General features: G+C 40.6%; 49 protein-coding genes (1 of these 49 running past the window's edge). 24 read left to right on the plus strand and 25 right to left on the minus strand.

Annotated elements, in window-relative coordinates; translation table 11 throughout:
• Nucleotides 1–99 precede the first annotated feature (99 nt).
• The 11 genes from ACYQ28_RS13840 to ACYQ28_RS13890 form a co-directional block, all read right to left on the minus strand.
• Nucleotides 100–909, minus strand: coding sequence for a siderophore-interacting protein (locus tag ACYQ28_RS13840; protein ID WP_460051189.1), 810 nt, complete (start codon nucleotides 907–909; stop codon nucleotides 100–102).
• Nucleotides 910–1,151: 242 nt separating this feature from the next.
• Entirely contained in the window at nucleotides 1,152–1,562 is a 411-nt protein-coding gene (locus ACYQ28_RS13845) for a SufE family protein (protein WP_460051187.1), read from the minus strand.
• A gap of 322 nt (nucleotides 1,563–1,884) precedes the next feature.
• Nucleotides 1,885–2,406 (minus strand): putative Fe-S cluster assembly protein SufT, encoded by a 522-nt coding sequence (gene sufT / locus ACYQ28_RS13850; protein WP_460051193.1) that lies wholly within the window; start codon nucleotides 2,404–2,406, stop codon nucleotides 1,885–1,887.
• Nucleotides 2,407–2,760: 354 nt separating this feature from the next.
• Nucleotides 2,761–3,117, minus strand: coding sequence for a HesB/IscA family protein (locus tag ACYQ28_RS13855; RefSeq protein WP_460051185.1), 357 nt, complete (start codon nucleotides 3,115–3,117; stop codon nucleotides 2,761–2,763).
• 53 nt (nucleotides 3,118–3,170) lie between these two features.
• Complete coding sequence (locus tag ACYQ28_RS13860) at nucleotides 3,171–4,388, minus strand: aminotransferase class V-fold PLP-dependent enzyme (protein ID WP_460051183.1); 1,218 nt, start codon at nucleotides 4,386–4,388, stop codon at nucleotides 3,171–3,173.
• Nucleotides 4,389–4,393: 5 nt separating this feature from the next.
• Entirely contained in the window at nucleotides 4,394–5,656 is a 1,263-nt protein-coding gene (gene sufD, locus ACYQ28_RS13865) for a Fe-S cluster assembly protein SufD (protein WP_460051181.1), read from the minus strand.
• Nucleotides 5,653–6,453 carry a Fe-S cluster assembly ATPase SufC gene (gene sufC / locus ACYQ28_RS13870; RefSeq protein WP_460051179.1) on the minus strand — a complete coding sequence of 267 codons (801 nt, stop codon included), beginning with the start codon at nucleotides 6,451–6,453 and terminating at the stop codon, nucleotides 5,653–5,655. Before sufC ends, sufD begins: the two co-directional genes overlap by 4 nt.
• A gap of 17 nt (nucleotides 6,454–6,470) precedes the next feature.
• Entirely contained in the window at nucleotides 6,471–7,907 is a 1,437-nt protein-coding gene (sufB, locus tag ACYQ28_RS13875) for a Fe-S cluster assembly protein SufB (RefSeq protein ID WP_460051177.1), read from the minus strand.
• Between the two features lie 136 nt (nucleotides 7,908–8,043).
• Nucleotides 8,044–8,529, minus strand: coding sequence for a Fe-S cluster assembly transcriptional regulator IscR (iscR, locus tag ACYQ28_RS13880; RefSeq protein WP_460051175.1), 486 nt, complete (start codon nucleotides 8,527–8,529; stop codon nucleotides 8,044–8,046).
• Nucleotides 8,530–8,718: 189 nt separating this feature from the next.
• Complete coding sequence (locus ACYQ28_RS13885) at nucleotides 8,719–9,444, minus strand: hypothetical protein (protein ID WP_460051173.1); 726 nt, start codon at nucleotides 9,442–9,444, stop codon at nucleotides 8,719–8,721.
• Nucleotides 9,445–9,906: 462 nt separating this feature from the next.
• Nucleotides 9,907–11,412 (minus strand): malonate decarboxylase subunit alpha, encoded by a 1,506-nt coding sequence (locus ACYQ28_RS13890; protein WP_460051171.1) that lies wholly within the window; start codon nucleotides 11,410–11,412, stop codon nucleotides 9,907–9,909.
• Nucleotides 11,413–12,278: 866 nt separating this feature from the next.
• Between ACYQ28_RS13890 and ACYQ28_RS13895 the strand changes: the two genes are divergently transcribed.
• The 7 genes from ACYQ28_RS13895 to ACYQ28_RS13925 all read left to right on the plus strand — a co-directional run bounded on the left by ACYQ28_RS13895 (nucleotide 12,279) and on the right by ACYQ28_RS13925 (nucleotide 22,048).
• Entirely contained in the window at nucleotides 12,279–13,850 is a 1,572-nt protein-coding gene (locus ACYQ28_RS13895) for an FAD/NAD(P)-binding protein (RefSeq protein WP_460051169.1), read from the plus strand.
• Between the two features lie 454 nt (nucleotides 13,851–14,304).
• Entirely contained in the window at nucleotides 14,305–15,516 is a 1,212-nt protein-coding gene (locus ACYQ28_RS13900; protein ID WP_460051167.1) for an MFS transporter, read from the plus strand.
• Between the two features lie 548 nt (nucleotides 15,517–16,064).
• A complete protein-coding gene (locus tag ACYQ28_RS13905; RefSeq protein ID WP_460051165.1) occupies nucleotides 16,065–16,841 on the plus strand; it encodes a hypothetical protein in 777 nt (258 codons plus the stop codon).
• 337 nt (nucleotides 16,842–17,178) lie between these two features.
• A complete protein-coding gene (locus tag ACYQ28_RS13910) occupies nucleotides 17,179–17,970 on the plus strand; it encodes a DODA-type extradiol aromatic ring-opening family dioxygenase (protein WP_460051163.1) in 792 nt (263 codons plus the stop codon).
• 809 nt (nucleotides 17,971–18,779) lie between these two features.
• A complete protein-coding gene (locus tag ACYQ28_RS13915; RefSeq protein WP_460051161.1) occupies nucleotides 18,780–20,402 on the plus strand; it encodes a methyl-accepting chemotaxis protein in 1,623 nt (540 codons plus the stop codon).
• A gap of 161 nt (nucleotides 20,403–20,563) precedes the next feature.
• Nucleotides 20,564–20,782, plus strand: coding sequence for a hypothetical protein (locus tag ACYQ28_RS13920; protein WP_460051159.1), 219 nt, complete (start codon nucleotides 20,564–20,566; stop codon nucleotides 20,780–20,782).
• A 714-nt stretch (nucleotides 20,783–21,496) separates the two neighbouring features.
• Nucleotides 21,497–22,048 carry a YbhB/YbcL family Raf kinase inhibitor-like protein gene (locus ACYQ28_RS13925; RefSeq protein WP_460051158.1) on the plus strand — a complete coding sequence of 184 codons (552 nt, stop codon included), beginning with the start codon at nucleotides 21,497–21,499 and terminating at the stop codon, nucleotides 22,046–22,048.
• Nucleotides 22,049–22,132: 84 nt separating this feature from the next.
• On the opposite strand, the gene ACYQ28_RS13930 is transcribed toward ACYQ28_RS13925, so the two are convergent.
• Nucleotides 22,133–23,269: a DUF3667 domain-containing protein gene (locus ACYQ28_RS13930; RefSeq protein WP_460051157.1), complete on the minus strand. Its 1,137-nt coding sequence runs from the start codon at nucleotides 23,267–23,269 to the stop codon at nucleotides 22,133–22,135.
• A 367-nt stretch (nucleotides 23,270–23,636) separates the two neighbouring features.
• A complete protein-coding gene (locus ACYQ28_RS13935; RefSeq protein WP_460051156.1) occupies nucleotides 23,637–24,995 on the minus strand; it encodes a Fic family protein in 1,359 nt (452 codons plus the stop codon).
• Between the two features lie 620 nt (nucleotides 24,996–25,615).
• Here ACYQ28_RS13935 and ACYQ28_RS13940 point away from each other — a divergent pair.
• The 4 genes from ACYQ28_RS13940 to ACYQ28_RS13955 all read left to right on the plus strand — a co-directional run bounded on the left by ACYQ28_RS13940 (nucleotide 25,616) and on the right by ACYQ28_RS13955 (nucleotide 28,566).
• On the plus strand, nucleotides 25,616–25,924 hold the full coding sequence (locus ACYQ28_RS13940) for a BrnT family toxin (protein ID WP_460051154.1): 309 nt from the start codon (nucleotides 25,616–25,618) through the stop codon (nucleotides 25,922–25,924).
• Nucleotides 25,921–26,106, plus strand: coding sequence for a hypothetical protein (locus tag ACYQ28_RS13945; RefSeq protein ID WP_460051152.1), 186 nt, complete (start codon nucleotides 25,921–25,923; stop codon nucleotides 26,104–26,106). The genes ACYQ28_RS13940 and ACYQ28_RS13945 overlap by 4 nt, the downstream gene beginning before the upstream one ends.
• Before the next feature lie 470 nt (nucleotides 26,107–26,576).
• Nucleotides 26,577–27,803: a hypothetical protein gene (locus tag ACYQ28_RS13950; RefSeq protein ID WP_460051150.1), complete on the plus strand. Its 1,227-nt coding sequence runs from the start codon at nucleotides 26,577–26,579 to the stop codon at nucleotides 27,801–27,803.
• Nucleotides 27,804–28,248: 445 nt separating this feature from the next.
• A complete protein-coding gene (locus ACYQ28_RS13955; protein ID WP_460051148.1) occupies nucleotides 28,249–28,566 on the plus strand; it encodes a hypothetical protein in 318 nt (105 codons plus the stop codon).
• Between the two features lie 280 nt (nucleotides 28,567–28,846).
• Here the strand turns inward: ACYQ28_RS13955 and ACYQ28_RS13960 are convergent, their stop codons facing one another.
• The 7 genes from ACYQ28_RS13960 to nifH all read right to left on the minus strand — a co-directional run bounded on the left by ACYQ28_RS13960 (nucleotide 28,847) and on the right by nifH (nucleotide 35,255).
• Entirely contained in the window at nucleotides 28,847–29,593 is a 747-nt protein-coding gene (locus tag ACYQ28_RS13960; RefSeq protein ID WP_460051146.1) for a 4Fe4S-binding leucine-rich repeat protein, read from the minus strand.
• Complete coding sequence (locus ACYQ28_RS13965) at nucleotides 29,586–29,855, minus strand: DUF6129 family protein (RefSeq protein ID WP_460051144.1); 270 nt, start codon at nucleotides 29,853–29,855, stop codon at nucleotides 29,586–29,588. The genes ACYQ28_RS13960 and ACYQ28_RS13965 overlap by 8 nt, the downstream gene beginning before the upstream one ends.
• Nucleotides 29,852–30,550 carry a NifB/NifX family molybdenum-iron cluster-binding protein gene (locus ACYQ28_RS13970; protein WP_460051142.1) on the minus strand — a complete coding sequence of 233 codons (699 nt, stop codon included), beginning with the start codon at nucleotides 30,548–30,550 and terminating at the stop codon, nucleotides 29,852–29,854. The genes ACYQ28_RS13965 and ACYQ28_RS13970 overlap by 4 nt, the downstream gene beginning before the upstream one ends.
• 2 nt (nucleotides 30,551–30,552) lie before the next feature.
• Nucleotides 30,553–30,771: a putative nitrogen fixation protein NifT gene (nifT, locus tag ACYQ28_RS13975; protein WP_460051140.1), complete on the minus strand. Its 219-nt coding sequence runs from the start codon at nucleotides 30,769–30,771 to the stop codon at nucleotides 30,553–30,555.
• A gap of 162 nt (nucleotides 30,772–30,933) precedes the next feature.
• Nucleotides 30,934–32,505, minus strand: coding sequence for a nitrogenase molybdenum-iron protein subunit beta (gene nifK / locus ACYQ28_RS13980; RefSeq protein WP_460051139.1), 1,572 nt, complete (start codon nucleotides 32,503–32,505; stop codon nucleotides 30,934–30,936).
• 111 nt (nucleotides 32,506–32,616) lie between these two features.
• A complete protein-coding gene (gene nifD, locus ACYQ28_RS13985) occupies nucleotides 32,617–34,098 on the minus strand; it encodes a nitrogenase molybdenum-iron protein alpha chain (protein ID WP_460051137.1) in 1,482 nt (493 codons plus the stop codon).
• A 284-nt stretch (nucleotides 34,099–34,382) separates the two neighbouring features.
• A complete protein-coding gene (nifH, locus tag ACYQ28_RS13990) occupies nucleotides 34,383–35,255 on the minus strand; it encodes a nitrogenase iron protein (RefSeq protein ID WP_460051135.1) in 873 nt (290 codons plus the stop codon).
• 1,095 nt (nucleotides 35,256–36,350) lie between these two features.
• Here nifH and ACYQ28_RS13995 point away from each other — a divergent pair.
• The 4 genes from ACYQ28_RS13995 (at nucleotide 36,351) to ACYQ28_RS14010 (ending at nucleotide 39,442) form a co-directional block, all read left to right on the plus strand.
• Nucleotides 36,351–37,214, plus strand: a complete 864-nt coding sequence (locus tag ACYQ28_RS13995; RefSeq protein WP_460051133.1) for an SIR2 family protein — start codon at nucleotides 36,351–36,353, stop codon at nucleotides 37,212–37,214.
• Nucleotides 37,215–37,322: 108 nt separating this feature from the next.
• Nucleotides 37,323–37,514: a (2Fe-2S)-binding protein gene (locus ACYQ28_RS14000; RefSeq protein WP_460051131.1), complete on the plus strand. Its 192-nt coding sequence runs from the start codon at nucleotides 37,323–37,325 to the stop codon at nucleotides 37,512–37,514.
• A 76-nt stretch (nucleotides 37,515–37,590) separates the two neighbouring features.
• Entirely contained in the window at nucleotides 37,591–38,073 is a 483-nt protein-coding gene (bfr, locus tag ACYQ28_RS14005) for a bacterioferritin (RefSeq protein WP_460051129.1), read from the plus strand.
• Between the two features lie 415 nt (nucleotides 38,074–38,488).
• Nucleotides 38,489–39,442, plus strand: coding sequence for a bifunctional helix-turn-helix transcriptional regulator/GNAT family N-acetyltransferase (locus tag ACYQ28_RS14010; protein WP_460051127.1), 954 nt, complete (start codon nucleotides 38,489–38,491; stop codon nucleotides 39,440–39,442).
• A 267-nt stretch (nucleotides 39,443–39,709) separates the two neighbouring features.
• On the opposite strand, the gene cysK is transcribed toward ACYQ28_RS14010, so the two are convergent.
• Nucleotides 39,710–40,672, minus strand: a complete 963-nt coding sequence (cysK, locus tag ACYQ28_RS14015) for a cysteine synthase A (protein ID WP_460051125.1) — start codon at nucleotides 40,670–40,672, stop codon at nucleotides 39,710–39,712.
• A gap of 339 nt (nucleotides 40,673–41,011) precedes the next feature.
• On the opposite strand from cysK, the gene ACYQ28_RS14020 reads away from it, so the two are divergent.
• Together ACYQ28_RS14020 and ACYQ28_RS14025 are read left to right on the plus strand one after the other, a co-directional pair.
• Nucleotides 41,012–41,326 (plus strand): hypothetical protein, encoded by a 315-nt coding sequence (locus ACYQ28_RS14020; RefSeq protein ID WP_460051123.1) that lies wholly within the window; start codon nucleotides 41,012–41,014, stop codon nucleotides 41,324–41,326.
• Between the two features lie 298 nt (nucleotides 41,327–41,624).
• On the plus strand, nucleotides 41,625–43,211 hold the full coding sequence (locus tag ACYQ28_RS14025; RefSeq protein WP_460051121.1) for a protein adenylyltransferase SelO: 1,587 nt from the start codon (nucleotides 41,625–41,627) through the stop codon (nucleotides 43,209–43,211).
• A gap of 119 nt (nucleotides 43,212–43,330) precedes the next feature.
• Here ACYQ28_RS14025 and ACYQ28_RS14030 read toward each other — a convergent pair whose 3' ends face one another.
• Entirely contained in the window at nucleotides 43,331–45,286 is a 1,956-nt protein-coding gene (locus ACYQ28_RS14030; RefSeq protein ID WP_460051119.1) for a CocE/NonD family hydrolase, read from the minus strand.
• A gap of 276 nt (nucleotides 45,287–45,562) precedes the next feature.
• Between ACYQ28_RS14030 and ACYQ28_RS14035 the strand changes: the two genes are divergently transcribed.
• Both ACYQ28_RS14035 and ACYQ28_RS14040 read left to right on the plus strand, forming a co-directional pair.
• The gene (locus ACYQ28_RS14035; protein WP_460051117.1) at nucleotides 45,563–46,429 is read left to right on the plus strand and encodes an alpha/beta hydrolase family protein; all 867 of its coding nucleotides are present in this window, start codon (nucleotides 45,563–45,565) and stop codon (nucleotides 46,427–46,429) included.
• A gap of 352 nt (nucleotides 46,430–46,781) precedes the next feature.
• Nucleotides 46,782–47,192, plus strand: coding sequence for a DUF2750 domain-containing protein (locus tag ACYQ28_RS14040; protein ID WP_460051115.1), 411 nt, complete (start codon nucleotides 46,782–46,784; stop codon nucleotides 47,190–47,192).
• A 183-nt stretch (nucleotides 47,193–47,375) separates the two neighbouring features.
• Here ACYQ28_RS14040 and ACYQ28_RS14045 read toward each other — a convergent pair whose 3' ends face one another.
• Nucleotides 47,376–47,999 carry an FMN-dependent NADH-azoreductase gene (locus ACYQ28_RS14045; protein ID WP_460051113.1) on the minus strand — a complete coding sequence of 208 codons (624 nt, stop codon included), beginning with the start codon at nucleotides 47,997–47,999 and terminating at the stop codon, nucleotides 47,376–47,378.
• A gap of 205 nt (nucleotides 48,000–48,204) precedes the next feature.
• Between ACYQ28_RS14045 and ACYQ28_RS14050 the strand changes: the two genes are divergently transcribed.
• Both ACYQ28_RS14050 and ACYQ28_RS14055 read left to right on the plus strand, forming a co-directional pair.
• Nucleotides 48,205–48,828: a CGNR zinc finger domain-containing protein gene (locus ACYQ28_RS14050; protein WP_460051111.1), complete on the plus strand. Its 624-nt coding sequence runs from the start codon at nucleotides 48,205–48,207 to the stop codon at nucleotides 48,826–48,828.
• A gap of 541 nt (nucleotides 48,829–49,369) precedes the next feature.
• Nucleotides 49,370–51,550 (plus strand): TonB-dependent receptor, encoded by a 2,181-nt coding sequence (locus ACYQ28_RS14055; RefSeq protein WP_460051109.1) that lies wholly within the window; start codon nucleotides 49,370–49,372, stop codon nucleotides 51,548–51,550.
• A gap of 175 nt (nucleotides 51,551–51,725) precedes the next feature.
• On the opposite strand, the gene ACYQ28_RS14060 is transcribed toward ACYQ28_RS14055, so the two are convergent.
• Nucleotides 51,726–52,376: a hypothetical protein gene (locus tag ACYQ28_RS14060; protein WP_460051107.1), complete on the minus strand. Its 651-nt coding sequence runs from the start codon at nucleotides 52,374–52,376 to the stop codon at nucleotides 51,726–51,728.
• 134 nt (nucleotides 52,377–52,510) lie between these two features.
• Complete coding sequence (locus ACYQ28_RS14065; RefSeq protein ID WP_460051105.1) at nucleotides 52,511–52,840, minus strand: low molecular weight protein tyrosine phosphatase family protein; 330 nt, start codon at nucleotides 52,838–52,840, stop codon at nucleotides 52,511–52,513.
• Between the two features lie 324 nt (nucleotides 52,841–53,164).
• Here ACYQ28_RS14065 and ACYQ28_RS14070 point away from each other — a divergent pair, with 324 nt between their 5' ends.
• The 3 genes in view from ACYQ28_RS14070 to ACYQ28_RS14080 are tightly spaced (at most 52 nt apart) and all read left to right on the plus strand, a layout consistent with a single transcriptional unit that may run on beyond the window.
• Nucleotides 53,165–55,774 (plus strand): efflux RND transporter permease subunit, encoded by a 2,610-nt coding sequence (locus ACYQ28_RS14070; protein ID WP_460051103.1) that lies wholly within the window; start codon nucleotides 53,165–53,167, stop codon nucleotides 55,772–55,774.
• Nucleotides 55,775–55,826: 52 nt separating this feature from the next.
• A complete protein-coding gene (locus ACYQ28_RS14075; protein ID WP_460051101.1) occupies nucleotides 55,827–56,651 on the plus strand; it encodes an outer membrane lipoprotein-sorting protein in 825 nt (274 codons plus the stop codon).
• Nucleotides 56,652–56,663: 12 nt separating this feature from the next.
• Nucleotides 56,664–57,671 carry the 5' portion of a hypothetical protein gene (locus ACYQ28_RS14080; RefSeq protein WP_460051100.1) on the plus strand. Its footprint extends 306 nt past the window's final position, so 1,008 of the gene's 1,314 nt are visible here — the first part of the coding sequence; the start codon lies at nucleotides 56,664–56,666; its stop codon lies off the right edge, out of view.

Here is a 57,671-nt window from a genome sequence, read left to right on the forward strand (position 1 = left end):
AATGAATTATTTATGGGACAGCGAGTTGATTTACTCGCTGCGTTATGAAATTGCAGTTATTACTTGAAACCGCGATTCTTTATTTAGAAATTTGTCTATTTAGATTTGATCATCTGGATTTTCAGCTTCATCTTGACGTTTGGCTTTTTTATTACCTTCGTCGGATTCGTTAATTTTCCAGTAACTGCTGGCGTAAATTTTAGAACGGCCCACCGCTTTTTCTTGCTTAAAATAGCGGCGCAGATTACGCATCATTTCAAATTCACCCGCCAACCAAACACTGACTTCGCCATCTAAAAAATCCAGCGACCGCACCTTATCAGACAATAAGCTATTGGGTGTTTTTGGGTTTGCATTAACAACCCAGTGAATAGCAATTCCTTCGGGAGCATCCAGCGTACGAATATCGCCGTTGCTGATAACTTCAATAACCGCAATGCCACGAGCAGACTTTGGCAGTTGCTGTAAATTAACCTCAATGGCTGGCAATGCTGTCATATCGCCCGCAAAAAAATACCAATCAGCATCAAAATTAATTAATTTTTTGTCGCCAGGGCCTGCGGTAAATAATGCATCACCTACATTGGCATTTTCTATCCAGCGATTTGCAGGGCCTTGATTTGCGTCGCCAAAACTGTGGCAAACACCATCAATGTGTAATTGCTGAGCATTTGCATCATAAGCGCGAATGGTGAAAGTACGTTTGCGTGTTGCTTTAAAGTATTCACTGTCATCGAGCAATTCTGGTTTTAAAGCTTCACCATCATCCGGTGAAAACAAGAATTTTACATAACCGCTTTCTTGATTTTCAGGAAAATCGCTGAGCGCAGCACCAGAAAGCACTAAACGGTATAAATTTTCGGAGAGATTTTCTTTTTTGATTAACGTTAATTCACGTGTTTTTTTCATAAATGCTCGTTATAGAGAATGGAGAAAACTCTAGAAACCGCTGATTAAATCACCAAAAAATTAATCAGAGACTCTATAGGAAACTCTGATTAACCTAGAGTTTCTCGCGACACAAGGATGTGTCGCCAATTTCAAGAACGGTAAGTGATTGAAATTTTGAAGAAATTGGAAATCGCATTTTCAATTTCTGTCCTCTGATTAAATCATGGATGAGTTAATCAGAGGTTCCTATAAGTTATATCCTAAACAGCAGCGGCAGCCGTGGCCTTTATTTTTGCCACAATGGCTCGCAAACCGTTACCGCGTGTTGGGCTTAGGTGACGCTCTAAATCAAGTTGACCAAAATAATTGTCGATATCAAAATCAAGAATTGCTTGTGCCGATTTACGGTTAAACGCTGCAAGCACAAGAGCAAGCAAACCACGCACAATAACGGCATCGCTATCGACTAAAAAGTGAAAAATGCCGTCGTTAACTTGTGTTTCTAACCACACATTACTTTGACAACCTTTAACAAGCCGATCAGTAGTTTTTAGAGCATCGGGCATGGTTTCGAGTTCACGGCCCAAGTCAATAATGTATTTATAACGCTCTTCCCAATCGTCGAAAAAGCCTAAATCATCAATAATTTCATCGGTATTTAAATCAGACATAACTTAATTCAATCAGTTATTTGGTGAGATTTTATTTAGGGCTTACCACCCCAATTCGGTAAAAATTCTGATTAAATTAGCAATAAACTCATCAGAATTTTTTATAGAAAACTCCGCTTAAATCAGAAGCGAATTAACCGTAAGTTCCTATAACTATTAAATTCAGCTTTTAACTGCCGATAATGTTTGAGTCTTGTTTTAAGTACTTGTGTTGCGCGGAACTTATTAATCGTGATGACAAAAATATTTGATCGCATTCAACACAAGCAGTTTTGAGCGCTTGTTACATTGGCACTCAAAATTCACTAAAACTTCTCAGAGATTAAAAAAACAATCCCGCTTCAAGTTGCGCTTCTTCGCTCATCATTTCTCGCGACCATGGCGGATCAAAAACCAGCTCAACATTGACCTGTTCAACGTTCGGCACTTTCGCCACGCGATACTTCACGTCGCTGATCAACACCGGCCCCATACCGCAACCGGGCGCGGTTAATGTCATGGCAATGTTAACGGCTTTTGAGTCTTGTTCAATTACTACCTTGTAGATTAGACCAAGCTCAACAAGGTCGATGGGAATTTCTGGATCGAAGACGCTTTTCAAAGCCTGCCAAACTTGGTCTTCAATAATTTGATCGTCTTCAGGTTCAGGAAACGATAAGACTTCGGGTTCTTGACCAATAGCATCAGCATCGGTGCCATCAATGCGTAACATGTTGCCAGCCCAAGTCACCGTGTAGTTGCCACCCAGTGATTGGTTGATGGTGATAAATTGACCAGAAGGAATGGCTGTAGGTTCGCCCGAAGGCACTCTGCGGGCGGGGCATTCACGGCCGGTGACTACCATTTTTTGTTCCAAGATCCACTCCTTTAACTACGGTCTGGAAAGGTGACTGTTAAGGAATCTCTGATTAACTCATCCATGATTTAATCAGAGGACAGAAATTGAAAATGCGATTTCCAATTTCTTCACAATTTCTATTACGTAAAGTTCCTGAAATTGGCGACACATCCTTGTGTCGCGAGAAACTCTAGGTTAACCAGAGTTTCCTTAACAAGATGGTGACAGAAATGTCGCGGCGCGTATTCTAACCTTGAAAATACTTTATGAAAGCAAAAGACTGAAAATACGTACTGAGGAATTTGGTAAAACAATTTGATAGAGAGTTAAGGCAGCACTTGTTTTGCACTGCCTTAGAAATCAATTAACGCTGAAACTTTCGCCGCATCCGCATTCAGCAACCACGTTGGGATTGTTGAATTTAATGACTTGGTTTAAGCCTTCGGTGACTAAATCGATCTCGGTACCACGCACAACCTTTACCGCTTCTTTATCAACGGCAAGATTTAACGAGCCATCAAGCGGAATCACTTGATCAGAATCTTTAGCGTTTTGTACAAAATCTAATACGTAAGCGTAGCCAGAACAGCCACTGGTTTTCACTGACAAACGAATCAAGTTGCCACCGTCACGCTCGGCGTTGCGATGGAAGTAACGCAAAGCGCGGTCAGTAACTGATACTGGGCTCGCAGTGGGATCAAATGTAGAAACAGTCATACAAGCTCCGTTAAAGGGAAAATGCTTCCAACCATTATTGAGTTAACGATTGGCTATTCAAGCATCATTTGGACTTTTTTCAGGCCATCAAACAGGGCCTCAACTTCATCCAAGGTGTTATAAATGGCGAAAGACGCACGCGCGGTACCCGGCACACCTAAACGATTCATCAAAGGCTCGGCACAGTGGTGCCCGGTACGTATGGCGATACCTTGTCGATCAAGCAGAAAACCAATGTCCGCCGGATGACCCGCATCCATCACAAAACTCAGAACGCCGGCTTTGTGCTCGGCACTACCAATAATTCGCAAACCTTGAAAATCCATGGCGCGATCGGTGGCCGCTCGCAGCAATGCAGCTTCGTGGGCTTGCACCTCGGCAAAGTTAAACTCAGACAACCATTGAATGGCACGTGCGGTAGCAATGGCACCGCCTACGTTGGGTGTGCCGGCTTCAAATTTATAAGGCAGCTGATTCCAAGTAGCCGATTGGTAAGTCACGGTCGCGATCATTTCGCCACCGGTTTTCCAAACCGGCCAATCTTTGAGTAATTCTTCACGCCCCCAAAGTACACCCATGCCCATTGGGCCGTAGAGTTTGTGGGCAGAAAACGCGTAAAAATCACAACCCAACGCTTGCACATCCACCGACTCATGAGCAATGCCTTGAGCACCATCGATCATTACCCAGGCGCCTGCTTCTTTGGCAATTCTGGTAAGCAACGCGATTGGATTTACCGTTCCCAAGGCATTAGAAACATGTGGAAACGCTACCAAACGGGTTTTTTGCCCAAGTGCCGTGTCGAAGGCAACAAGATCTAACTCGCCTTCATCGTTAATGGGCACAACTACTAACTTAGCGCCGCTTTTGGCACAGGCTTGCTGCCAGGTGACCAGATCAGCGTGGTGTTCCATTTCGGTAACAACCACCTGCTCACCCGGTTGCAAATACTGAGCAAGACCGTGACTGACCAGGTTAATGGACTCGGTTGTGCCGGAGGTCCAGACAATTTCTTCGCGCTTATTGGCGTTAATGAATTCGGCAACCACATCACGGGCGGCTTCAAATTTTTTGGTGGCTTCATCGGCAAGGCGATGGGCACCGCGATGCACATTGGCGTTGTACTGCGTGTAATACTCCACCAACGCATCGATTACGCATTGCGGTTTTTGTGTAGTTGCAGCATTGTCGAGATAAACCAGCGGGTTATCGTCAATTTTGCGGGCAAGAATCGGAAATTGAGCGCGAACTTGGTTAACGTCAAAGCTCACTGTCTTCACCCCTCTACCGAAAGCTGAGTTCGCAAAGCACCAAATCGAGTGCGCAACTCACCTTGTAACCATTCACACAACGGCTGCGCTGGCATCTGCTCAATCAACTCATTGATAAAGCCAAAGTTCAGCATAATACGTGCGTCTTGCTCGCTTACACCGCGCGACCGCAAGTAATAGAGCGCCTTATTATCAAGCTCGGCAACCGTTGCACCATGGGCACACTTAACATCGTCGGCATAGATTTCAAGCTCAGGCTTGGTATTGATCTCGGCTTTTGGCGTGAGTAACAAGTTACGGTTATTCAGTTCGGCCAGTGTTTTTTGCGCATAACGGTGAATATGAATGCGACCGTTGAACACCGCTTTGGCACTATCGCCAATAATGCCGCGCACGTTTTCTTCGGTAGTACCGTGTGGCTGCATGTGTTCTACGTTGGAATGCAAGTCGAACAATTCTTTATCGGCCAACAGATAAATCGCATTTTGTGTGGCTAGAGCATGTTCACCGGCATGGTTGATATCGACATCTAAACGCGACAATACCGAACCAAACGACACCAAGGTTGAGTGCATTTGCGAACGATTCGCCAAGTTAAAATGACAACCAGCCAATGCTTTTGCGGCGCCGGTTTGAAGGCCAAATCGGTAATGATTTAAAACCGCGTCGTCACCAAGATCAAACTCGCTAAAACTTGTCGCCACAAAGCTCTGCTCACCGCGATACTCTTCAATGACGGAAATCTTAGCACCCTGCCCTAATTTGATGAGATGACGCACGTGACTTTGACCACCGTTTTGAAGGTGTACCAAACGAATAATAGGTTTGATGTCAGAACCATCAGCAACGGAAATCAACACACCTTGTTTGGCGAGCACGTCGTTAACCATACCAAACAAATGGCGAGAAGGTTTCGCGCTTTGACAAACGGTTTTGGCGACAGCTTGTTGCTCGTCATTAAGATTGTCTAATGAGGCAATGGTCAGCCCTTCAACGGCAACGTTAATGTCGGATTGCAGTTTACCGTTTACAAAAAACAACTCGATAAGCTCAACACCTTCCGGCGAGCTTGGGTAATCAATATTGTCATTGGGCTCATCGATAATCGAGTTATCTAAGCTCAACAGTGGCGTGTAGCGCCATGCTTCGGTTTTACGCGTTGGCCAAGGAGTGGCACGTAATGCTTCTAGAGATTTTGCACGATGTTCCGCTAGACAATCATTACTGAGTTCGGCTTGAGCCAGCGCTTGGTCTAGCCAGACACTCATTCGCTCACCTCACGGTGCATTTCTTCAGGATCAGCTTCGCGCATTTCGGCTAACCAAGAGTAACCTTGCGCTTCTAATTCAAGCGCTAAGCTCGCATCACCGCTCTTAACAATTTTGCCGTCTGACAATACGTGTACGTAGTCAGGCTTGATGTAATCGAGCAATCGTTGATAGTGAGTAACCACTATAAAGCTGCGCTCGCCATCGCGCATACTGTTCACACCTTCGGCAACAACCTGTAAGGCGTCGATATCAAGACCGGAATCGGATTCATCCAAGATGCAAAGTTTTGGTTTTAGCAGCAACATCTGCATGATTTCGTTGCGCTTTTTCTCACCACCCGAAAAGCCTTCGTTAACGCCACGCTTTAAAAACTCGGCCGGTAAATTAACCTTTTTACTGGCTTCACGGGCTTCTTTTAAGAAATCTTTTGAGCTTAATGGCTCAAGGCCCTGCGCTTCACGGTGAGCATCTACGGCAGCCTTTAAGAATTCCAAATTACTCACACCCGGAATCTCAACCGGATATTGGAACGCCAAGAACAAACCTGCACGAGCACGTTCTTCAATATCCATTTCGGTTATATCTTTACCGTCGAGAACAACTTCGCCACCGGTAATTTCGTATCCGTCGCGACCAGACAACACGTAACCAAAGGTACTTTTACCAGCGCCATTGGGACCCATAATGGCGTGCACTTCGCCGGGCTTAACGTCTAGGTCTAAACCTTTTAGAATGTCTTTCTCATCAACTTTAGCTTGCAAACCTTTTACGGTAAGTAACTGCTTACTAGTCATAATTTTAAAACCTTGGATTAACCTACCGAGCCTTCTAAACTGATCTCTAATAATTTGCCGGCTTCTACCGCAAATTCCATCGGTAACTCTTTAAAAACTTCTTTACAAAAACCGTTAACAATCATCGAGACGGCTTTTTCAGGATCAAGTCCGCGCTGCTGACACAAAAACAACTGATCATCACTCACCTTAGAAGTGGTTGCTTCGTGTTCTACAATCGCGCTTGGGTTACGGCTTTCTACATAAGGAAAGGTGTGAGCACCGCATTGATCACCGATCAATAAAGAGTCACATTGCGTAAAGTTACGCGCCTTATCAGCGCCGGGATTCATACGAACCAAACCACGATAGGCGTTGTTACTACGACCGGCGGAAATACCTTTTGAGATGATGGTAGAACGCGTGTTCTTACCCAAGTGAATCATCTTTGTGCCGGTATCGGCTTGTTGCTTACCACGCGTAAGGGCAACCGAGTAGAACTCGCCCACACTGTTATCGCCTTTCAGTACGCAACTTGGGTATTTCCAGGTAATGGCAGAACCGGTTTCCACCTGGGTCCAACTGATTTTGGCGTTGGTGTGACAAATACCGCGCTTGGTCACGAAGTTGTAAATGCCACCGCGACCTTCTTCGTCACCGGGGTACCAGTTTTGCACCGTAGAATATTTAATTTCGGCGTTATCCATTGCCACCAATTCAACCACCGCTGCATGCAGCTGGTTTTCATCGCGTTGTGGTGCGGTACAACCTTCAAGATAACTTACGTAGCTGCCTTCGTCGGCAACAATTAAAGTACGCTCAAACTGTCCGGTGTTTTGTTCGTTGATACGGAAATAGGTCGATAGCTCCATTGGACAACGCACACCCTTAGGAATGTACACAAATGAACCATCGGTAAACACGGCGCAGTTTAGAGCGGCAAAGTAGTTGTCTTTTTGCGGAACTACACTTCCGAGATACTTCTTAACCAGTTCTGGATACTTATGAACGGCCTCAGAAATTGGGCAGAAAATAACACCAGCCTCTTCGAGCTTGTCGCGAAAGGTAGTCACAACCGATACAGAATCGAACACCGCATCTACGGCAACACCGGCCAGCATCTGCTGCTCAATTAGCGGAATACCCAGTTTTTCGTAGGTGCGCAACAGCTCCGGATCAACCTCATCAAGACTTTTTGGCTTATCGGCCATGCTCTTAGGAGCCGAATAATAAGAGATGTCTTGGTAGTTGATCACAGGAAAATTCAAATGGGCCCAGTCGGGAGTTTCCATTTCTAGCCACGCAGCGAAAGCCTTTAGACGCCAATCCAGCATCCATTGAGGTTCATTCTTCATGGCGGAAATTTTCCGAATGACTTCTTCGTCAAGCCCCGGAGGGAATGTTTCAGACTCAATAGCTGAAACAAAGCCCGCCTCGTATTTTCGGGCCAGGGCCTTATCGATTTCTTCTGTCATGGACTAACTCACTAATCAGGTAAAGCAACGCTCTAAGGCGTTTTTGGAGGCGCTTTTTAACAGCTTTGCAGCTGCAATGGAATTATACATCCGTGCAAGCTGCGAGAATTACACCAAGGTGGGGTGAATTAGGGCATTAACCCAACATTTCAAGCACTTGATCGTCTTCAGCTTGAGCCTGGGCTGCGGCCTTGCGTTCTGCTTTGGCGTTTCCTTGCTCAGCGTGACGCTCAAGCAAGCTTTGTAAGCTGATATCACTCAAGAACTGGTGGATTTGTTTGCTTAGCTCTGACCACAAATGATGTGTTAGGCAAACTTCACCATTATGACAATTACCAAGACCACCGCAGTTGGTTGCATCAATAGATTCATTAACTGCGTCAACAATCTCGGCAATAAAAATTTGTTCAGGATGACGACTCAAACGATAACCGCCGCCCGGCCCACGCACACTGGTAACAAGATCTTGCTTACGGAGCTTCGAAAACAATTGTTCTAGGTAAGACAAAGAAATCTCTTGGCGCTTAGAGATTCCCGCTAAACTGATTGGCCCCTCACTACTGTGCAGCGCCAAATCAAGCATGGCGGTCACGGCGTAGCGTCCTTTGGTGGTCAAGCGCATGGCAAACTCCCAGAAATCACGGTATCGGAATATTGAATGGTTTTTGCACCATTGTGATTATTCCGACAAAATTAGTCAAGTAAATAGCAGAGTAATCTACTCTGTTAATTTGCTACGCAGCCAACCCACAGATAAGCGGCACAATTACCTCCAAATAACAACGCCACTACCTCCAAATAACAGCGCCACCTAATTAATCGCAGGGCTTTTCAGCAATATCGCCAAACTCTGGACCCAAAGGGATTCAATGGCCGAAGCGTCGGCTTTTAGTCTATCTAGCGATTCCGATGGCCATTCGGCTTGATCCGACATGGCTTGAGACGATATCAAAAGCGGCCCTTGCGATAACTCGATTTGAAAATCGATCAACACCACGGCGCGTTCTTGATCTTTAGGCGCCGCTAAAAAACCCGCCTGTTGAACTACGATTGTTTGTACAACGACGGGATCTAAAAAATATTGATGCAATAATGATTGTTCACCATTGGATGTTTTTAAAAACGCTTCGTCATTCGCGGTGGCAATCACCGCTTTTTGGAAATAATCAGCCAGCAATGCCTGAAAACCACCTTCCTCACCAGAATCCAAAGAGCGTTCGGCCAAAGCAGTTTTAGTAATGTCTTTCGATATTCCCTCATCTATAGCAATTCCCACCGCAATACCGGCAGGCCCAAGGGTCGACATCAACATAAAGCCAGCGCTGCTGCCCTTTCCTTTATAAGAAAACTTTTCTTGCTGCGTATTAATAGTCAGCGAAGAAAAATGATTGATCGGCCCACGAGACACAGTGCAGCCGAACATCAAACAGAGAACACAAAAAAGCGCCGACCGAACCAACATCCTCGACATACCCTCAAGCGCACACCCAACATTTACACGTTGTTTTTTATAAAAACCACTCACTATTAACCACACCTTAAATCGCCATTAGCTTATTGATATATCTGTTCGTTTAACGTCTAAAAACAGAATCTAAACGACGTAGGGTCCAAAAACCGTCGAAATAGACTAACAGAAGCTTGGATTATCGCCGCCATGATTCAATCACGTACCATTCTCGAAATTGGCGACACACTCACCTGTCGCTATGAAACCCTGAGCTAATCAGAATTTCCTAACAATAGTAGAAGCAGCTAACAAAAAGTCTCAAGCAGAAAAAAACGAATTAGAACTACTTAATTTATAAAAACCAAAATCACACACCCTGTTAGCTAACTCCAATTGAAAAATTGAAATTCTCAACACCAAGAAACAAAACCGCTGAATAAATCTACGAATAAAAAAGAAGAACCTCTAAAAAGAAAAAAGCGTGTTTTCCACCAAGAAAAACACGCAAATAAATGAAGACAAGAGTGAATTTGTAAAATCTAAACAATACTAATCTGATAATGTCATTTCAATTAAATCATTAGACACAGAAAAAGCACAATCCATGACTTTCTTTAAATCATCCACAGTGATGCCAGGCGCAATTTCAATTAATTCGAGTGAACAATTTTTTAATTGAAAAACCGCCCGCTCAGTAATGAATAAAACAGAACGCGAACAGAAATTACCAGAACTGGAGCTAAAAGTAATTTGCTCTACAGCATCAACAAATTTACGAGTTTTTCCTTCACGTAGGATTTTCAGTTTGCCATTTTCAATCGCAACATCAAGCCCGCCAGCGGTCATAGTTCCACAAAAACAAAGCGCCTGAGCCGATTGCGAAATATTAATAAATCCGCCTGCGCCCGGTACCCGATTATTAAATCGACTAACACACACATTACCTTGTTGATCTGCCTGAGCAAATCCCAAAAATGAAATAGCAATACCACCGCCGTCGTAAATATTAAACAACTCGGATTGCTCAATAATGGCCTGCGGATTTAGCGAAGCACCAAACGATAAATCACTCTCAGGATTCCCACCAATAACGCCAGATTCAATAGTCAACACAAATTTATTATCACTACTGTGTTGCATTTGCTCACCGATAAGCGCAGGAATACCGATGCCTAAATTCACACAACCACCACCCGCTTTATTTAACTCTTTCATACCTCTGCGAACAATAATTTCTTTTGCTGTATCGACAACCTCTAACGCAGCATTTTGTTTTTGGTTGACAGATTTTTTCGCAGCCGCACGACCGTAGGTCTCTGGATGATCTTCTTCATCAGCAACCACAACATAATCAACAAGAAAACTGGGTATTTTGACAAAATAAGGGTTTAACGACTTAGCTTTTACAATCTCTTTAACCTGAACAATAACAATACCACCGCAATTTTTTGCCGCTTGCGCTTGTGCCAGTGAATCCATGTACGCGGTTTCGTTCTCAAAAGAAATGTTGCCTAATTCATCTGCTTTGGTGCCACGCAATAAGGCAACATCAATTTTTTGTGCAGGGTATAACAAAAATCGTTGTTCTTTAATAAAGACATCTTCTACCAAAGAATCAGACTTCAATCGGCTAAAAGAACCACCTTCCACCTCTGGATCGACAAAAGTGTTAATTCCTACTTTGGTAATAAAACCTAATGAACCACGTGCAATTTCTTTAAATAAATTACTAATAACACCTTGCGGCCAATTGTGAGCCTCTATTTCTCCAGAGAGTCCCATTTCTGTAAGCTTAGGGTTTAGCGCCCAAAAACCACCAATCGCCCTGTTAACCAATCCCGGATACGCCAGACGATCTAGGCCGTTTCCAGACTTATCACCGGCACCGGAGGCAAATAGCAAATTAATTTTCTCAGGCTTGCCTGTTTCTAAAAAACGTTTTTGAATGGCTTTTGTTAATGCATCACCATGACCACAACTACCAAAACCACCGGGAATGATTGTCGCTCCGTCAGCAATTAACTCTGCAGCTTGTTTAGAATTAATGACTTTCACCTCTGCCTCCAATTTATTTTTTATATTTCATTTTAGAATTAATATTTTATTTTTTTTGCGAAATCGCTGGGACTTACCACCGGACTAAGACACAAACTTAAAGCACATCTTTTGAGTAACACAAAAATAACTGGTTTAAAGCTGTTTACTCATTTTATAGATTTGTGACGTTTTTACAGTATCAAATGCACATGGAATGTTTTTTAATGTAACCCATCAAATTTATTTTAGCGGTTACTTTGTAGGTGAGCAATTTACCGAAAAACTATTTCAAAACAAAGTAATTTATAGTCATAAGTTAGCAACAACGAATAAATATAATAAAAAACAAGGTGTTCTAATAAAGAACGGCTGCGAATAACGTAAATAAGCGATATTAGATAGACATCGATCAAATAAATTAAGGTTTTTGTTTTCTTACCCCTTTTAAATACCTGGTGTACAAAAATAAAATACCCACGATGTTACGCCAAAGCCTAAAACTTCTAATTCTCTTAGGCTTATTCAACGCACAAATATATGCATTCGCTGCAATTTAAAAAATTCTTTTAGCACTTGGTTACCCAGTAAATTACTCAGTTATTGCTTAAAAATTCTTTTTTTCTTAGCCGTGACTTAATTCACACTAAAACTGGTAACCCTCTATTTATATTTTTAACGGTTATACAATAAAGTTTAGTTACTCGCTAAGCATTTTATACAAGCCCGAATTTTACCGGTAAAAAAACCTGGTTCCATATTTATCGGTAACCGTCATGCCTTACTCACAGCGGAATAAGGCAGACATGGCCAGCAAGGACAGGCCGACATTAAGCATTACATTCAATTACATAATTTTAAATTAACAGCTATATAGGAAGGGTATTATGGAAAAGGTCATCACCATTATTGGTGGCGGTGCGACGGCGCTTGCGTTTTTGGATCGTTTTATCACAGAATCAAAAGATGATATTAAAAATCTTGCGACTATTTATGTTCTAGAAAAACAAGAAATTTTTGGCCCTGGTGTCGCATACAACGAAGACAGCGCATCAAACATTTTAAACACCAAGGCAGGTTATATTTCCGCTTTTCCGTCAAAACCCGGTGACTTTTTCAATTGGCTGCACAGCAACCCAGATCTTTGGGAAGATAAATTCCCGAACTACATTGCAACTGAAGACAGTTACGCACCGCGCCCATTATTTGGCATGTACCTACAAGCTTCTTTTGCACAAGTTGTTAAACAAGCAACCCAAAGAAACATAAAAATTGTACAATTAAATGCAGAAGCAGTAGATGTATCAATAGTTGGCAATTCTTACGTAACTAAGACTTCCTGTAATTTAAGCATTACCTCTGACATTGTTTTAATGGCTTGCGGTACCATTCCTAATGCTAAAATCGAATCTCCAGCGACGTTAGGTTCGGTCATCTCTAACCCTTACCCAGTTTGTAAATTAACAAAATATGTAAAAAGCGAACAACCATTAGCAATTATTGGTGCTCGACTCAGCGCCATCGATGCAATCATTGCACTTGTAGAAGGTGGCCATAAAGGTGATATTCACGTTTATTCGCGCAGTGGATTCTTTCCGTCCATCCGCGGGACACAAGGCCGTTTTGCCAGTAAATATTTAACCCATGCCTACTTAGACGAGTATTTAGCCAAGAAACCAGTGATCTCGCTAAACGACATCGTGACTTTAGTTGCCAATGATTTGGAACACTACTTTGAGTGTAATCCTTCTCATATGCGTGAAAAAATCGCTATTCCACCACAAGCGCCGAACTCTATTGAAGAATATCTCGAAAATGAAATGAAAATGGCAAACCATCCTCGCGGTTGGCAGGCGGTATTGTACTCTACAAATGCAATTATCGAACGCTTGTGGATGGCATTAAAAGATGAAGACAAAGATACGTTCCTAAATGAATACTTTGCAACCTTTATGTCTTATCGTGTATCCATTCCAAGAGAAAACGGACAACGTATATTGAACTATATAAAGTCTGGTCAGGTTAAATTCTTTAGCGGAGACAGTCGCGTATCTAAAGAATACGGTTCTATGCCTGTGGTTACACAAACCGAAGGTGGTTTAGAAATTAATCGTGAATACGGCTACGTCATCTACGCAACCGGATCACCCAAAGATCCTATGAAGAGCGACTCTAAGTTAATTCGCAACATGATGTCTAAAGGCAGCATAACGCCACAACCCTACGGCGGTATCGAAATCGACACGACCACGTATCAAATTATTGATACTAAAGGTAACGTTCACGAAGATTTATTTGCATCCGGTGAATTAACCGTAGGTAATTTCTTCTTTACCAGCGCAATGGACATTATTACTAGACATGCGAATAAATGTGCAAAAGAAATTTTTGACAAGCATTTCAGTCTAGAAGCTCAACTGCGCGAACAAACACCTGCGCTTAACAAAGCAAAGGCTTAGTTGAATATTATTTAGTCTGCGAATAAAAATTCGTTATTTGCAGACGATGTTTAAGTTTTGTGAGAGAATTTTTATATAAACATCGACAAGATCAACAAAACCGAAACAATTCGTCGATTTAATATAAGCAAGCTTAAAAACTATAAAAACAAGTAAATAAACGACTCCTATTTAATCAATGTTGTTAAATAGGAGTTATTTTATATCCTATAGGAACTTCTAAATTAACTTATCCTTGACTTAATCAGAAAGCCAAGATTTGAAATTGGTAACGCATAGCTTTATTTCGGTTGGCTTTGGGTTATTTAGTATTTTTATGCAAACTTAACTTCAAAAGCTGTTTCTGCGGTATCGGCATAGGTTACGAATACACACAACCTATAACCTTCTATAAATTTTTTAGACAGTTTAAATATTTTACTCCCAAAACGGGAGATTAACGAGCAGTTCCTTGATGAACCTTAGAGAACACATCAACCAAAATATTTGGTACGCCCGCTGGATTGGTTTTAGCGCAACATTTATTGGTATTGGCATCAGCAGAATGTCATTCACGCCACTTGCGGCAACCGCTGTTGAGTTAGATATTTTCCCGAAAGAAGCAACCACCGTTATTGGCGCTTTATTAATGCTCGGTTATGCCACCGGAGCAATCATTGCTGGCCCAATGATTAAACGAATAGGAATTTTACCTTCAATCAGAGTGTGTTTTGTCATCGGTTTAATCTGTCAAATCGTTGAACTTATCGATCTTACAGTTTCTACATGGCAAGTGACGCGATTTATGTATAACGTTATTGGCGGGGCGTTAATGGTAACCGGGCCAGTGTTAGCGGTTAGCAAAGGCAGTGATCAGCAAAAATCCAAAACACCACTTTGGTCGTTTGTGGGAATTGGTATAGGCGCCATGGTTTCGGCAAGCTTTATGTTGTTGCCTTTAGATTTATTTCAGCAACAACAACTATTAACCATTGTGGTTTTTTTGGTCGTAGGCTTTAATTTATTTTTATTGTCGTATATTACTTATGAGCAAAATGTTAAAGCATCCAAAGCTCCTCTACCTAAGGCTGCTATTTGCGTAATTATTGGTTATGCCATGGCGGCGGCGTGTTTTGTTCCTGGCAGTGTGTATTTAAGTGATTACGCTGCAAACGAATTACTATGGGGAAGTAAAGAAGGCAGCACTTTATGGTTATTTTTTGGAATTGGGGGTTTATTATCCACCCCGTTACTCTCTAGAATTTACCCCAAGCATTTAAACGGATCGGCACTCACTGTTTTATTTACCGCAAAACTAACTGCCTTAGCAATTTTTGCGTTTTATCCAAATAAAATGGCTTTTTATATTGCCGCGCTAACCAGCGGATTTTGTTTACCTAATATTGTATTACTAACTTCAAATTGGTTGAGAGAAAATTTGTCTCAAGAGCAGTTTTCATCTGCGTGGCAAGTTGCCACCATGTGCTTTTCTTCAGGCCAAGCGGTTAGTGCATTAATTTTAGCGTTAATTTTTGATTCGTCTGAAATCTACCAAGTATTATTTGTTGTTGCTTTGATATTTGTTGCAGTTGGCCTATCTATGGTGAACATGCGCTTTTTGTTTCCTATAAACAATCATCAAAAGCAAGTGCCGCCGGATGGCACAATGAAATCGGCATTAAATTAAATTACTTATTTGATGCTTATTTGAAAAGTAACCCTGTTATTAAAGTTTATAAAACGATAAAAACGACAGCCAAAAAACCGGTCATAAAAACGTAGCCATAAAAATATATTCGATGTAAATATTCCGGTTATTGGATTTTTAAAACATTAAAAGATCAAACAACGTAGATTTGATTTTATTCACAACAACATTTTACAAGCAATAATATTGGCAACGCTTAAATACAAGTAATAACTATAGGAACCTCTGTTTAACTCATCCTTGATTTAATCAGAGGACAGAAATTGAAAATGCGATTTCCAATTTCTTCACAATTTCAATCACTTACAGTTCTTGAAATTGGCGACACATTCTTGTGTCGCGAGAAACTCTAGGTTAATCAGAGTTTCCTATAAAAACTACAAGCTTCGATATTTAAAAAATAATCGCTACATTGATAAAGAATTGAGTTTCAGCCCCTAAAGCTGTAACGAAATAAAAGGGTGCAAAAGCACAAAAGGACCTTCCACTATAAACACAAAAAAATATTGAAACACAAGGAGCTATTCATGCTTAACAAAAAACTAATTAATGCAAGCAAATCAGTGTTAGCCTTAACTGTTGCCGCAGCAGTATCTTTCAGTGCAACTGCTGCAAATACACTACCTACCGATGAAGAACTAAGAGAAGTTGTGCGCTCTGTAGTGGGTGCCGAAATTAACGGTGGTGCCGGTCTGCACTTTTGGGCCATTATCGTAGACCGTGATAATCGCGTACGTAACGTTATTTTCACCGGTGACGACCGTCAATCACAACTACCTATTGGTCGTGTAGTTTCAACCGCTAAAGCTTCTACCGCCAACGCGTTGAGCTTGCCGAATTTCGTAGTTTCTACACCACAACTTTCTGGTGCGACCCTAGCAAATGGTTTGTTCCAAAATCTACCTAATGCTTATCCTGTATCTAACGTAGCTTATGAAGGCCCTTCACGTTTGTTCGGTACTCGTAAAGATCCAATGCTTGGCCAAATTATCGGTGGTGCAACTGCTCTCGGCGGCGGTTTAGCATTATTTAATGATGCCGGTGAAGTTATTGGCGGTTTAGGTATTGGTGGTGAGGTTCACCCATGTGCCGACCACAATGCTGCGTGGATGGTTCGCGACATGTTAGGTTTAGATAACCTTGCTCCTGGCATTGGTTTCTCTGCAACTGGTGACGACAACATCGTTTACGATCTAGACGAAAATGGTATCAGTGCTAGCGGTTTCGGCACCATCGAGTGTTCACCACAAGCAACGGCTATTTCTGCGACCCTACCAACTCTTTACCCAATCGGTCCAAACTGATTTAACGGTAAAATTGAATACTTAATACAAATAACATAACGTAATTTGTATTATTAAAATCGGGTCTGAATCTTCGGATTCAGACCCGATTGCATTAATAATCTGTAGAATTTATTAATTAACTTATTCAATTAATTGCAGGTAAAACCTCTGCGCCCCGTACACCTCCTGAGGCTCATGATAGCGTTTCATTTTATTTACACCCAAATCACCCCACGTATCCAGATCGGTAATTAACAAACACCTAGCCAAAAGATATTATTTCATTAACGTTAACTCATGCACTTAGTGGGCAAACGCATTATTTTTTTGCTCGCTCATGATCAGAGATTCATTAATGACTATATCGACAGTTTTTCTTTCTCATGGCGGCGGTCCAATGCCGTTACTTAACGATCCAACTCACGTTGAGTTGATCGCGGCTTTAAAAAAGATTCCTCAAAAAATTAAAACACCTAAGTCAATTATTGTGGTTAGTGCGCATTGGGAAGAAGCCGGCTTTATTATTACCGGCGCCAAGCAACCGGAATTAATCTATGACTACTACGGTTTTCCGAGAGAATCTTATGCTATTAAATACCCAGCACCGGGTAATCCAGATCTTGCCGACCTTATTCATAAAACATTAACGGATGAAGGATTAACAGCAGCGGTTGATCCTTATCGCGGTTTTGATCACGGCGTTTTCGTACCATTAAAGTTAATGTATCCAGAGGCGAATATACCTTGCGTACAAGTTTCGTTGAATCGAAATTTAGACGCTAGGAGCCATATTCAACTTGGCAAGGCCTTAGCGAAATTAAACGTAGAAGACTGTTTAATTATTGGCTCTGGACTATCGTTCCATAATTTACGGGCGTTTTTCTCGCCATCAACGGCGGAAATGGCTCGACTCAATCACGAGTTTGAATCTTGGCTTAACAAAACCTGCTGCACTCGTGAATTATCCGAAAACGAACGAGAAAATATTCTAGTTCAGTGGCAACTTGCTCCGGGAGCACAATTTTGCCATCCAAGACCAGAGCACCTTATTCCTCTACACGTCTGTTATGGTGTTGCTCAGTCATCGGCAAAAGAAGTTTTACACAGTAAAATTATGGGCAAAGAATCCAGTTGTATTATTTGGTAGCCTAAAATTTTAATTATGATTTTAATCATCGATGTAGGCTGAATATTCACGTATCGCGAATACATCGATTCTTCTAGGTTGATAATAAAACTTTCAGCCTAGAAGAAAACCAGACATGACACTGTTATATTCAATCAAAAATTAATTCAGCTAAGATTATTACATTGAGATCCAGCCCAAAAAATTCTCACTTTCTTGAAAACAATCATTTAAAAATGATATTTCAAAAGACTCCCGTAAAAACGCTCTTAAAAACTTTCTTGAAGCCCCGTCCTAAAAACTCTTTTAAAAATTCTGCAAAAAAACTACTTTATATTGACGATTCTTTAAAAAAATCTTATTGGCAATATACCTACCATCTGCAAGACGACAAAACCGAAGTTGATTCCACGCATTTTTACGGAATGCACTTGCGTCCACATTATACTTTTATATTTACTAATACTAGCGAGGCGATATTAGCAAGGCTAATATAAGTATTCGTTTATTAAAAATTATTACGGTGACATTAATAACCCAATTTCATCAAATGATTAACACAGTAGTACATATCGCTACATAAAAATTACAAGATACTCAACTTTCCGATCGGTCTGCCGCTGTATTAGTTATGGTTAGATTATGGAAAAAACAGCATTCGACTGCTAAAAATATAACTGTTTCGAACCAATCTCACATTAACCGGCGACTGACCTACCTTGAATGTAGTTAATTTCGAAAGTTAATTAAGATTAATGCTGTTAATTAGAAACCTAATTGCAATATTGTATAAACCGTCTCGTATCCATTAAAAAATAAAGAGCGCCTTAATGCGAAATTCAAAGCTCAAAATTGCCGCCGCGGCCACCCTAGTCAGTGGTCTTGTATCCGCAGGAAGTTTTTGGTTTTTAGGTTTATGGGGTTTTATCGTTGCTACTCTGGTTGCGCCTGCCTTTGTGGTTTTTTGTTTTCAAAAGAAAATAGAACCCCTAGAAACCGCTCTACAAACGTTAAACGACCAGCTAAATATGGCTCTCGATTTATCGGATATTAGCCATCTCGAATACAGCATCAGCAAAAATGCCAGCGCTAGCAGCCAGCGCGCCATCGGAATTTCCAACAGCTGTAATATCATCGCCATTGCCGCGGCTGAAGTTTCACATGCATCCGATGTATTGAAAGCGCGCATTGACGCGCAGGTGGAACAAACACGAGAAATTAACCGTAATTCTCAAGAAGTTACTCGCATCGTTGAAGATTCAACACAAAGTTTAAATGCGCTCGAAGAGACATCACAATTAACACATTCAGCCTGCCAAACCGGTCGAGAATCCATTCGCAACGCCAATCAGCAAATGACCGATACCGGATCACAGGTTCGCAAAACCGCTGATCTTATTAATCAACTCGAAAACCGCGCCTCCGAGATTTCGAATATCGCCAAAGTTATTAGTGAAATTGCCGATCAGACCAATTTATTAGCACTTAACGCCGCCATTGAAGCCGCCCGCGCCGGTGATATGGGTCGTGGATTTGCCGTGGTGGCCGAAGAAGTTCGCAACCTCGCCAATCGCACCGCAGATTCTACCAATCAAATTCGCGATATGGCCATGGAGATTAACAAAGACACCAAACTTACCAGCGATGCCATGCAGTCGGTCGTAACCAGCGTTGAGGCCGGCGTTGAAACCATTCAAATGGTCGATCGTCAACTGCAAGACATTTTGTCTTACGCAGAAGACGTGGATTCACGCATTGCAGTTACTGGCGAACAATCCCGCGAAAGTCGCGATTATCAAAACAAAATCATCAACTCCATCGCAATACTTTCTCAAGGTTTAGAACACACCGCAACCGATATTGACATGATGGCCAACCAGTCTTTACAACTGGCCGATAAATCAGAAGTGATCTACGAACTGCAAGGCTCTGCGGGTTTTACTGGAGAATGGAAGGATCTTTATAACAACATGTCTGCCGCGGTGTTAAAAATACAAGAAGTATTCGAGCAAGCCATTGATAAAGGCACCATCAGCATGAGCGATCTTTTTGATCGTAAATACGAAAAAATTCCAAATACTAACCCTGAAAAATACACCACTCGATTCGATAAATTTACCGACCAAGTATTACCCGCCATCCAAGAACCTATTTTAGAAAGATTACCTTTCGTAATTTACTGTGGCGCGGTCGATAACAACGGTTACTTCCCTACCCATAACAAAAAATTCTCCAAACCACTGACCGGAGACTACGACACCGACCTTGCCAACAATCGCACCAAACGCATCTTTACCGACCGCACAGGAAAACGGTGCGGCTCAAACACCAAACCTTTCTTGGTACAAACCTACAAACGCGATACCGGTGAAGTAATGCACGACTTTAGTATTCCAATTTACGTAAAAGGTAAACACTGGGGCGGACTAAGGTCAGGGTTTAGGGCCAGTTAATAGTATTTAATTCTCGCTATTCTTATAAACAGAGCTTTTTAAGCTCTGTTTTTTTATGGGTGTTTGAGGTAAAAATTCCACAAGATACAAACGCGGTTTTTTTTAGTGATTGCTTCTGGTAAGCTCCAAACAACTTAAGAACAATCATTAAAGGGCACACAATGTCATTTAGCTACGAAGATTTAACCTATATTCAATCTGCTCTGCACGCTTATTCGAGTGATCTAGAAAAAATTGATGAAGCCGAATGCGATGAAGATTATACCTTTGACGAGGTTTTAACGGATTTAAAACGTGTTAAGCAGTTGCGTATGCGCGTTGACGATTTGGTAGAAAATTTCAGTGAAGTGGCAATTTCTGTAAGCCCGCAAATTAAGTAATATTGATTGGCCTTTGTTGTGGTTAGTTTGTAAAAAATAGTTTTCACTCTGCAAATAAAGGCCTTTTGAAAATACAAACATCGCTTTTAGGCATTCTCCTCACCATATATATCTCATAAAAAAGTAATTACCAAAGACTTTATGTGATCTCAAAAGCTGAAAAATGCTAAAAGATATATATTTTACAAAATCATAATCTTGTTTTACGCCACTCTAACCTACCGCTTATTAACCACAGTGTTCATGTAATTTTATGGGTTTTATCGCATAACACAGTTACCACAAAACTCATAGTTGAGTGAATCAAATTCAATTGCGTACGATTCCGCTGTTTATACCTTAGGAAACGCCAATTAACTGAACCATGGTTTAATCAGCGGGCAGACATAGAAAATGAGATGTCCGACTTATCCGCTATTTCCCACTCTTATAATTCTCTCTGCCAGTAATCTCTTTTAGCTAATTCATGGTCAAACAGTTTGTAAACGGCACCATGCTTACACATCTTTATAAACACTCTGTTTAGAATCCAGCGCTAACAGCTGTCATAACTAGCAATTGATTGATATGTTTTAGTGGTATTAAGCGTCAGTTTTGTGATTTTTTTAACACAATTTTAGGGTGTGCGTTCATAAGCTCGCGATTAAGTAGCAGCACATTAGAAACCGATAGTGATAGACTTTAACGACTACCGTAAACATCGAGAGACGTGATATGTACAAGAAGTTAGCTTTGTCTGCAATTATCGCAATGACCGCCAATGTTGCTCTAGCCGGTGAGTTCACCTTAACCAGTAAAGACATCAAAGAAGGCGAAATGATGTCCAAAGCACAAGAGTTCCAGGGCTTTGGTTGTGAAGGTGGCAATGCTTCACCACAGCTATCTTGGTCTGGCGCGCCTGAAGGCACCAAGAGCTTCGCGTTAACCGTTCATGATCGCGATGCACCTACCGGCAGCGGCTGGTGGCACTGGCAAGTCATTAATATTCCTGCTGATACTACCTCTCTAGCAACCAACGCAGGCGCGGCAGAAAACGGCAAGTTACCAGAAGGTAGCGCGCAAACGCGTAACGATTATGGCTATAAAGGTTTTGGCGGTTTATGCCCACCTCCCGGTCACGGTGTGCACCACTACACCTTTACCATTCACGCGTTAAAAGTTGAGAAACTTGAAATTCCTGAAGACGCCAGTGCCGCATTAGCCGGTTATATGATTAACGGCAATAGCCTTGGCTCTGCTTCTATCGAAGCCTTATACGAGCGTTAATTTTTACGCGCCTCAGATTAACGCACTTTTGAGTTGATCTGAGGCTATAAATTGTAAATAGCTAAATACTTAAGTAACCTCCGATTAAGTTACAACAAACGCCCACCACATAGATAACGCCAAAGAAAGCACAAATATCATAAAGAATAACGCACTTATCATTGAGAATTTAACCGTTGTTATAAACCATCCCTGCTCGTAAACGTTCTTAAATGAAAGATAAATGTAGACAAACATCCAACAAGTTAAAACCAACAATATTTTATCAATCACAAAATTAAATACGGTTATGAGTTGATTAGTTGCGTTTAAATTACTAACTTCGGTAAACAACATATAAAATGTTAGCAAAATAAACACAAAACTCTGAACATAAGCCATAAATATTAAATGCTCTACGTACATCTTTTTTTGTCGAATATAAAAAACCTTTAAAATCAACGCAAAAATCGGCAAGCAGATCAGCATTACCTTTGGTAATAAGCTGAAAAAATACGAGAAAATAGCTTCACCATTCCACTGACTTTGATCTTTAAATTTTTGCTCTAATTGCTCGTCGCTGATTCCGGCTAAAAGTGCCGAGTAGTGCATAATCGTTTGTTCAAAGTTACTCGCCGTAGAAGTTTGATTGGCATCTAAACCATTAGCACTTGAACCACCAGTATTAGAACCACCGGCACTTGAACCATCGCCATTAAAATTAATGCTAAAAGAATTGTCTAATTCTTTTAGTTTTTGCAGTTCGGTTTTGTTTTCTTCCGTTATATATCGAGTGAGATCTTTATCACCGGCACTTATTATTTTTTTAGAACTGGATTGACCTTCTAATAAAGTCGATGTGCTTTCGCCAGGCGTGATCACTTCTTTAGGAATTTCTTCTATCTCAATAAAACCATCTTCACCGTTATTGTAATTAAAAAATAACGTCGCCAACAAAAAGAAAATTAAATTACAAAACAAATACAGCCGAAATGGCGATATGTATTTAACCCTGTGCCCTGCCAGATAGTCCTTAACGATTTTTCCGGGCTTGAGCATTAAAGGAACCAAGGTTTGATTCACCTTGGAGTCGTAACTGAAAATACTGGCGAGAAACGCCATAACAATATCGCCCAAATAGCGAAATCGGTACGCAGAATCTTGCCCACACTTATGACAATAACGCCCTTGCAGTGGCGATTCGCAGTTTTCACAGGTTTGTGTAATAGAATTATCGTTCATCACATTAATAGTGTTTGTTGTATACCGAAAATATTAACGAGTAAATAAGCGGGAAACTCAACTAAAACAAGAATAGTACGATAAATTAAACCGCTGTAAATTAAATATGCTCGCCTGCACACAAATATGCATAACTAAAAAACGTGAATTAAAATTCAAAATAGAGAGAAAATTGAGATTAACCCTGATCCAATCAAAAAAAGCGTTAATCAGAGCCTTCTCAAATCAGAATCATCTAGAACCATAGGCCAGTAGAACCAGCGTCGCCTAGACATAAAATACCTCTTTGAGTGATTTTAACCGAGGTTTCTACGTCCGTTAAATGGGGTAGATCTCTCAGTATTACTTCAAACCGTAAAACTAAGCGCTAGGTAGACCAATTTTCGATGATTTGATTTTTGTTATTCATTGTATAAACCCATTCTCTACCATTTTTACCTTTCGAAAAGAGTTTTAAATCAACCAATCCATTAAGCACAGATGATGCGGTGTTGTAAGAGCAACCTAAGTTCTGCTCAACTTCTCTAATGGAAAACTCTTTACCGGTTCTAGATTTAGCAACTTGAAACACTATTTTCTGCTTGTCATTTAATTGTTTATATAAACCCGATTTAAACAACCATTCGTTGAATCGATCAATTTCAACGGCTGCATTTTTATAGGCATCTTTAAATTTTTTAATCGCTCTAATAATGATGCCACTTTGGTATTCAATAAAATAGGTCAAGTCCATTTGATCTGATTCTGTATAAAGATAACTCTTAGCATATTTCACGGGTGCATTTTTTAACAACGCGCTAATCGCTATGTATCTAAAAGAGGCAAAATCTTTTTTAAACATGTACCAATAAAACAAAGCTCTTGCAACCCTGCCGTTACCGTCTTGAAAAGGGTGTTCGTAACCAATGCCAAAATGAATGGTTATTGCCTTTATCAACGGGTGAATATACGAGCTATCTTCACTTTCTTCGTGATCTTCATTAACCCAGTGAACAAATTCTTCTAATCTATTTTTTAAGGTGTTGTATGGCGGGGGCGTATGCACAATTTCACCATCAGAATTTACAACATGCACATTATCAGATTTTCTAAAATTCCCTGGAGAGTAAACATCGTCATCGATACCCTCGACACCTACTTTATGTATTTCTTGCAGCAGATCTAAACTTAAAGGAGCGTTGCGCTTTTCCCATGCAAAGATCATTAATTTGTAGTTACCAACAATCATTTTTTCATCTTTTGATCTTGGCGATTTATTGCGTTTTAATAATTCTTTTGCAACTCTAGTTGTGGTGGCAGCTCCTTCAAGTTGACTACTACTAATCGATTCATCTTCAATTAGATCATTCAGCAAATATCCTACTTGGTGTTTTTCCCCAATCTTGCTACTGATCCACTCTAACGACGCGCTGGTAGTATTCCTATCAACTTCAGAGATTGCTTTTTGTATAAGTGGTGTCAAAAGATAATGGCACGAATTTTTTGGCTCCCCAAATTCGATGATTTTAGTTTTTTGTCGATTTCTAGCTAACTTAACTAAAGACCAAACCAATTTGTGGTCGAGATCGCCATCAATCCTATGCCTTAACTCGTCATAAGGTAAATAACTCCCCCTTTTATCAATAGGGGTTAAAAATTCTAGATACTGCTCAAGTTTCTCTGGACACTTATTGGCTATCACCGCGAGAGGATTACGCTCTTCAACAGGAGGTTCTTTGATTCTCATATCTCAATTTCCACTATATTTGAGATAAAAATACCACAAAACAAACCTATTGTCTCAATTTCCGCCACTTTTGAGACAAAAAATCGGATATTTTTTGATCAAATGGAAATATGCCGACTTTCGGAAAACCCTCATATCTCACCGGATTCAATCAGAGATTCTGATATTTAAAACCATCGAAAGCTAATGATTAAACCGGTCATTTAATTAAAAAAAGAAACCCCAAAAACAACTCGTTTTTTTAACTTGTGAAGGAAAACCAGATTAGATTACCAGTGGAAACCGCGCTGTATAATTCATAATATTGAGAAGCTAAACAATTACAGAAATAAAACAAGCTAGAGAAGCACAAATGTCGTCGAAATTATCAACCCGGAGCAAAAATTAAAAAAGTGATGATTTATGCTAACTTCGATAACAAAAATAATTATAAGACGAGATAACCAAGTAATAATTTTAGAATGGCTTTTTTAGAATCCTGTCATGCATAACCAAGCTATTATCTACACATCCGTTACAATGTCTGATTTTATGCTGATTGGCAGGCTAGTGCAAAGAATTAACGTTCGCACAATTGCTTATAACAGAGTCCGTACAATAAAGTAAAAGGCGAAAATAAGATGCAATTCGAGTGGGATGAAGACAAACGAGAAAAGACCCTTCGGGAGCGAGGAATTGATTTTATTGATGCTGCCATGATATGGAAAGATCCAATACGTCAAGAAAGGGTCGATCGGCGCCATAATTATGGTGAAACCAGGTATCAAACTGTAGGTAAATCGAAATTAGGTATATTGTTAGTTGTGTATACTGAGCGAGTATACGAAGATGGCAATGAGGTTATACGAATCATTTCTGCTCGAAAGGCAGAAAAAGATGAACGTAGAGCATATGAAACAATGACTTTTCATGCGAGGCACATTCTATGAGTAATATTAAACGGTATTCGTTGGATGAAATTGAAAAAATGGAGAGTAAATCAGATAAAAAGAAATTTATTGAAACCACGGATAAAGAAATTTTAGAACAAATAATTGCAGATCCTGATACTCCAAAATTAACCAAAGAAGAATTAAAAGAATTAAAACTTGCGAAGGAGCGCAAAAAATGACCAACAAAAAGAAAACCAGAGTAACTTTAGCTGAAGTGCAAAATATGAAAGGAAAAACACAGTGGGCGAAGCTAATAGCCGACGATAAAAACATGAACAAAAAGTCAACCTCAAGCAAAAACACATCCACAATCATAAGTCCATGTAGCTGAATCCGTCGTCATTACTTAATTTTGTTAAACAATGAGAATACAGAAACAGCTAATTTTTTCTTGAGAAGAGAAGCCGGTGCAGACAACTGGTGGAAATTGCGTTATATAGTTCATAGCATTGAGAAACTAAGCAACTACAGTAGTAAAACGAGCTAGAGAATTATGAATGTCGTTAAAATCATCAGGCTCAAGCAAAAATTGAAAAACTCATGATTTAGGGTAAATTCGATGATAAAAATAATTATAAAATAAGAAACCTATGTAATAATTTTTAATACCCATCACACTCTTTTTTAATAAATAATGAAAAGGGATATTATGCCTACTAATGATACTGTTGGTGAGTTACTAAAAAGGATGAACTATAAAGGTAAATATGTTCGAGTATTACCTCACCTAGCAGAAGCAATAGCAGGTTGTGTCGCCAATGCAATTTCATACAAGAAAGATGATGGCTTAGTTTTAATAGAAGGCTCACTAAAAGAAATTAAAAAATTTAGTGAAAAAATTGATGTAGATTTTTTAAGCTTGTTAAAAAAATTCTATGAAAATAAAGAAATGGGAGAAAAAATCACTTCCAGCAATGAGAGCGAAGACAAACGCAAGGCAATGGATTGCTATACAAAATGTATAGATATTGCAAAAAAATTGTCTCACTCTAAAAATTTACCCCGATGGCTAACACTTCAAATATTGAGCCACGCCATTTCCTTGAAAGGCTCATTATATTTTTATGACAATCAATTTAACAATGCTCAATCATGTTTCAAATGGGCTAAAGATAAACAGTTAGAAATAGAAAGCGAAGGATTTTTAGAAGAAGGCAGTTTTAATGATAAATTAGCGGAAATTGTGATTTTCCAAATGCCAAATTATGCAGCTTATGCACATAATATTGGGGATATGGATGGTCTTATACAATTTTTGGATAATGATGTAGATTCTGTATTTTTTGATAAGTATAAATCTATGATTAATGGAAAATATATTCATTCAGACAAATATGCCGCTGGACTAATTGAATTTCTAGAGAGGAGAATATCTGAAGGTGAAATTATCTATACTAGAAACGAATATGAAGATCCAGAAATTATAGGTAGATCTCTTAATAGGAAAGAGTTACTTAGCCATTCTGCCACCTTTTATGCAAATAGAGGGTACTGCTCAATGTTAATTGGATCAAATCTGAATAGCGAAGAGCATTTTATTGCAGCAAGAAATGCATTTTGGCAGTCCTTAATAGTTCATAGTAATTGCGAAGCGGATTCTCCAGTTTTGAAGTGTTCTGAAGTTCATCTCAAACGATACTTGTCATGCAGTAAAGAGTTTAACCCTAGATTGCAAAAAAAAATGGGGAGAGTGCTGGAACATTTGATTTATATAAATCAACGACTCTCGGACTCAGTCAAATATAATGAGGCAACTTTAATGAAAAAGAGGTTATTAAATAAAGAAAGTACTTTGGCTAAAGAAAAACAATATGCCCGATTAAGTTCAAACACTGCATTATCTAATATGCAGAAGATAGGACTTCAGCTTAAATAATCTCAGATCCGGTCAATAAATATTAGGCCTAATATTTATCAAAAAATTAACGTTCATCAAATATTTCCTTGAGGGTTTTACATCGTAAGCACGCCTAGATTTCTAAGATGAATTTTTAGCAATGTGATTGCACTGACTTTCCCTAAGCGTGTCGAGCCGTTATTTTCTTAAGAAAATATGCCGAATTTATCTTTTTAGTTTTTTACTAAGACCGCACTCCAAGAATGATAGGACCCTCAAATATAAGTCATCCGTTAACCATTCATAGTTATAGTACTAATTAAATTGAACATCACTATCAACTACATTTATCTTTATACCTGAACAACCAAAAGAATTGACGATTGTTAACTTCAAATTAAATTATAAAAAAATTAATCGAAGAAAAATATTAATCTAACGCATTATCTAAGGTAGCCAATAGATGATTAAGAGAGAGGTTCTCATGCCGCCTGAATTGGTGGAGGAGATAGCAGAAATTGTTGCTAATGAAAATTATGTTGCTCTAAAAACGGCATTTCCGCATAAAGATGTACAGCCACCTATTTTTCTCAGTAATGAAGAAGCTGAAGCGCTTATTGATTTTGCTGTAATCGAAAAAAAGAAAGCGAGACTGAAATACCCATATTATGATGAGGATCATCCTAATTACAGCGATGAGCATGAAGAAAAATTCGATGATGTGCAAATGGGCATATATGAAAAGACGCTATACTATGTTGAATCTGCTTTTAAAAAAGGCAGTTTTGACCATTTGCTATAGAAAACTCTGATTAATCGAGAGTTTCTCGCGACACAAGGATGTGTCGCCAATTTCAAGAAGTGTAAGTGATTGAAACTGTGAAGAAATTGGAAATCACATTTTCAATTTCTTCCCTCTGATTAAATCATGAATGAGTTATTCAGAGGTTCTCTATAGTAGTCATATTCAAAATAAACTCTGTCAAAAAATATTAAAGAAAACCTACTCGCAATTTATTTTTGCATATTTAATAATTTATCAAGTAGGTTTTTTTAGCGGTGTTTTTGGGAGGGAATTTGGTTTAGCTGTTTTGCCGTTCTTGTACGGTTCTAACTACTTCGGGTTCTGGGTCGTTTTTAAGTGGTTCTAATGATTCCAGCGGTGCGCGTTCGGCGGCTGTTAGGCGCACTACCCAGTCTTCGTCTTTTAGTAAGAGTTCTAGTTCGTCGCTTTGTGCGCGGCTGGCCACAACTCGGCGTACTTCGGGTTCGGGATCATAAAGCATCATTCCTAGGCTGGCTTCGGGTATGCGTTTGGCAACGAGTTTGCGTACTTGGCGATCGGGATCGCGAATTAAGCGAAATAATCGCCCTGCCGGTAATCGTTGTGCAACGTAGGCTCGCACTAAATAATCGGGATCATTGGCGAGCAGTTCAAGTTTGTCTAAGGGAATGCGATCGGCGACGGTAATGCGCACTTCGCGGTCGATGTCGTCGATCATGCCTTCGAGTTGATCCGGTGGCAGTCGATAGGCAACGGCGCGGCGTACGGCTTCGTCTGGATCTTTAATCATGTTGATGAGTTCGCTTTGCGGTGAGTAGCGAACGGCAATGGCACGTCTTTCCCAAAATTCGTCACGTAAATAACGACTGGCATATTGCGGATTATTGCGAAAAAAGCGGTCGATCTGACGACCGCTTTGAACCAATACACAAGCATCACCCGGCGTGCATCGTCCCATTAATAAGGTTTTTGTTTGAAACGAACAAAAACGACAATCGGCAATGGGAGTTAAGTCGTCAAACGGTGACTCTTGTGAGTCAGTCATCTTCAATTACCTCGGCCAATACAAACCCAGATGCGTTAGTTGGGTCGGTGGTTAATTTAGAACAATGGTCGGATGAATTCACAAAATAAATATTAAAACCTTCGCATTCTTTGGCGGGCTTAAATGCGTCCATGTCATCATCCATACAATAGGTAAAATGATAACCGTTAAATTGTGAACGTAATTTAGAAACTACGTCTTCCGATAAACCATTGGCTTTCACTAAATCAACAACTGTGCTGATATCTTGCTCGGTAATCATCCGGTTGCCTCCTCTCGAAAACGCACGCGTTCTTCTGGATTTTGTCCCATGGCTTTTGCTAACCAAGGTGGTGGTGATGTGGCGATGGTTTCTTGCAAACGTTTTAACACATCGGGCGCAACACCGCCTTGCGGCAATTTAATGGGATGTAATCCGGCTCTAACAACTTTTGCCGCAGCCGGGCCACCAATCGAGACGGTATATAAAACGTTACAGTCGTTAATTAATGCGGCGCGGGCAACGTTTTTATCTTCGTCATCGCTTACTGATTCTGGTTTGCGGATATCGACGAGTCTGATTTCGTCGGCAGAGAGTTGATACACTAAAAAGCGTGAGCAAGAGCCAAAGTGTCCGTCAATTTTATCGCCAGAATTTGACGCACAAGCCACACGAACGGATTCGGGCATGTCGCCATCATTTAAGGAAATAATTTCGGGAAGAGGTTCAGGTTCGCGTTTTATATTGCGACCCTTAAGAAAGTTGAGTGCTTCTTTAAGATAAGCATCGTCAACGTGTGCGAGAGCTTCGATTTTTTTTAATCGATTTAAACGGAGTTTATTTAATTTTGCACTGGTAATGGGTTCGCCAACCGCTTCTAACACACCGAGAACTAATTCACGAGTTTCAATTTCTTCCGGTAGTGCACGTGCAGCGAGCGCCAATCGCACAGCGACATCTTCGCAAAGCGCGCTCATGATTAACCCCCTGCACGTTTGGCTCTCAAGGTGATTGGTAATTTTGGTTCGGCATCCAGCGGATCAATATAATACGCTGAGCCATCGGCAAGCTCGATGGTACCGCCCCAACCTTCTGAGCCTTCTTTTTCAATAGACACAACCACGTCTTCTTGGTCACGTTTTGCAACGTACAGCGTTAATTGTCCAGACTCGTTACGACGTAACATTACGTTTGGCATAATCTTTCTCCGTTAAATAAAAAGCGGGGTAATTGTGTTACCCCGAAATGACCGAATAACTTTTTTATTTGTGATTTTTATAAAAAATCACAACGTTAAATACACAAAGTTAAACCGTTTAATTTCAACGTGGGCGATTAATGTAATCGCCCGGTCTCACAATTAACGGACAAGATCGTAATTGTAGTCAGTGGTTTGCATTCCGCGTGTTTCGTCGTCAAGACGCTCAAGTACAGAGTTAACCAAGGTGGTTAGAATTTGCATGGCGCCTTCGTAACCTAAAGTGGTTTGACGATGTAAATGATGACGATCGAAAATTGGGAAACCAATACGCACCAATGGTACTTCGAACTCTTCACCTTTGTACAAAGTATCACGTTGGATAAACTTGCCGTAGGAGTTACCAATCATGAAGTTTGGTTTATTGGTGAATACTAGAGAACGCATGTGCCACAAGTCTTTACCGATATGAACTTCGCAAAGCTTATCCATTTTGTATTCGGCCAACATGGCATCCATTGCTTTTTTCCAACGTTTGTTGGCGTTGTTACAAAGAATGTGAGTTGGTTCTGCACCTAATTCTAGTAAGAATTTGGTCATGCCCATGACAAAATCAGGATCACCCCAAAGTCCGTATTTAACACCGTGCATCCAAGTGTGCGAGTCGGTCATCATATCAACCAAACGACCGCGTTCTTTTTCTAGAGACGCAGGAATGGGTTGGCCGGTGACTTTGCTCACTTCCATTAAAAACTCGTCAGTCCAATCTAAACCCATTGGAATGTGAATTTGTGGAGTTGCGTGGTTCCAAGTGTTTTTAACGAATTTCTCGGTTTTAACAAGCTGCCAGCGTTGCAACAAGAAAGTATCTTTTGCGTTAGGCGCGTCTTTGATTTCGTCTTGAGTGGTACCGCCTGCGTACATGCGGAATTCGCCGTCTGCTGGTGTATCCAAAATTTCTTCTGGATCAGACAACATGGTGGCTTCTACACCCATTTCGTTCATCATGCGCTTAATTACGCGGAAGTTACCTAGGTAGGTTTCAAAGCCAGGAACAATGTTGATTTTACCATTGCTACCTACTTCTTTGCCTTCCATGTAGTTAAGCGTGAAGTATCGAGCGATACCTTCAAACATGTTATCCCAACCAGTGGTGTGGCTTCCTACAAAGCTTGGCGTGTGAGCGAAAGGCACTGGATACTCATCAGGAACATGGCCTTCTTTTTTCGAGTTATTAATGAATGCGTTTAAGTCATCACCAATAACTTCCGCCATACAAGTGGTAGAAACCGCAATCATGTCGGGTTTGTAAATCGCTTTACAGTTTTCCAAACCGTCTTTCATGTTTTGCTGACCACCAAATACCGCCGCGTCTTCTGTCATAGAGTCAGAAACACAAGAGATAGGCTCTTTAAAGTGACGGTTAAAGTAAGTACGGAAATAAGCAACACAACCTTGAGAACCGTGCACGTAAGGCATGGTTTTCTCAAAACCCAAAGAACAGAGTACGGCACCTAATGGTTGGCAAGCTTTGGCTGGGTTAACGGTTAATGCTTCACGTTGGAAATTTAACTCTTTGTATTCTTCGGTGGTAGTCCACTCAAATACTTCGTCAATTTTCTCCTGTGAATGCGCTTCTTCGAAAGATTCACGCTTATTTTTAAGTATTTCTTTGTATTCGTCGTTACGGAACAAAGGATAACTTGGTTTGATGTTTTCTACGTCTTGGCTCATCTCGGAACTCCTTCTAGGCCACTAATCTGTGACACTAGCGAAAGGTTGAGTGATCTAGTGCTCCATTAATTGAAGCACTAGCGGCACGTTAATAAAAAATGATGCGATTAATTAAGCGTTGGCAACTGCTGCTGTAGCTACAGAGTCTTCAGTTTTCCAAGGCGCTTTTAATTTGCCCCAGCATGGGTTGTTCAACGTCATATCCATGTCGCGTGCGAAAATCGCAAAGCCATCGAAGCCATGGTAAGGACCGGAATAATCCCAAGAGTGCATTTGACGGAAAGGCACACCCATTTTTTGGAAGATGTACTTTTCTTTAATGCCAGAACCGATAAGATCTGGTTTTACTTTTTTCACAAATTCTTCGAATTCGTAACCAGTAACATCATCGTAAAGCAAAGTGGCATCGCCCATTTCTTTTAACGTACGATCGTAGTCGTCGTTGTGGCCGAATTCATAACCGGTACCAACAACTTCCATACCTAGATCTTCGTATGAACCAATTACGTGACGTGGGCGTAAACCACCTACGTACAACATAACTTTTTTGCCTTCTAAACGTGGACGGTATTTGGCAATAACTGCGTCCCACTCAGGCTTGTATTTAGCAATAACTTCTTCACATTTTGCTTGAATGCTTTCGTCAAAGTGTGAAGCAATTTTACGAAGAGATTCAACGGTTTTGGTTGGGCCGAAGAAGTTGTATTCGATCCAAGGAATACCGTATTTCTCTTCCATGTGACGAGAAATGTAGTTCATTGAACGGTAGCAGTGAACGAGGTTCAATTTAACTTTTGGCGTTAATTCAATTTCAGAAATTGAACCGTCACCAGACCATTGAGCCACAACACGAAGACCCATTTCTTCTAGCAAAATACGAGAAGACCAAGCGTCACCACCAATGTTGTAATCACCGATGATCGCAACGTCGTAATCGGTTTTTTCGAAACTGTCGTCATCATCACGAGCACCAAGCGCCCAATCGCGAACCGCGTCGTTTGCAATGTGGTGACCCAACGATTGAGAAACACCGCGGAAACCTTCACAACGAACAGGCACAACAGTTTTACCCGTTTCTTTGTTTTTGGTTTTTGCTACGGCTTCGATGTCATCACCAATCAAACCAATTGGACATTCTGATTGAATGGTAATGCCTTTATTTAATGGGAAAAGAGTTTCGATTTCGTCGATGGTTTTAGCGAGTTTTTTATCACCACCAAAAACGATGTCTTTTTCTTGGAAATCAGTTGTGAAGTTCATGGTAACAAAGGTATTTACACCGGTAGTACCGATATAATAGTTACGACGACCTGCACGAGAATATTGACCACAACCAACCGGACCATGAGAGATATGAATCATATCTTTAATTGGGCCCCAAACCACACCTTTAGAACCTGCGTATGCACAACCACGAATGGTCATAACACCGGGTAGTGATTTTTTATTGGAAGTAATACATTTTTTTGATTGCTCCAACGATTGGTCGTTTGGAGTTAAATGTTTTGCGCGGTCTTTCTTGGCTTTCTCAGGATAAACTTCAAGCACTTCAGAGATGAGGGCTTCAGTTTCTTCACGTGTCATGACAGTCATTGTCTGTCTCCTCTTATTTTGAGTTGCAGGCAGAAGCCAATCTGCTCCATACCCGACCGAGCCAGATTCGACTATTAATTCGAGTCAATTCAAAAAAGAAAAAATTCGGTTAATAGCGCAACAGAGGCCCTGTTGCCATTAGCAAAACGCTAATGCGAGCCCGAAAAATAAATAACCAAGACTATTTTTCGGGCGACTGTTAAATAGCTTTAAAAGAAACATTGATTAAATAAGAAATCTATTAATCAGAATTTCGTAAAACTATTTAATCATCAATAAATCAATTACTCGCTAGCAGCAGTTTGACCGATGATGCTTTCGTCTTCTTCTTCCATAATGCCGAATTCCATCAACAACTCTTCAAGTTGGTCCATGGTTACAGGCTGAGGAATAACAAGTTTTTTGTTATCAATAACTTTCTGCGCAAGCGCACGATATTCATCCGCTTGTTTAGCAGTTGGATCGTATTCGATAACAGTCATACGGCGGATTTCAGCACGTTGAACAACGTTGTCACGTGGAATGAAGTGAATCATTTGAGTACCAATAGCAGCTGCTAAGGCTTCAATTAATTCATCTTCTTTATCTGTGTTACGGCTGTTACAGATAAGACCCGCTAAACGCACACCGCCTGAGTTAGCGTATTTAACGATACCTTTTGAAATGTTGTTTGCGGCGTACATCGCCATCATTTCGCCAGATACAACGATGTAAATTTCTTGCGCTTTGTTTTCGCGAATTGGCATTGCGAAACCACCACACACAACGTCACCGAGTACGTCGTAGAAAACGAAATCTAGATCGTCGTCGTAAGCACCTTCTTCTTCTAAGAAGTTAATTGCAGTGATTACACCACGGCCTGCACAACCAACGCCTGGCTCTGGACCGCCCGACTCAACACATTTGATGTCGCCGTAACCGGTTTTTAGAACGTCTTCTAATTCTAAATCTTCAACGGTACCTGCTTCCGCAGCCATTTCCATAATGGTGTTTTGAGCTTTAGAATGAAGGATAAGACGGGTAGAGTCGGCTTTAGGGTCACAGCCAACAATCATTACTTTTTTGCCAGCTTCTGCCAAAGCAGCTACTAGGTTTTGAGTAGTGGTCGACTTACCAATACCACCTTTACCGTAAATCGCACATTGACGCATTGCCATGATATTTTCTCCTGTTTGACTAATTCCGCATGGTTACATGCGGTGCTGTACTACAAGCAGTGAATCGCGACGGTGGTATTGCGATGTACATACCAAACTCAGAGGAAATATTTATAACCTTGATTTATAAGGATTTTTTTATCTTACGAATTTTTTATTGTTTGATAAAAACCGACAAAATCACCAATTGGCTGTTGCATGACCAACATAGACTCAATTTTTGTAAGGTTTAAACAAGCCGACAAAGCAAGATAAAAATAACAATAAATATCAAATATTGGTGTTTTACTTTTAACAATCTATGTTCAACACGCAGTTTTTGTTATTAGTTGATCTACAATTTTTAATACTGATCTACCGTTTTTAATATTGGCCTCGTATTAAGAGCAACGACATTCTCTTCCTTCATTTATAGAAAATTACCTTCACGAAATTAATTTTAAAAAATTACGATTTTCGTTTAATAATTTATTCAATAACACTCAGCCTGCATCAAAAATTATCGGGTACTGATATCTACCCAAACCTCTTGTTAGGTTTTCGATGACTTAATTAGAGCGCCTGAAGGCGTAATTGCTCATAGGAAACTCTGATTAACCTAGAGTTTCTCGCGACACAAGGATGTGTCGCCAATTTCAAGAACTGTAAGTGATTGAAATTGTGAAGAAATTGGAAATCACATTTTCAATTTCTGCCCTCTGATTAAATCAAGGATGAGTTAATTAGAGGTTCCCATAATGTTTTACCGCTCCAAGCAGATTTCCCCTACAAAGCTCTTCTCAAAAAAATATTGTTGTAAATGCGACATAAACGGTACAAGTGGATTTTTTAGGTGTTTGTAAGAAAAACGACAATTATTTTTTTACCTAAAAATTTGCGGTTTATCAATCACTTAAGAAAACGACGCGCCGCGATCACGCAGTATTACTCTTGGATTAATTATTGCTGTTCCACTGCAAATGAAAAACAGTGTTATTCGCACTGTGTTATTGGCTTGCAATAACTGTTAAGAGCCTCTGCGTTAATTACAGTTTCTTTTAATTTTAATAAGCCAATTTATACACCCTCGAATTTAGCCTATTACTGGAGAGCACCATGATCGATTCAACACTGGCAAGGGATTTAGTTGCAGGAATAAAAGAAGGCCGAATTGTGCCGTACCTAGGCGCAGGTGTTTTAAGCGATGTAAAAAACCAAGCCGATAACTCCAGTATACCAGCCGACAGCGACAGCTTAATTTTAGCCATGAACGACGGCCAGCCCATGGCACCGCGTTTAATGTATGAATTTCCACGCGCTGCTATGAATTTAGAGCTTAAAAAAGGTCGCAGCTATGTTGAGCGTTTTTTAAATGAGACCTACGGAGCAAAAAAATGGACTCGTGGCCAATTTCACGATTGGTTAAGCGAAATTAAACCCAATTACGTTATCGACATTAACCGAGACACTCAACTGCAAGACAGCTACAACACCACGCCTCATTTATTGATTATTGGTTGTGCCCGTCTTGGCGGTACCGATTATCGCTTTAAACTTTATCAATACGACGGCAGCAGTTACCAAGAAATTGAGCAAGAAAAGGCCGACACATCGTTACCGATTCTATTTAAACCCATGGGTACACCGGTACCAAAACCAAGCTATATCGCCGCCGATGCCGACTATGTAGATTACATTACCGAGCTTATGGGTGGTTTTGCGATTCCTTCGTTTTTAAAAACCTATCGCCAAGAAAAACAATATCTATTTGTTGGCGTTAGATTAACTCGCGATACCGAGCGCATGGTTTTAAGCGATATGATTTACGCCTCAGGAACGCCAAGTGGTTGGGCAATTATTCCAGAACCCACCGATAAAGAACGCCGCTTTTGTAAAAACAAAAAAATTGAATTAATTGAAGGCGACTGGAAAGCATTAATTCGCGCGGCATCGCCGGATTTTGAACTCAAATCTGCCTAATTATTAATTACAACAATGATTTTACAGGTTTCTGTAACCTGTAATTTCAAATGTGTTTAACAACGAAATTACCGCAGTTTCTTTATCTTGTGACGAGGTAAATTAGCAATGTACGTCTGTGTGTGTAAGGGTGTTAGTGAAAGCCACGTAAAACAAGCGGCTAAAGAAGGTATTTGCACTATGTCAAAACTGCGCTGTAAAACCGGCCTAGGATCACAATGCGGAATTTGTCGAAAATCGGCTCGGCAGCTTTTACATCAAATTTCCGGCACAAAACCCCAAGCGCCTTGCCAACTTTGATTGTTTGTCGGTAGACTTGTAACACTAAAAAATCGTCACATTATGTTGTAACTTATTGCTACGGAATTATTGCTTTATGAAAGGTGATCCTTTAATTATTAAACATTTAAACAAAGTATTATTTAATGAGTTAATTGCTATCAATCAGTATTTCCTACATTCTAGAATGCTTAATGATTGGGGTCTTACCAAATTAGGTAAAAAAGAATACCGCGAATCTATTGAAGAAATGGAACACGCCGATAAATTAATTGAGCGTATTTTGTTCTTAGAAGGTATTCCAAATCTACAAGACTTGGGTCGTTTACGTATTGGCGAAAACACCAGAGAAATTTTGGAGTGCGACCTAGCCCTAGAAAACGATGCAATTCCTGATCTACGCGTAGCCATTGCCGAAGCTGAAAAACAAGGCGATTATATTTCTCGCGAAATTTTTGAAGCCATTTTAGAAGACGAAGAATCACACGTTGATTGGTTAGAAACCCAATTAGGTTTAATTGACTCGGTAGGCATCGAAAATTACCTGCAATCGCAAATGGAACCCGCCAGCGACAGTTAATCGGCTATTGGGTAATCGGTATTGGAGCTTTTGTTAATATTGACCAAAGGCTCCATTAATACCAGAGAGAATGGATTTTGGTATAGAAACCTCTAAGAACTCCTGATTAACTCAGCCATGATTTAATCAGAGATTAAAAATTGACAGTGCAATTTCTAATCTCTCCACAATTTCAATAATTTCAATCGCTTACCGTTCTTAAAATTGGTGACGCATCTTTGTGTTACTGGAAATTCTAGGTTAATCGGAGTTTCCCCCAATGAATTCCGCGATTACTCGCACTCATCAACATCATTATGCCCGCAAAACACCGATTCACTTCCAACCACAACGGCCTCTAGTCGAAACCTCTTGCATTAGTTAGACGATATCAATATATTTATGTAAGTACTTACGTAAATATATGAGGTATATCATGTCATTCTTCGCCATAGCAGGCCAAATGGCTCTAGGCAGCCGCTTACGACACCTAGCAGAGGTGGTGACCACCGATGCACAGAAGATCTACGATTTGTACGGAGTGGAGATTGACGCGCGTTGGTTTCCAATACTGTTTATGTTGCTCCAAAAAGACAGCGCCAGCATCAGTGAACTCGCCGAAGATATTGGCCAAACCCATGCTTCGGTAAGCCAAATTGTTAAAGATATGACCAAACATGGCCTGATTAAAACCGGGAAATCAAAGCAAGATGCACGGGTAACCGTGGCCTCGCTTACGGCAAAAGCACGAAAAATGTCTGATAATCTTAACGCTCAATGTGACGATATTAATACAGCACTGGACGACATTTTTAAAAATATTAATTGCAATTTATGGAACGACTTAAATGCTTTCGGTTACGAATTAAATCGTGAGAGTTTGTTTGAGCGTGTAAAAAAAATTCATAAATGGAGTAAAACTTCGAGCATTTCTATTGTGGACTTTACAGAAGATCATCAACAGGCCTACAAAATGTTAAACGAAGCGTGGATCAATAAATATTTCACGCTCGAAGATGCCGATATAAAAGCCTTAGAAAACCCTTTCGAATATATTATTAATCGAGGTGGCTACATTGCTATTGCTCTGTTTAATAACAAACCCGTTGGTACCTGTGCGTTATTAAAAATGGATGATTCTTCTTTTGAGCTTGCAAAAATGACAGTGGCAGATGCGTACCGCGGTTATGGAATTGGTTTTATGTTAGGGAATTTTGTCATCGAGAAAGCAAAAGCTCTGAATGCCAAACGACTGTATTTGGAGAGTAATTCCGCGTTAACACCCGCTTTGGAGCTGTACCGTAAACTGGGTTTTAAACGGGTCAGCGGCTACAGCTCACCCTATCAACGCTGTGATGTACAAATGGAACTCTTTTTAGACGAAATTTAACCGGTAAAAATGCCGTGATTGTAGATAATCATCGTCATCTTACATCTTGATTTTTATCTTTATTAATAGCGGAGTGACCGTTTAAAGATATAAATTAGTCGCTGATGAACGATAAAACCACGGTCACAGTGATATAATTTTCTTATTCTGGATGATTAAAATAGAGAAAGAAGAGATTAACAATAAATCCGTACTACGAATTTATTGTTAATGCTACAAAAGAATTAATCCAGATTTAATTGACAAAAACGGGCTTAATATCGATATCTACTGCACGTTTTCGTTATCAGTAAACATTCCATCAAATAATGCAGTACTTAGGTAACGTTCACCTGAGTCAGGTAAAATGACCACAATCATTTTGTCTTTATATTCTGGTTTACCCGCAATTCTCAGCGCCGCAGACATAGCAGCACCGCATGAAATACCCGCAAGAATACCTTCTTTTTGCATCAGTAAACGTGCGGTAGCAATGGCTTCATCGTTAGAGACTTTTTCTACAGCATCAACCACACTTAAATCTAAATTCTGCGGTACAAAACCTGCGCCAATACCTTGAATTTTATGCGGTGACGGTGTTGGGTCTTCGCCATTGAGCGTTTGAGAAATTACTGGTGAATCAGTCGGTTCAACGGCAATAGAGGTAATGGCTTTACCTTGCTGATTTTTAATGTAACGAGAAACACCTGTGATAGTACCGCCAGTTCCAACGCCGGCAACAAATACGTCGATTTGACCTTCAGTATCGGTCCAAATTTCGGGGCCTGTGGTTTTTTCGTGAATGGCAGGATTTGCTGGGTTTTCAAATTGCTGCAACATCAAATGCGTATCGGGATTACTCGCCACTAGTTCTTTGGCTTTTTCGATAGCACCTTTCATACCTTTTGGTGGCTCGGTCAGAACAATTTCTGCACCCAAAGCTTTCATCAACTTGCGACGCTCAATCGACATGCTCGCAGGCATGGTTAGAATAAGCTTATAACCTTTACTGGCCGCAACAAATGCCAGCGCGATTCCGGTATTACCGCTGGTAGGCTCAACAAGGGTCATGCCGGGTTTTAATACACCGCTCTCTTCTGCGGCCCAAATCATGTTCGCGCCAATGCGACACTTTACCGACCCGGCGGGGTTTCGGGATTCAATTTTTGCGTAAACATTACCGGCAGGCCAAAGATTTTTTACACGTACCATTGGTGTATTACCAATGCTTTGTGAATTGTTATCAAACATACAAATTCCCCCTTATTCGGTCGGCTGACTTACGACGAGTAATTCATCTCAGCCGAGTTCGGTTGTTAGTTTTATGAAGCTAGAGCCTAGAGTATACCGAGCAGATTAAGTTGCATAGTTGATAATATGCGTAATTGTGCATCATATACTGCAATAAATGCGCGTAATTGTGGATAAGTTACAAACAGTTAAAATCAAGTAATACAGTGCCCTTTATGACTAAGATTAGCAAATATCGGCTTAGTCTTTGCAGAAACCAACATTAGTATCAATGAATAGAATGAATTGGGTCGGCAATACAAGCGACTCAAATTAAATGTCAAAAATCTAGGGCAGCATATGCATTCGAATTCGACACAAGAGAGCGCCACAGAGTCGTCCGGTACGGCTGATATAATAGGTTTTAGTTATATCAACCGAATTGATCGGAATTTAAAAGTAGTTTCGAGCCTGCACTTATCGGAATCTATTGAGGATGCTATTGAACTAAAAACCGCGATTTTTTATGAAAACGAATATTTAGCAACCTTAAGTTTTTTGCTGCATGGGCATTCACCGGAAGAAGCCCGAGAGATTGCCAAGAACATTCGCCACAATGATTACATTTTATTCAAAATCGAGGATTTTATCGCCGGTGGTGATGTTGTTGAATAACAGCTAAAAACTGATCACTAAAAATTTTAAGAATCTCACGCAAGGCCTTAACAAATGAATTCACACGGTTTTTGTGTGGATGAAAGTTATTTGAGCCTCAGTTACAGTTTAGCCTTAGGAACCTTTGATTAACCCATCCGTGATTTAATCAAAGAGCAGAAATTGACAATGCGATTTTCAATTTCTTCACAATTTCAGTGTGTTACCGTTCCTGAAATTGGCGACGCATCCTTGTAGCGCAGGAAACTCTGGGTTAATTAGCGTTTCCTTTATTTTATCAACGAAGATCGAGTCGTAAATGGCAACCAATAATAGTCCATTAAAATACCGTTTATTGGAGCACAGCCTGCAAACTCTGGGCGAACAATTTTATTCCAACACAGTACCGACGTTGGTAAAAAAGCCGGAATTTATTCGTGTTAATAAAACACTCGCAAGTGAATTAGGGTTAGACAGCAAAACCTTAGAATCCAGCGAAACTCTGCAACTTCTTGCCGGTAATGATGAAGACCTTCCGGTAACAACCATCGCCTCGGTTTATGCCGGACATCAGTTTGGTCACTGGAATCCACAACTGGGTGACGGTCGCGCTATTTATTTGGGCGAACTGAAAAATCATTGCAATCAATTATTGGATGTGCAACTCAAAGGCAGCGGCACTACGCGCTTTTCACGCATGGGCGACGGTCGCTCACCGGTCGGCCCGGTGTTACGCGAATATCTTCTTAGTGAAACCATGTTTGCTCTGGGCATTCCTACAACACGCGCCTTGGCTGCGGTCATCACCGGTGAACGCGTAGTTCGCGACCAACTGGAACCCGGCGCAATTTTAACGCGGGTTGCGGCCAGTCATGTGCGAGTGGGTACTTTTCAATACTTTTCGGCACGTGGTGATCTAGAATCGATACAACATTTGGCCGACTACGTGATTGATCGTCACTACGCCCAAGATGTTGCGCAACACGGCTTAAAAAATCCTTACGCAGCTTTATTTGATTGCGCGGTAAAAAGACAAGCCCTATTAATAGCACGCTGGATGTCGGTTGGTTTTATTCACGGCGTCATGAATACCGATAACATGTTGGTCAGTGGCGATACCATTGATTTTGGGCCCTGTGCATTTTTAGACGAATTCAATTCTAAAAAAGTATTCAGCTCTATTGATCGTGGTGGCCGTTACGCCTATTGCAATCAACCGACCGTTGCGAAATGGAATTTAAGTTGGTTAGGGCAAGCGTTGCTGCCATTAATGGGCAAAGAACAGGAAGCCTTAGCGACGGCCCAGCAATCGCTCGATAACTTTGATGTAGAATACAATCAACATTACGACCGGATTTTTGCCGAAAAACTGGGTTTTAATAACGCGTCTTCGGCGAGCCAATCGCTAACGCAGGAATTTTTAGATATTCTTGAACGTCATCGATTGGATTTTACCAACTCATTTAGGAACCTTGGTAATATTCTGGGTGAGACACTTTTAGAAGGGCAATTACCGCAAGCTAAAGATCAATCTGAGAAATCCGAACATACAGAAACACCAAAGATAATTATTGAACGTGAGTTTTTGTGGGACAAAATACCCGATGAATTACAATCGTGGATAACTCGCTGGCTCGCAGAATTAACAAGCGCCCAAGCATTTGCGAATAAAGATCAAGTCCTGAAAAACGTCGAGCAAATTCGTTCGGTAAATCCGGCAATTATTCCCAGAAATCACTGGGTTAATCGAGCCATTGAACACGCAAAAGAAAATAACGATTTTAGTCTCTTTCATACCTTGGCCGATGTGTTAGAAAAGCCTTTCGAATATAGAGAAGCCGTTAAACCTTTTACGCAACCACCTACAGAGTCTGAAGTTGTGCTTAGAACCTTTTGCGGAACCTAGTGGTTGATATTAATTTTATTGAATGATTCATTACAGGAACCTCTGATTAAATCACGTACGTGTTAATCAGAGGTTTTTTAATCAAAGATCTAGCTGATAAACAATCTTGCTAATTGTCGTTATTCACCGCCAGTAGGCACAATACTAAAACTGTTATTAGGCACTACCGGTAACACAATACTCGATGGATACCAGTAATTATTTTCAACTGTCAACCATGTTGGCAGCAGTTGCAATAATCCTTCTTCACCCAAAATGGTTCCCTGCGGTAAATTACTTGGCCCAACAGCAACACGTAATTTATGGCCTTTTTTAATAACGGCACTGGTGGGTTGAATATTTACCGGTAATTTCATGGTAATGTTGGGATATACCGATTGTTCTGCCGCTTCGGTGTACGGATGCCAGGATTGAATATTTTCACCGACTAAAGTACGTGTCCGTGATTCATCAACCGCGCGATGTTTCATATTTAATAAGCCGTTGGTTAAAGGAGTTACTCGTCCATCCGGCGCAACATCATCAACGCGAACCGAAACTAAACCCACAAAATTGGTGGTCGCCGCAAAAATATCCGCCTGAATTGGGCCGTTAATTGCGAGGTCTTCCGTTAGCACGTCGGTTTCGTAAATTACGTTAAAAAATAACTCGGTAAAACTGTTGTCTTCAAAACACTCTAAAGGCACAAAACCCAGAATACCTAAAGACCACTGCGCACTGCTGATCGAGCACAAGCCGCTGGCAGGAAATGCGTACACAGTTTTACTGCCACCAAAAATTCCTGCACTATCTTCTTTTAATTTACTAAAAGGATGGAAATACAATCGTTTTGGTTCTGCCTGTGGTACCGGCCAATCGTCGCTGGTAGCAAAACGATCGAGACCAATCATGTATTGCGTAACTTGTGGAATTTGCTCAACACCGGCGTTAAATCCACGCAAGTGTTGATCGTACCACTGTAATTCGAAGTGATTAGTTGGTGGCAGTCCTAACTGACCTTGTGATGCGCTGGTCGCCAAAGCCGCCTCAATGTGATTGCCCGGCAAGACCAAAAGTCGGCTGTCTACATTGCGTTTTAATTGTTCGTATAAATTGAGTTCACCGCGCTGAAAAATATCGTGCACAGAACCAATAATAAACGTAGGCGCCTGAATCTGATCAATGCGCTCTATAGGTGAACGTGGTTGCCAAAATGGGCCGTCGTAAAGTAATTCGTCATCCCCTAATAAGGCTTGAGTAAAAATTGGTAACTGAAACTCCAGTAACGCATCCGAAAGCACATCAATTACCTCCGGAATACCTTCTTCGGGATTTAGAATAATATCCGGGTTGGCAACGCTTGCTAATGTGGTTAAAGAAAGCCACAACGAAATAAATAACAAATTACCCGAACCGCCGGTAAATACGGTATCACGATAGGTATCGGCAGCCGGTACTATGGAAAAAATGGCTTTTACCGCAGGATCACCAGTAGCGCCTGCAAATAAAGCTTGAATACCAAGATCAGAAACACCTCGTAAAGCTAGGTCTCCGTTTGTCCAAGGCTGCGCAAGAACCCAATCGATAATTTGTTGGTAATCGCCTTGGCTTGAACCCCAAGCATCCCATACGCCGGTGGATTTTCCGGTGCCGCGCCCGTCTACAGACACAACAGCATAACCGCGCTTCACTATGTAGGGATCAGCAGCCCCTAAAAAAACGCCTAAATTTGAGCCTAAATCGCTGAATATATTACCCAGCGTAACGTTGTAATCACTAATTACGATAACCGTCGGAAAATCTTGATCAATAGGATTACCCAATTCGTCAGCAGGTAAAGTAATAAATGCAGCCAGTTCAACACCATCATCGAGCAAGATCGTTTCGGTAGGTAATCTTACCGTATTAGGATATTCCTCGGGTCTATCGTAGTCTTGCCAGGTTCGTGATCCGTTAGAAATAATCTGATTAGGTTCAGACAATAAGGATCGAGTACCAGATGTAGTCCAGTTATTATCAGCGAGTAATTCTTGTATTGGAAATAATACGAGTACAACAAACGTCGCCCAGAAACGTAAGTTTAGAAAACCAAACATAAAACTATCCTTTATTATTAGTGTGTTTGAGTTCGGATTTTGGGAAGGTTATTTTGAAGTGCCCTTTAAATGTAAATAACATTTGTTATTTTTGAAAGCGAAAAAACAATAAATTAACAACAAAAAATTGTGTTGTTCGCAAACACACTAAAAGAATTTTTTTGTTATTAAAGTTGCACGAAAACGTACAAGAAAAAGACACAAAACAAGGTGTAGACTTGTCCCTTAAAATAATTGCGAAGAAATACTCGCCAATAATAAACAAAGAAATACGCCATGACAAAACAAGAGTTTGAAACCACCTGTGATGATGGCGTGGTGCTTAAAGGTATTCTTCTAATACCCGAAAACCCCAAGTCTATCATTCAATTTAATTGCGGAACTGCGGTAAAAAAAGAGTTTTATTTACGATTTTTAACATTTTTAGCCGAGCACAATCACATTGTTTGCCTCTGGAATTATCGCGACAGTGGTGAGTCTGCACCCAGCCGATTAAATACCTGTGATTATCGGTATTCCGATTATGGCTCAAAAGATATGGATGCCATAAAACGTTTTTTGAAATCTCAATACCCAGCTTTACCGTTTATCTTTGTTGCGCACAGCACTGGTGGACAACAAATCGGCTTAATGAATAATTTAAATAATGTTGACGGTGCGATAAATATTGCAGTCTCGTCCGGTTATCTTCTCAACATGCCTTTGGCTTACCGAATAAAAGCCTATTTCTTTTTTTATTTATTTGGCCCAATTAGCATTTTGTTAAAAGGCTATTTAGCCAATAAACAATTTGGCTTGATGGAAGATCTACCCAAAGGTGTCGCCATAGAGTGGCGTGACTGGTGTTCAAAAGAAGATTATTTTTTTGACGACGAATTTTACGGAAAAACGATTCCCAACGATTGTTATAAAAATATCGACTTTCCCATTACCGTTTTTTATTCACCGGACGATCCTATCTCGAACGAGACAAATACACATAACTTTTGGAAGAATGTTAAAAGCTCAAAGGCCATTAATATCTTTAAAGTGGAAAACAAAGCGTTAGGTAAAATTGATCACTTCGATTACTTCAAACCCAAACTGAAAGATTTTTTTTGGTCGTCTGTATTGGAAGAAATCGAGCGATTTATTCAAAAATAAAGACCCTATAAAGTTTTAATCAACACTACCACCGTTTAATCAGAATTTTTTGATATCATTCAACATTCTCATCTGCAACACTTCTTATCAATCAATCGGTTTTAAACCGTTAAAAACCGTCTATAGATCTTTTTATAAAATCATTTTCTCTTGTCGTAAATCCGACAATCAGATCCCTTTTTGAACGATATTCTTCTGAAATACAGACCCTAAGTAATTGATTTATCAGCGTCATTGAATGGATCGCTTCTTGCTGATTGTAAGTAATTGAATGAATTCAATACGACGACAACTATCGTTTTCAAAATAGTCTGGCTTGTGATCTATCCGTACAGGTTCTTAGGAGAATGTTATGCGTTATGCGCCTTATCAGAATGAATACTTGGGTAGTGTTGAATTTAGCGATCAGCAACAGTTGGAATATTTTTTAACGCGGGTATTTGAAACGGAAGAAGTTTGGGGTTTAGACGACGGCACAGAATGGATTTTTAAAACCCTCGCCGACGGCAGCCAAGTTATGCCGGTGTGGCCCTACAACAAATTTGCGACAGAAGCGTTAAATACTAGCGATACCGACATAAAGCCTCAGGCTGAGTCTTTGGAAGACTTTTTGTATCACACGCTTGAAATGCTAATAGAAGAAGATGTTTCTGTTGAAATTATGCCAAGCGCGACAAAAGCAGGCTGTATTATTTCACCTCATCAGTTGTTGAGTATTTTAACCGGAATGATCGACGCCGGTGAGTACCGGATGGATGGTTAAAGAGATGACCGAACACGAAAGTATTTGCTTAGTTTTTGCCTGAATTAATCAGAGACACCTGTACCACTTTTGCAAACTCACAGTTATAGAAAATTACCAAAAATATTAATGCCTGCTTAACGACAAAAAAATACCACCCGAAGGTGGTATTTTTATGGCATTAATCGTTAGAGATGAAAACGATTAAGACGCCGCTAATTCTTTGGCACGCTCAATGGCTTGCTCTAAATCGCCTTGCGGATCAGCAGTTACCAAAGAAGGTTGGAAGCGAACGGTACCGATATCGGTAATACCAACAACGTTTAACCACCAGTTTAGGTAGGTTGAGTGATAGTCGCTACCGTATTTAGCATCAACACCAGGAGCAAATACACCAGAGCTATAAAATACTGCGGCTTTTTTGTTGCTTAACAAACCGAAGTAACCGTCATCTGGAGTGAAACCGAAGGTTAAACCTGGTTGAGTAATGATATCGATGTATTGCTTGAGTTTGTATGGAACGCCGCCGTTCCACATTGGAACTGCAAATACGTATTCATCAGCATCAATGAAGTTTTGCGTCACTTCAACGACTTTATCCCAGGCAGTTTGACGCTGACCGTCCATCTCGCCAACACCGAAGAAAGTCATCTTCGCAGCAGCTTTATCGCCATCAAATTCAGGAAGATCACAAGCCCAAAGGTCTAGAGTTTGCACTACTAAACTTGGATCTTGTGCTTTACGAGCAGCAACGTATGCGTTTGCGATTTTGTTAGATTGTGATGATTCTGAGCGCGGTGACGCAACAATGTGTAACAACTTAGCCATGGTTCGAATTCTCCAATGAGAGCTATTCAGCAATTTTAGGTTTTATACAGACATCAAAGCATTGTTGGGCATTTCTTGGAAAAGCCAACGTCGATATAGTAACTATCAATACTTAACTTGAAAGGTTACCCAAACAAAAGATAACTTGTCAATACGCAATTGACAGGTTATGTTTACAAGATCGTATAAATGTGAGGACAAGGTCTTGAACGAATTACAACGCCCAGATCCGTTTCTTGTCGCCGATAACACAGCTTTGGATTTTTTAAACTCGATTTGCGCGCCATGGGGTGACGATATCGAATGGCTCGAAAACGGGGATGATTTGGTAAGTTGGCTCCATCACGCCGAATTAATTTCGGATGAAGAGCGCGACACGATCTATAACAAACTCTCTAACGCGGAGCTTGATGACGCGGCCGAACGTGCGCGCAATATGCGTGAATGGTTTCGGGGTTTTATTAAAAAATACGCGGGTAAAGAAGTAACTGCCAACGTGTTGAAAGAGTTAAAACCCTTAAACGATTTACTGCGCGGCGATCGTTTATATCATCAGGTAGGCATTAGCGAAGACGCCCACAGTGGTTTTGAATTCCATGAGATTCGCCACTGGCATAAGGCTGACGATCTACTTGCCGCTGTTGCCAGCGAAATGGGTCGCTTAATTTGCGAGTCTGATTTTGGCTTAATTAAAAATTGTGAAGGCCCAACCTGCACCTTGTGGTTTTTAGACATCAGTAAAAACCATAAACGCCGCTGGTGCTCTATGGCCGTTTGCGGCAACCGCGCCAAAGCCGCCGCTTACAGAGCTAAAAAGCAACAGCCATAAATTCGCGCCAAAACCATTTTGGTTCTGCGAATTAATTCCCCGACTGGAACTCGCTGGTACTAGGAGTTCAGTCGAGATCTTCCAAAAACTAATTGCATCCATAAATTTTCAATATCGAATTCAATATTCAACACTGAGTTCCTCTTCTTAAAACTATCTTCAAAATTGTCTTTAAAAGCTCACTCCTATCTATTTTTAGTCATTAATTTCTAATTACATGCTCGTTTAAATTCAGAAAATCGGTTTTCAAGCACGCATAAATTCTCTAAGAATCTCTGATTAACTCAGCCATGATTTAATCAGACGACAGAAACTTAAAATACGATTTCCAATTTTTTCACAATTTCAATCACTTACCGTTCTTGAAATTGGCGACACATTCCGGTGTTGCTGGAAACTCTAGACTAATCAGAGTCTCTTGTAATTTGTCTCTATCGTTAGTGTAAATAAATATCAAATACAAATGAGAAGTCTTTTTATTTGATATAAGTTGTCATAAGATCCCGCCTAATTTCAAACTATGTAAATTTAGGTGCAAGTAATGACACGGTCGCCATCGGTTTTAGGCACAACGCTCTCTCTCCCCTTCAATTTGCTGGCATTCGCTGTCGGTGTCGCCCTAGCACCGCTATCGTTTGCCGAACAAGACTCGAAGGTCATCGAAGAAGTTATTGTTGAAGCCGATGGCTCACAGATCTACCAAACACGTCCCTACGCAGGCGGACAAGTCGCCCGCGGCAGCCGCGCAGGCATCTTAGGTAACCTTGATCTACTTAACGCACCATTCAGCTCTACGGCCTACACAGAAGAGCTTATTCGCAACCAACAATCTCGCAGTATCGCCGATGTTGTGCAAAACGATCCCAGCGTGCGTCCGGCCCGCGGTTTCGGCAACTTTCAAGAGGTATACATTATTCGCGGGTTTCCGGTGTTCTCCGACGATATGACCTTTAACGGCCTGTACGGTGTCTTGCCTCGTCAGTTTGTCGCTGCCGAACTCGTTGAGCGTGTCGAAGTCTTTCGCGGTGCTAACTCATTCATCAACGGTGCTGCACCCGGCGGCAGCGCTACCGGCGGCGCGGTGAATCTGGTACCCAAACGCGCCAGTGATAACAGCACTCGAATCAGTCTAGGATTAGAAGCTCCGAGCCAATACTCAGCGGCTTTTGATACCAGCGTGCGATTTGGCAATAACGAAAACAGCGGCTTACGCATTAGCGGTGTGCGTCGCGATGGCGAAACCTCTATTGAAGATCAAGAAAGAGAACTGAATGCGCTGTCGGTCAGTTTTGACCATAGTGGTGATCGCTATCGTTTTACCGCGGATTTGGGTTATCAAGATCATCATATTGATGCGCCACGCCCAAGCGTTACGCCATTGGGTGAAATTCCTGATACACCCGATGCCGACAGCAATTTTGCCCAACCCTGGACTTTCACCGACGAGAAACAATTATTCGGTGTATTCAGAGGTGAGTTTGATATTCAAGACAATATTACGGCTTGGGCAGCCATTGGTGGCCGCGACGGTGAAGAAGAAAACGTATTAGCAAACCCAAGCGCTTTTGCCGACGGTTCAACAACTTCCTTCCGATTTGATAACGCCCGCGAAGATACTATTATTTCTGTCGATGCTGGTATTCGTTTTGAATTTAATACCGGCGATGTTGCACATCGTTTAATTACCTCGGTAAGTCGCTATTCACTGGAATCAAAAAATGCTTTTGCGTTTTCAAACTTTGCCGGTTTTAGTGGCGATTTAAATAATCCATTTACCGTAGAAATACCACCAGCGGATTTCTTTTTGGGTGGTGATTTAAATAACCCACGAGTTACCGAAGATAACGATACCTTCAGCTATGCGATTGCCGATATTATTACCCTACCCGATGAAAAAACGCTGTTAACCTTAGGTTTGCGTAGTCAAACTTTAAAAGTAAATGCTTTTGATAATACCACCGGCGCCCGCACATCAACCTACGATGAAAGTAAAACCACGCCGGTTGTAGGTATTGTGTATAAAGCGTTACCCGAAATTTCTTTATACGCTAATTACGCAGAAAGCTTATCGGCAGGAGAAACGGCACCTACCGTGAGTGGCGGCGAAGCCGTTATCAATTCTGGCGAAGTATTTGAACCTTCGGTATCGGAACAATTTGAAGTAGGATTTAAATTTGATTACCAAACCATTGGCGGATCTGTAAGCCTTTACCAAATTGATCAACCCGTCTTTTTTGTTGAAAATAATCGCTTTGGTGAAAACGGTAAGCAAGTCAATACCGGTGTTGAGTTAAGTATTTTTGGTCAATTAAATGCCAATACAAAAATTGTCGGCGGATACACCTACACCGATGCCGATCAAAAAGATACTCAAGACGCGAGTGTAGAAGGCAAAGACGCCGTTGGTATTCCTAACCATCAATTTAATATTAATTTAGAACACGCACTAAACAATCAACTCAGTATTGATGGCCGATTTGTTTATACCTCCAGCCAATACGCCGATGCAGCCAACACCCTAGAGGTAGACAGCTGGAATCGTTTGGATTTAGGCACCCGATATCAAACCAATATTCTCGGTAAAAATACCCAATTTAGCTTACGTATAGAAAACGTATTTAACGAAGATTATTGGGCATCTGTTGGAGGTTTTCCCGGTGCAAACTACCTAGTATTGGGAAATCCAAGAACCGTTTTGCTTTCGGCTTCGTTTAATTTATAAAAGACTCGGATATACCTAGAGTTTCCAGCGACACAAGGATGTGTTAGCAACTCCAGTAATTCTAGAAAATAAAAACTGTAGAAATATTGGTAATTATAACATTGAGATCTCTCTCGGACCAATTCAGGAAGAATATGACCCGAGTTTACTTTAAAAAATAAGTTCCGATTAATTTTCAAGGAACGCTTTTGACAAAAGATGACGGATAAGTTTTAGACCATAACTGCGCATTAACCAAAGGTTTATTTTTTGCCTCTGCTGGACATTTATCTAAAGCCAGTTGCACTTCCTCTTCACTGAGCGGCCTTAACTCTAAATGCCCTGGAAGACCTTGATTTGTAGTTACTTTTAGCTGATCGATGTTGGTTACCGTTTGTGATTTTAAATTAAATGAGACATTGTAATGATCTGCCTTCTTCATGGAATAACCACTACCACCACCAGCAAAATTCCAATAGCGAAGGTCATAAAATGCATACTCTCCCTCAGGCAAAACTCGGCAAAAATAAAAGCTTTTCTCTTCAAACTCGGGTTTTATTTCGTCGTAAATAGAGTTATTTCTGATACCACCGTGAGCAGAAGACAAACTATCAATAAAACCATCACCGTTAGTACTCTTGTAATGAACATCTATCAAGTTAAATGTTTGTGTACATTTTGTTTTCGTTGAATTACTAAAGCATTGCGTAGAAAACTTTCCTATTAAATAAGCACGCTCTTCAGGAGCAAGGCTATTTTCAAGCGCTTTACGCTTTTCATCCATCGGCGCACACCCTGCAACCAACAAACCAATTGCAACAGCGTAATATTTAGAAACTTTTAACATACCTAATCTATTTCCTATAAACTAAAGTGTTATCAGAGTCACTTATATGACGCCACATAATATCCCTAACACATTACGAAATACTAGGGCATTTAATTGCTTATATATTTTACTCGACAACAAACCTCGGTAATTTAGATATTTCCGAGAACAGTATTAACCTTATCTTCTAACTCATCAATTAATTCAGCATCCATATACTGGTATTCATCTGGAATATCGAGAATATAAAGTGGTTTGTGATTAAGCATTTTTGGAAATTGCGCGACTAATCTATTTTTATGTTTCTTCTCCATAACAAAGATAATATCCGCCCAGCCGATATCCGATGCATTTACCGTTCTTTTTGCTTTTGGGCTGGTACCGGCCGATCGAACTTGTATTCCAGAACGTTTTTTAAAAATCATTTCGGCGGTTGGGCTTCGCCATTGATTGCGACTGCAAATAAATAAAAAATTTGTCATTTAAGAATACTCATTTAACACTCAAAATTTTTCCGTATCTGTTACTGATTCATGAACAGATCATCTTTATGTTTCGGTTGCTTTAAAGAAAATTTTGCCAAACCCAGAATTTATCGCACACAAGAATAAGCTAATTAGAGGTTTTCATATTAGGTTTGTTGATCGACCTATTAATCTCACTATCGTCCATTTTGTTTTAAAAAACGCATAATCTCTACCTTGTGACCGCCCTCTCCTTTATGAAACTTTTAGGTGACAGTCTCTGTCTCACCACATATAATCGTTTTTATCTTAATTAGCTTTTACCGATAAGAGAGAGCTACCGTGAATCATATTCAAAACGACCTGCCCACACCCAACTCGACGCCGCCACACGAACAATCTCGGGCGTTATCGATAGCAAAATTTTCTATCGCCCGTAAAAAGTCAATTTTTTGGATATTAGCGGTAGTTGTCATTGTTTTTCTGGCACAGTTTCCCAAAATTGTGACCGATACCGACCCAGAAAACATGTTGCCAGCATCCGATCCTGCGCGCATGTTCCATAATCAGGTAAAACAAACCTTTGCCATGCATGATTCGTTAGTGGTTGGATTGGTAAATGAGCAATCGATATATCAGCCGGACACTTTGGCGAAATTAGCCGCCGTTACCGACTTTATCGATGGTTTGGATGAAGTTGTTCACGAAGATATCTTATCTCTGTCGACCGCAGATAATATTACCCAAGCCGGGCCGGGTACCATTCGCTTCGAATGGATGATGGCAACACCACCAGACTCTCTTGAGCAAGCACAAAAAATTCAAGCATCGGTAAATAGATTACCAACTCTTAAAAACACGCTAGTTTCAAACGACGGTCAGGCGGCAATAATTTATGTTCCTCTAACCGAAAAAGATTTTAGTTATCAAGTTTCAGAGAAAATAAAAGAATACATCGATAATAATGTAAACAGTAATGCCAACGATCAATGGCACATTACCGGTCTACCGGTTGCTGAAGATCAATTCGGCCACGAAATGTTTGTGCAAATGGCAATTTCTGCGCCTTTAGCGGGTTTAGTTATTTTTATTTTATTGTGGGTATTTTTTAGAAATATCGCCTTTATTACTGCACCCATGATTATTGCCATGGCGACAGTGATTATTACCATGGGTGCTTTGATCGCTTGTGGATTCTCTGTACATATCATGTCGTCGATGATTGCGATCTTTTTAATGCCAATTGCAGTTGTTGACTCGGTACACGTGTTGTCGGAATTCTCCGACAGCTTCAGACCAGGCAAAAATCCGTCCGAGGTAATTTCTGAGGTAATCGGTAAATTATTTCAACCCATGCTTTATACTTCGGTAACGTCAGCGGTCGGTTTTTACTCTCTATATTTAACCCCAATTCCCCCAGTACAAATATTCGGTGTGTTTATTGGTTCTGGAATATTGGTAGCATTTGCACTGACTATTTTATTTTTACCCGCTTACCTTTGCAGCCTAAGCAATAAAACTCTACAAAATCTTGCCGAAACCCATACCGACTCCGAAAACTCCGCAGTTGCTAACTCGGTAAGAAAATTTGGTCAGATGGCCGTGTCACATCGTCCGTTTTGGTTGTTGACCTTAATAGTACTCGGTGGTGTGTCAGCGTATGGTATTAGCAAAATTCAGATTAACGACAATCCTGTGCGATGGTTTAAGCCGTCGCACGAAATTCGAATAGCCGACAAGGTACTAAACAATCATTTTGCCGGAACCTACGACGCTTATTTAATTTTTGAAAAATCCAATGCATCTGACCAAAAAATAACAACCATACTGAATTCTGCTTTAACTCAAACTACTGCTGATGGAGAATTAAGAGCAATTATTGAAAAATCGTTGGGTGAATATTCGAGCCCGGATGCAAATAACATTCAAAACATTACCAATAGTTTAATGATTGCGTTGGATGATTACAGTTTTACCAGCTCTGATGCAGAGTCTTCGGCGCAGGCGGCAGATTTACTGTCGCAATTAGAAACTTTGAACAGTTCTGGTCAATTATTTTTGCAACCAGAATCGCTTAATTATTTAAAAACCTTGCAAGAACATCTACAAACAACGGGATTGGTTGGCAAGTCCAACAGCCTAAGCGATGTGGTGATGACGGTAAATCGCGAATTACGTTCTGGTAACGACGAAGACTTTACCATACCCAACAGTGCAAACGCTGTAGCCCAAACCTTATTACAGTATCAATCGTCCCATCGCCCTCAGGATCTATGGCACTTTGTGAATAAAAGCTATGATCAAAGTTTGGTGTGGTTGCAATTAACCAGTGGCGATAACAAAGACATGAGCGCTGTTGTTGCTGAGGTTAAAAATTACATTGCCAAAAATCCTTTGCCCGAAGGAATGAGCTATCAGTGGGCGGGTAAGGCGTACATCAATTTAATTTGGCAAGAAAAAATGGTCTCTGGCATGTTTGCCAGTCTTGCCAGTGCGTTTGTAACTGTATTTATTATTATGGCGATTTTATTCCGTTCGATTATTTTCGGTGTGATTGCCATGATGCCTCTGACGTTATCCATTGCATTAATTTACGGCGTGATAGGAATTATCGGTAAAGACTACGACATGCCAATTGCCGTTTTATCAGCACTTACCTTAGGTATTTCAGTGGATTTCGCCATTCACTTTATCGAGCGCCTAAAAGCCATTTATGCGATCAAACAAGATTGGCAAGAAACCTTAAAAGCCATGTTCGAAGAACCCGGACGAGCCATAACCAGAAATGCCATTGTCATTGCCATTGGTTTTACACCATTGTTATTCGCACCGCTGGTTCCTTACATTACGGTGGGCGTTTTATTGGCAAGCATTATGACAATTTCGGCTGTCGTCACCCTAATTATGATTCCCAATTTAGTGGCACCCATACATAAACGAGTTCTTTCTTAAAAAGCTCGTCCATACATTCACTGTAAGAATAACGTTTTATAGGTGTATCAATATGCAATTCATAAATACTGTAAAAAAAGCATTGGCATTGAGTACCGGAATTTATTTTTCGTCTATCGCATTGTCACCTGTGTACGCTCAATCCGATATCGACGTACGTAAAATTGTTAAAGAGTCTGAACTCGCCTCCTATTACGCCGGCGATGACGGTCGATCAATGGCGCGCATGGTGATCGTTGATGCCAACGGTAATTCGCAAATTCGACAATTTATTATCTTAAGAAAAGATATTGAAGACGGTAAAGACCAAGAACTCATGGTTTTTTTTTCACGCCCTGCCGATGTCCGCGATACCGTTTTTAGAGTCGTAAAACATACCCAGACCGACGACGATCGTTGGTTGTATTTGCCGGGTCTCGATTTAGTGAAACGAATTTCTGCCGGAGATAAGAGAACGTCTTTTGTGGGTTCGCACTTTTTTTACGAAGATGTCTCTGGCCGAAACACTGAACTCGACAACTATGAATTGGTGGAAGAATTAGAATCTAGCTATCGTATTAAAGGCACACCCAAAGATCCGTCTACGGTGGAGTTTGATCATTATTTTGTGAACATCGATAAAACAACAAAAATTCCCTTAGAAGTAGACTTTTACGATTCTAAAGATCGCCTGTACCGAAAAGTAAGCGCCGTTAAAGTAGAAGAAATCGAAGGCATACCAACCGTTGTTCACTCACGCGTTGAAGATGTGTTAAACGGCGGCGCTACTGAAATGCAATTTCGATTTGTCGATTACAACCTTGGCTTGCCTAACGATATTTTTTCTGAACGCAGTTTACGTACACCACCTAGAGATTGGTTAAAAATTACCAATTAGGATTTAGATACTATGCTTCCTCTTACGCTGACAAAGGCGTCCTATCGAGCAAGGACGCTCATTTTTTTTATTTCGTCTTTATCTTTTTCGGTGAATGCTCAACAAGCAACCGAAACAGACGATTTATGGAACGACGATGATTGGCTCGAAGAAACTCCAGAGGCAAATTCGAACGCATTTAGAATTACCGGATTTGGAGAAATACTTGCTGGACAGAGAATCACCGAATCGGAGTTTCATTCGGATACCAGCGCCGCCGATATACGTTTGCGTTTAGAAACTAAGTTTGATTTTAATGATGTACTTTTTTCGGTTAAATCAGATAGTTACTACGATCATGTTTTAGGTGATCTTCGCGGTGACTTTCGTGATTTAACGGCTAGCTATTCATTCAATAGTTTTGATCTAAAGGCGGGGCGACAAATATTAACGTGGGGCACCGGCGATTTTCTATTTTTGAATGATTTTTTTCCAAAGGATTGGCAGTCGTTTTTTTCGGGACGCGACGACGAATATTTAAAAGCTCCGTCTGACTCGGTGAAGTTGTCAGGCTACTTTTCTGCATTAAACATTGATCTCGTGTGGGTACCTGAGTTCGATTCTGACAATTACCTAACAGGTGATTATTATTCTTTTTTTAATCCGCAAATTGGTAATATAGACGCGCCGAAGTTTCTAGCAGACGCCCCCAATGACGATGAAATCGCTGTTCGTATCTATAAAACTCTGAACAGTACCGAACTTGCAGCCTATTTCTACGACGGTTTTTTTAAAAGCCCCAATGCCGTTGATGACGACGGTGAACTGACGTTTTCTCGTCTTAGAAGCGTTGGGTTTTCTGCAAGGTCTCCCTGGCAAAATGGTTTGGTGAATATTGAAACCTCTTATTTAAGAAGTCTTGACGATTCCTCGGGAAGAAATCCGCTCATCAGTAACAGTCAATGGCGATTTTTACTGGGCTATGAACGGGAGTTATTTACCCGTCTAACCGGCTCGGCTCAGATTTATTTAGAACGAACA

Source organism: Sessilibacter sp. MAH1, assembly GCF_054658315.1.

Excerpts from the sequence above, each read along its gene's own strand:
- ACYQ28_RS13840 (WP_460051189.1), bottom strand. The coding sequence starts at position 909 with ATGAAAAAAACACGTGAATTAACGTTAATCAAAAAAGAAAATCTCTCC.
- ACYQ28_RS13845 (WP_460051187.1), bottom strand. The coding sequence starts at position 1,562 with ATGTCTGATTTAAATACCGATGAAATTATTGATGATTTAGGCTTTTTC.
- sufT (WP_460051193.1), bottom strand. The coding sequence starts at position 2,406 with ATGGTAGTCACCGGCCGTGAATGCCCCGCCCGCAGAGTGCCTTCGGGC.
- ACYQ28_RS13855 (WP_460051185.1), bottom strand. The coding sequence starts at position 3,117 with ATGACTGTTTCTACATTTGATCCCACTGCGAGCCCAGTATCAGTTACT.
- sufD (WP_460051181.1), bottom strand. The coding sequence starts at position 5,656 with ATGAGTGTCTGGCTAGACCAAGCGCTGGCTCAAGCCGAACTCAGTAAT.
- sufC (WP_460051179.1), bottom strand. The coding sequence starts at position 6,453 with ATGACTAGTAAGCAGTTACTTACCGTAAAAGGTTTGCAAGCTAAAGTT.
- sufB (WP_460051177.1), bottom strand. The coding sequence starts at position 7,907 with ATGACAGAAGAAATCGATAAGGCCCTGGCCCGAAAATACGAGGCGGGC.
- iscR (WP_460051175.1), bottom strand. The coding sequence starts at position 8,529 with ATGCGCTTGACCACCAAAGGACGCTACGCCGTGACCGCCATGCTTGAT.
- ACYQ28_RS13895 (WP_460051169.1), top strand. The coding sequence starts at position 12,279 with ATGGAAAAGGTCATCACCATTATTGGTGGCGGTGCGACGGCGCTTGCG.
- ACYQ28_RS13900 (WP_460051167.1), top strand. The coding sequence starts at position 14,305 with ATGAACCTTAGAGAACACATCAACCAAAATATTTGGTACGCCCGCTGG.
- ACYQ28_RS13905 (WP_460051165.1), top strand. The coding sequence starts at position 16,065 with ATGCTTAACAAAAAACTAATTAATGCAAGCAAATCAGTGTTAGCCTTA.
- ACYQ28_RS13910 (WP_460051163.1), top strand. The coding sequence starts at position 17,179 with ATGACTATATCGACAGTTTTTCTTTCTCATGGCGGCGGTCCAATGCCG.
- ACYQ28_RS13915 (WP_460051161.1), top strand. The coding sequence starts at position 18,780 with ATGCGAAATTCAAAGCTCAAAATTGCCGCCGCGGCCACCCTAGTCAGT.
- ACYQ28_RS13920 (WP_460051159.1), top strand. The coding sequence starts at position 20,564 with ATGTCATTTAGCTACGAAGATTTAACCTATATTCAATCTGCTCTGCAC.
- ACYQ28_RS13925 (WP_460051158.1), top strand. The coding sequence starts at position 21,497 with ATGTACAAGAAGTTAGCTTTGTCTGCAATTATCGCAATGACCGCCAAT.
- ACYQ28_RS13930 (WP_460051157.1), bottom strand. The coding sequence starts at position 23,269 with ATGAACGATAATTCTATTACACAAACCTGTGAAAACTGCGAATCGCCA.
- ACYQ28_RS13935 (WP_460051156.1), bottom strand. The coding sequence starts at position 24,995 with ATGAGAATCAAAGAACCTCCTGTTGAAGAGCGTAATCCTCTCGCGGTG.
- ACYQ28_RS13940 (WP_460051154.1), top strand. The coding sequence starts at position 25,616 with ATGCAATTCGAGTGGGATGAAGACAAACGAGAAAAGACCCTTCGGGAG.
- ACYQ28_RS13945 (WP_460051152.1), top strand. The coding sequence starts at position 25,921 with ATGAGTAATATTAAACGGTATTCGTTGGATGAAATTGAAAAAATGGAG.
- ACYQ28_RS13950 (WP_460051150.1), top strand. The coding sequence starts at position 26,577 with ATGCCTACTAATGATACTGTTGGTGAGTTACTAAAAAGGATGAACTAT.
- ACYQ28_RS13955 (WP_460051148.1), top strand. The coding sequence starts at position 28,249 with ATGCCGCCTGAATTGGTGGAGGAGATAGCAGAAATTGTTGCTAATGAA.
- ACYQ28_RS13960 (WP_460051146.1), bottom strand. The coding sequence starts at position 29,593 with ATGACTGACTCACAAGAGTCACCGTTTGACGACTTAACTCCCATTGCC.
- ACYQ28_RS13965 (WP_460051144.1), bottom strand. The coding sequence starts at position 29,855 with ATGATTACCGAGCAAGATATCAGCACAGTTGTTGATTTAGTGAAAGCC.
- ACYQ28_RS13970 (WP_460051142.1), bottom strand. The coding sequence starts at position 30,550 with ATGAGCGCGCTTTGCGAAGATGTCGCTGTGCGATTGGCGCTCGCTGCA.
- nifT (WP_460051140.1), bottom strand. The coding sequence starts at position 30,771 with ATGCCAAACGTAATGTTACGTCGTAACGAGTCTGGACAATTAACGCTG.
- nifK (WP_460051139.1), bottom strand. The coding sequence starts at position 32,505 with ATGAGCCAAGACGTAGAAAACATCAAACCAAGTTATCCTTTGTTCCGT.
- nifD (WP_460051137.1), bottom strand. The coding sequence starts at position 34,098 with ATGACTGTCATGACACGTGAAGAAACTGAAGCCCTCATCTCTGAAGTG.
- nifH (WP_460051135.1), bottom strand. The coding sequence starts at position 35,255 with ATGGCAATGCGTCAATGTGCGATTTACGGTAAAGGTGGTATTGGTAAG.
- ACYQ28_RS13995 (WP_460051133.1), top strand. The coding sequence starts at position 36,351 with ATGATCGATTCAACACTGGCAAGGGATTTAGTTGCAGGAATAAAAGAA.
- ACYQ28_RS14000 (WP_460051131.1), top strand. The coding sequence starts at position 37,323 with ATGTACGTCTGTGTGTGTAAGGGTGTTAGTGAAAGCCACGTAAAACAA.
- bfr (WP_460051129.1), top strand. The coding sequence starts at position 37,591 with ATGAAAGGTGATCCTTTAATTATTAAACATTTAAACAAAGTATTATTT.
- ACYQ28_RS14010 (WP_460051127.1), top strand. The coding sequence starts at position 38,489 with ATGTCATTCTTCGCCATAGCAGGCCAAATGGCTCTAGGCAGCCGCTTA.
- cysK (WP_460051125.1), bottom strand. The coding sequence starts at position 40,672 with ATGTTTGATAACAATTCACAAAGCATTGGTAATACACCAATGGTACGT.
- ACYQ28_RS14020 (WP_460051123.1), top strand. The coding sequence starts at position 41,012 with ATGCATTCGAATTCGACACAAGAGAGCGCCACAGAGTCGTCCGGTACG.
- ACYQ28_RS14025 (WP_460051121.1), top strand. The coding sequence starts at position 41,625 with ATGGCAACCAATAATAGTCCATTAAAATACCGTTTATTGGAGCACAGC.
- ACYQ28_RS14030 (WP_460051119.1), bottom strand. The coding sequence starts at position 45,286 with ATGTTTGGTTTTCTAAACTTACGTTTCTGGGCGACGTTTGTTGTACTC.
- ACYQ28_RS14035 (WP_460051117.1), top strand. The coding sequence starts at position 45,563 with ATGACAAAACAAGAGTTTGAAACCACCTGTGATGATGGCGTGGTGCTT.
- ACYQ28_RS14040 (WP_460051115.1), top strand. The coding sequence starts at position 46,782 with ATGCGTTATGCGCCTTATCAGAATGAATACTTGGGTAGTGTTGAATTT.
- ACYQ28_RS14045 (WP_460051113.1), bottom strand. The coding sequence starts at position 47,999 with ATGGCTAAGTTGTTACACATTGTTGCGTCACCGCGCTCAGAATCATCA.
- ACYQ28_RS14055 (WP_460051109.1), top strand. The coding sequence starts at position 49,370 with ATGACACGGTCGCCATCGGTTTTAGGCACAACGCTCTCTCTCCCCTTC.
- ACYQ28_RS14060 (WP_460051107.1), bottom strand. The coding sequence starts at position 52,376 with ATGTTAAAAGTTTCTAAATATTACGCTGTTGCAATTGGTTTGTTGGTT.
- ACYQ28_RS14065 (WP_460051105.1), bottom strand. The coding sequence starts at position 52,840 with ATGACAAATTTTTTATTTATTTGCAGTCGCAATCAATGGCGAAGCCCA.
- ACYQ28_RS14075 (WP_460051101.1), top strand. The coding sequence starts at position 55,827 with ATGCAATTCATAAATACTGTAAAAAAAGCATTGGCATTGAGTACCGGA.